Origin of the sequence: Roseiarcus fermentans, assembly GCF_003315135.1 — a bacterium.
In the GTDB taxonomy this organism is placed as follows: Bacteria; Pseudomonadota; Alphaproteobacteria; order Rhizobiales; family Beijerinckiaceae; genus Roseiarcus; species Roseiarcus fermentans.
Window position 1 is genome coordinate 114294 of record NZ_QNRK01000012.1, and the last position, 52713, is coordinate 167006.

Annotated in this window: 43 protein-coding genes, 4 pseudogenes and 7 riboswitches; of the genes and pseudogenes, 32 read left to right on the forward strand and 15 right to left on the reverse strand. The window is 67.6% G+C overall.

Annotated features, from left to right (window positions below):
• Positions 1-102: 102 nt before the first annotated feature.
• Positions 103-1275, reverse strand: a pseudogene (locus tag DFR50_RS12535) (DUF4158 domain-containing protein); the annotation flags it as partial.
• Positions 1276-1369: 94 nt separating this feature from the next.
• Here DFR50_RS12535 and DFR50_RS12540 point away from each other — a divergent pair.
• From DFR50_RS12540 to DFR50_RS12585, 10 genes are all read left to right on the forward strand, one after another.
• On the forward strand, positions 1370-1990 hold the full coding sequence (locus tag DFR50_RS12540; RefSeq protein ID WP_113889571.1) for a recombinase family protein: 621 nt from the start codon (positions 1370-1372) through the stop codon (positions 1988-1990).
• A gap of 71 nt (positions 1991-2061) precedes the next feature.
• Complete coding sequence (locus DFR50_RS12545; RefSeq protein WP_245427690.1) at positions 2062-2547, forward strand: hypothetical protein; 486 nt, start codon at positions 2062-2064, stop codon at positions 2545-2547.
• Between the two features lie 652 nt (positions 2548-3199).
• A riboswitch (cobalamin riboswitch) is annotated at positions 3200-3398 on the forward strand.
• Between the two features lie 117 nt (positions 3399-3515).
• Entirely contained in the window at positions 3516-4412 is an 897-nt protein-coding gene (locus DFR50_RS12550) for an ABC transporter substrate-binding protein (RefSeq protein WP_113889574.1), read from the forward strand.
• Positions 4413-4507: 95 nt separating this feature from the next.
• Positions 4508-5446, forward strand: a complete 939-nt coding sequence (locus DFR50_RS12555) for a FecCD family ABC transporter permease (RefSeq protein ID WP_113889659.1) — start codon at positions 4508-4510, stop codon at positions 5444-5446.
• Positions 5446-6249 carry an ABC transporter ATP-binding protein gene (locus DFR50_RS12560; RefSeq protein ID WP_113889575.1) on the forward strand — a complete coding sequence of 268 codons (804 nt, stop codon included), beginning with the start codon at positions 5446-5448 and terminating at the stop codon, positions 6247-6249. Before DFR50_RS12555 ends, DFR50_RS12560 begins: the two co-directional genes overlap by 1 nt.
• A complete protein-coding gene (locus DFR50_RS12565; protein ID WP_113889577.1) occupies positions 6246-7274 on the forward strand; it encodes a DUF6925 family protein in 1029 nt (342 codons plus the stop codon). The genes DFR50_RS12560 and DFR50_RS12565 overlap by 4 nt, the downstream gene beginning before the upstream one ends.
• Positions 7275-8678: 1404 nt before the next feature.
• Positions 8679-8954: a TonB family protein gene (locus DFR50_RS32080; protein ID WP_170153190.1), complete on the forward strand. Its 276-nt coding sequence runs from the start codon at positions 8679-8681 to the stop codon at positions 8952-8954.
• A 116-nt stretch (positions 8955-9070) separates the two neighbouring features.
• Positions 9071-9278, forward strand: a riboswitch (cobalamin riboswitch).
• 28 nt (positions 9279-9306) lie between these two features.
• Entirely contained in the window at positions 9307-11325 is a 2019-nt protein-coding gene (locus DFR50_RS12575; protein ID WP_113889579.1) for a TonB-dependent receptor plug domain-containing protein, read from the forward strand.
• 147 nt (positions 11326-11472) lie between these two features.
• Complete coding sequence (locus tag DFR50_RS12580) at positions 11473-12060, forward strand: cob(I)yrinic acid a,c-diamide adenosyltransferase (protein WP_113889581.1); 588 nt, start codon at positions 11473-11475, stop codon at positions 12058-12060.
• Positions 12061-12138: 78 nt separating this feature from the next.
• Positions 12139-12675: a hypothetical protein gene (locus DFR50_RS12585; protein WP_113889583.1), complete on the forward strand. Its 537-nt coding sequence runs from the start codon at positions 12139-12141 to the stop codon at positions 12673-12675.
• A 174-nt stretch (positions 12676-12849) separates the two neighbouring features.
• Here DFR50_RS12585 and DFR50_RS12590 read toward each other — a convergent pair whose 3' ends face one another.
• The 5 genes from DFR50_RS12590 to DFR50_RS12610 all read right to left on the reverse strand — a co-directional run bounded on the left by DFR50_RS12590 (position 12850) and on the right by DFR50_RS12610 (position 17769).
• Entirely contained in the window at positions 12850-13572 is a 723-nt protein-coding gene (locus DFR50_RS12590) for an adenosylcobinamide amidohydrolase (RefSeq protein WP_113889584.1), read from the reverse strand.
• Entirely contained in the window at positions 13565-14119 is a 555-nt protein-coding gene (locus DFR50_RS12595; protein WP_113889586.1) for a hypothetical protein, read from the reverse strand. The genes DFR50_RS12590 and DFR50_RS12595 overlap by 8 nt, the downstream gene beginning before the upstream one ends.
• Before the next feature lie 54 nt (positions 14120-14173).
• Entirely contained in the window at positions 14174-15781 is a 1608-nt protein-coding gene (gene aceB / locus DFR50_RS12600) for a malate synthase A (RefSeq protein ID WP_113889588.1), read from the reverse strand.
• Between the two features lie 91 nt (positions 15782-15872).
• Positions 15873-16124, reverse strand: a complete 252-nt coding sequence (locus DFR50_RS12605; protein WP_113889590.1) for a hypothetical protein — start codon at positions 16122-16124, stop codon at positions 15873-15875.
• A gap of 31 nt (positions 16125-16155) precedes the next feature.
• Entirely contained in the window at positions 16156-17769 is a 1614-nt protein-coding gene (locus tag DFR50_RS12610) for an isocitrate lyase (RefSeq protein WP_113889660.1), read from the reverse strand.
• A 292-nt stretch (positions 17770-18061) separates the two neighbouring features.
• Here DFR50_RS12610 and DFR50_RS12615 point away from each other — a divergent pair, with 292 nt between their 5' ends.
• Complete coding sequence (locus DFR50_RS12615) at positions 18062-19471, forward strand: short-chain fatty acyl-CoA regulator family protein (RefSeq protein WP_113889592.1); 1410 nt, start codon at positions 18062-18064, stop codon at positions 19469-19471.
• Positions 19472-19483: 12 nt separating this feature from the next.
• Here the strand turns inward: DFR50_RS12615 and DFR50_RS12620 are convergent, their stop codons facing one another.
• Complete coding sequence (locus DFR50_RS12620; protein WP_113889594.1) at positions 19484-20128, reverse strand: ankyrin repeat domain-containing protein; 645 nt, start codon at positions 20126-20128, stop codon at positions 19484-19486.
• Between the two features lie 72 nt (positions 20129-20200).
• Positions 20201-20398: riboswitch (cobalamin riboswitch) on the forward strand.
• A gap of 103 nt (positions 20399-20501) precedes the next feature.
• Between DFR50_RS12620 and metE the strand changes: the two genes are divergently transcribed.
• The 10 genes from metE to DFR50_RS12670 all read left to right on the forward strand — a co-directional run bounded on the left by metE (position 20502) and on the right by DFR50_RS12670 (position 34676).
• The gene (gene metE / locus DFR50_RS12625; RefSeq protein WP_425376074.1) at positions 20502-22832 is read left to right on the forward strand and encodes a 5-methyltetrahydropteroyltriglutamate--homocysteine S-methyltransferase; all 2331 of its coding nucleotides are present in this window, start codon (positions 20502-20504) and stop codon (positions 22830-22832) included.
• Between the two features lie 170 nt (positions 22833-23002).
• Positions 23003-23197, forward strand: a complete 195-nt coding sequence (locus DFR50_RS12630) for a hypothetical protein (RefSeq protein ID WP_147262750.1) — start codon at positions 23003-23005, stop codon at positions 23195-23197.
• A gap of 94 nt (positions 23198-23291) precedes the next feature.
• Positions 23292-24167 (forward strand): lysophospholipid acyltransferase family protein, encoded by an 876-nt coding sequence (locus tag DFR50_RS12635; protein ID WP_113889599.1) that lies wholly within the window; start codon positions 23292-23294, stop codon positions 24165-24167.
• An 88-nt stretch (positions 24168-24255) separates the two neighbouring features.
• Positions 24256-24479: riboswitch (cobalamin riboswitch) on the forward strand.
• Between the two features lie 112 nt (positions 24480-24591).
• On the forward strand, positions 24592-27441 hold the full coding sequence (locus DFR50_RS12640) for a ribonucleoside-diphosphate reductase subunit alpha (RefSeq protein WP_113889601.1): 2850 nt from the start codon (positions 24592-24594) through the stop codon (positions 27439-27441).
• Positions 27442-27458: 17 nt separating this feature from the next.
• The gene (locus DFR50_RS12645) at positions 27459-28577 is read left to right on the forward strand and encodes a ribonucleotide-diphosphate reductase subunit beta (RefSeq protein ID WP_113889603.1); all 1119 of its coding nucleotides are present in this window, start codon (positions 27459-27461) and stop codon (positions 28575-28577) included.
• 150 nt (positions 28578-28727) lie between these two features.
• Positions 28728-30740, forward strand: coding sequence for a ribonucleoside triphosphate reductase (locus DFR50_RS12650; RefSeq protein ID WP_113889605.1), 2013 nt, complete (start codon positions 28728-28730; stop codon positions 30738-30740).
• Between the two features lie 17 nt (positions 30741-30757).
• Positions 30758-30946, forward strand: a complete 189-nt coding sequence (gene nrdD, locus DFR50_RS33310; protein ID WP_113889607.1) for an anaerobic ribonucleoside-triphosphate reductase — start codon at positions 30758-30760, stop codon at positions 30944-30946.
• Positions 30939-31574, forward strand: coding sequence for an anaerobic ribonucleoside-triphosphate reductase activating protein (locus DFR50_RS12660; protein ID WP_113889609.1), 636 nt, complete (start codon positions 30939-30941; stop codon positions 31572-31574). The genes nrdD and DFR50_RS12660 overlap by 8 nt, the downstream gene beginning before the upstream one ends.
• Positions 31575-31841: 267 nt before the next feature.
• A riboswitch (cobalamin riboswitch) is annotated at positions 31842-32058 on the forward strand.
• A gap of 98 nt (positions 32059-32156) precedes the next feature.
• On the forward strand, positions 32157-33041 hold the full coding sequence (locus tag DFR50_RS31390; protein WP_147262751.1) for a hypothetical protein: 885 nt from the start codon (positions 32157-32159) through the stop codon (positions 33039-33041).
• Positions 33042-33124: 83 nt separating this feature from the next.
• Positions 33125-33337, forward strand: a riboswitch (cobalamin riboswitch).
• Positions 33338-33440: 103 nt separating this feature from the next.
• A complete protein-coding gene (locus DFR50_RS12670) occupies positions 33441-34676 on the forward strand; it encodes an aromatic ring-hydroxylating oxygenase subunit alpha (protein WP_113889661.1) in 1236 nt (411 codons plus the stop codon).
• A 704-nt stretch (positions 34677-35380) separates the two neighbouring features.
• On the opposite strand, the pseudogene DFR50_RS12680 reads toward DFR50_RS12670, so the two are convergent.
• Positions 35381-36226 (reverse strand): annotated as a pseudogene (locus DFR50_RS12680) (cobyric acid synthase); the annotation flags it as partial.
• Between the two features lie 25 nt (positions 36227-36251).
• On the opposite strand from DFR50_RS12680, the gene cbiE reads away from it, so the two are divergent.
• The 3 genes and pseudogenes from cbiE to cobM form a co-directional block, all read left to right on the forward strand.
• Positions 36252-37463 carry a precorrin-6y C5,15-methyltransferase (decarboxylating) subunit CbiE gene (cbiE, locus tag DFR50_RS12685; protein WP_113889662.1) on the forward strand — a complete coding sequence of 404 codons (1212 nt, stop codon included), beginning with the start codon at positions 36252-36254 and terminating at the stop codon, positions 37461-37463.
• A complete protein-coding gene (locus tag DFR50_RS12690; RefSeq protein ID WP_113889617.1) occupies positions 37460-37855 on the forward strand; it encodes a cobalamin biosynthesis protein in 396 nt (131 codons plus the stop codon). The genes cbiE and DFR50_RS12690 overlap by 4 nt, the downstream gene beginning before the upstream one ends.
• Positions 37852-38507 (forward strand): annotated as a pseudogene (cobM, locus tag DFR50_RS12695) (precorrin-4 C(11)-methyltransferase); the annotation flags it as partial. The gene DFR50_RS12690 and the pseudogene cobM, both read left to right, overlap by 4 nt.
• A 1-nt stretch (position 38508) precedes the next feature.
• Here cobM and DFR50_RS12700 read toward each other — a convergent pair.
• Positions 38509-38664: pseudogene (locus tag DFR50_RS12700) on the reverse strand (nucleotide-binding protein); the annotation flags it as partial.
• Between DFR50_RS12700 and DFR50_RS12705 the strand changes: the two are divergent.
• Positions 38633-39265: a hypothetical protein gene (locus tag DFR50_RS12705; protein WP_342634558.1), complete on the forward strand. Its 633-nt coding sequence runs from the start codon at positions 38633-38635 to the stop codon at positions 39263-39265. The pseudogene DFR50_RS12700 and the gene DFR50_RS12705 sit on opposite strands and share 32 nt — an antisense overlap.
• A 116-nt stretch (positions 39266-39381) precedes the next feature.
• Here DFR50_RS12705 and DFR50_RS12710 read toward each other — a convergent pair whose 3' ends face one another.
• The 6 genes from DFR50_RS12710 to DFR50_RS12735 are packed head-to-tail and all read right to left on the reverse strand — an operon-like array spanning position 39382 to position 44155.
• Positions 39382-40449 (reverse strand): DMT family transporter, encoded by a 1068-nt coding sequence (locus DFR50_RS12710; protein ID WP_113889621.1) that lies wholly within the window; start codon positions 40447-40449, stop codon positions 39382-39384.
• Between the two features lie 46 nt (positions 40450-40495).
• The gene (locus DFR50_RS12715) at positions 40496-41191 is read right to left on the reverse strand and encodes an energy-coupling factor ABC transporter ATP-binding protein (protein WP_113889622.1); all 696 of its coding nucleotides are present in this window, start codon (positions 41189-41191) and stop codon (positions 40496-40498) included.
• Complete coding sequence (gene cbiQ / locus DFR50_RS12720; RefSeq protein WP_113889624.1) at positions 41175-41966, reverse strand: cobalt ECF transporter T component CbiQ; 792 nt, start codon at positions 41964-41966, stop codon at positions 41175-41177. Before cbiQ ends, DFR50_RS12715 begins: the two co-directional genes overlap by 17 nt.
• Positions 41966-42664, reverse strand: coding sequence for a cobalt ABC transporter permease (locus tag DFR50_RS32085; RefSeq protein ID WP_170153191.1), 699 nt, complete (start codon positions 42662-42664; stop codon positions 41966-41968). Before DFR50_RS32085 ends, cbiQ begins: the two co-directional genes overlap by 1 nt.
• On the reverse strand, positions 42661-43335 hold the full coding sequence (cbiM, locus tag DFR50_RS12730; RefSeq protein WP_113889627.1) for a cobalt transporter CbiM: 675 nt from the start codon (positions 43333-43335) through the stop codon (positions 42661-42663). The genes DFR50_RS32085 and cbiM overlap by 4 nt, the downstream gene beginning before the upstream one ends.
• 22 nt (positions 43336-43357) lie before the next feature.
• Complete coding sequence (locus DFR50_RS12735) at positions 43358-44155, reverse strand: DUF4198 domain-containing protein (protein WP_113889629.1); 798 nt, start codon at positions 44153-44155, stop codon at positions 43358-43360.
• Positions 44156-44295: 140 nt separating this feature from the next.
• Positions 44296-44510: riboswitch (cobalamin riboswitch) on the reverse strand.
• Between the two features lie 919 nt (positions 44511-45429).
• Between DFR50_RS12735 and efeU the strand changes: the two genes are divergently transcribed.
• The 7 genes from efeU (at position 45430) to tnpC (ending at position 52601) form a co-directional block, all read left to right on the forward strand.
• Positions 45430-46281 carry an iron uptake transporter permease EfeU gene (gene efeU, locus DFR50_RS12740; protein ID WP_113889631.1) on the forward strand — a complete coding sequence of 284 codons (852 nt, stop codon included), beginning with the start codon at positions 45430-45432 and terminating at the stop codon, positions 46279-46281.
• A complete protein-coding gene (gene efeO / locus DFR50_RS12745; protein WP_113889633.1) occupies positions 46268-47458 on the forward strand; it encodes an iron uptake system protein EfeO in 1191 nt (396 codons plus the stop codon). Before efeU ends, efeO (DFR50_RS12745) begins: the two co-directional genes overlap by 14 nt.
• A 6-nt stretch (positions 47459-47464) precedes the next feature.
• Positions 47465-48772 (forward strand): iron uptake transporter deferrochelatase/peroxidase subunit, encoded by a 1308-nt coding sequence (efeB, locus tag DFR50_RS12750; protein ID WP_113889635.1) that lies wholly within the window; start codon positions 47465-47467, stop codon positions 48770-48772.
• 38 nt (positions 48773-48810) lie between these two features.
• Entirely contained in the window at positions 48811-49638 is an 828-nt protein-coding gene (gene efeO, locus DFR50_RS12755; RefSeq protein ID WP_113889637.1) for an iron uptake system protein EfeO, read from the forward strand.
• A 484-nt stretch (positions 49639-50122) separates the two neighbouring features.
• Positions 50123-50521, forward strand: coding sequence for an IS66-like element accessory protein TnpA (gene tnpA, locus DFR50_RS33585; RefSeq protein ID WP_113889639.1), 399 nt, complete (start codon positions 50123-50125; stop codon positions 50519-50521).
• The gene (gene tnpB / locus DFR50_RS12765) at positions 50518-50865 is read left to right on the forward strand and encodes an IS66 family insertion sequence element accessory protein TnpB (protein WP_113889641.1); all 348 of its coding nucleotides are present in this window, start codon (positions 50518-50520) and stop codon (positions 50863-50865) included. The genes tnpA and tnpB overlap by 4 nt, the downstream gene beginning before the upstream one ends.
• 83 nt (positions 50866-50948) lie before the next feature.
• Positions 50949-52601 (forward strand): IS66 family transposase, encoded by a 1653-nt coding sequence (gene tnpC, locus DFR50_RS12770; protein ID WP_113889642.1) that lies wholly within the window; start codon positions 50949-50951, stop codon positions 52599-52601.
• Positions 52602-52713: the final 112 nt, after the last annotated feature.

Genomic DNA, 52713 nt, shown 5'->3' on the forward strand with positions numbered 1-52713 from the left:
CACGTCCTCGTCTCCGCCGGAGAGGCCTTTCGGTCCCCGCGAACCGACTGTCGCTCCCCCACGAGGGGTCCGACGCTGGCGACGCCCTCGAAGCCGAAGCTCACGACGAAGAACCGCATGATTGGCGGCCGCCAGGGCGGCGTAGTCAGGCCCGTCGGTGCGTGACAATTTCTTGGCTTCCGCGACCGCGGCGGCGAAGCGGTCCCAGGGAAGAACGGTCTCGATGGCGGCGAAGGCGTCGCTACCAGTCCTGCGCGCCTCAATCAGCGCATCGCCCAATTTGACGAGGAGACGGACCTTGTCGTTGACGGCGCGGGCGTTGGCCTGGAGCGCTTCGGCGGCGCGGCGCTCCGCTCGACGGAAGAGTCCCCCGATCAGCCGGTCGAACATGCCGATGACCTCGTCGGTGAGCCGAGTAATCGATTCGAGCACGGTGACGGCGAGAATGGCACAGCGACGCAGCGGCGCCAGCATCTTCAGGTGTTGCGCCGATAGTCGCGTTCCCTCCCGCATCAGGATGCGCCGACGATCGGTATGTATTCTTTCGACGATCGACGGGTCGATCGCCAGAGACCGCAAGCGCACGAGTTGGTCGATCAGCCGAGCGAGTGCGCGATGCCCGGCCAATCCCCTCGTCTGACGTGTCCAAGCGAGGACGCTGAGAGCGGTATCGGCCTGGATCTCGAGCAGAGCTTCCAAGGCGTCGCGTTGCGCACCGGTAAGGCCGGCGTCAATCTGTCGGTCGATATGACGTTCCGCCTTCAGCAGGGCGGTCGCAACCAGGCGCTCGATGACACTGGGTCCGGGCGCCGCAATGGCGCGTCGTCGCAGTTCCTCCAGCAGCAGGCGGGCAAGCGTCGCGCCACTGGTGGTCGTAAGCGCCGCAGGAAGCATCCACTGGGCGAATTCGCGCTGGATGGGTCGGGTGAAGGTCTGCAAACCATAGACGGAATACAGAGCGTCAAGCTGATCATATCGGGTCTGCGGTCGGGCTGCGTAGTCCACCAGAACATCCGGGGGAAGATCGAGCTGATCGGCGACGAAGGCCAATACCTCCCGTGGCACGACCTCGCCCGGCTGCAGCAGGCGGCCGGGGAACCGCAGGGCACAGAGCTGGATGGCGAAGCCCAGGCGATTGTGCGGCCGACGGCGCCGCGCGATGACGGTGAGGTCGGCCGGGCTGAGTGTGTAGTGCCGGATCAGGTCGGGCTCGGCCGTCGGCAACGTGAGCAATGTTTCCAGTTGGGCGTCGGTGATGGCGCGACGGCGCGGCATGGCGGTTCTGTCCCAATTGGAGTAATGTCTGTTCAGTCTAGCGGAGAGGCCAGCCCAACGGCGGGTTCCAGGCCTTCGGGCCGGGATGGTTCAATTGGGACAGAAGGCTGCGATCTATTGCCGGGTATCCACGGCCGATCAATCCGGCGATCGCCAGGAGCGCGATCTGCGCGCCTTCGCCGACCGTGCGGGCTACGAGGCAGTGGGCGTGTTCAAGGAAACCGGATCGGGCGCGAAGTTCGATCGGGTCGAGCGGCGAAAGGTGATGGCGCTCGCCCAAGCCAGGCAAATCGATGCGGTGCTCGTAACCGAACTGTCTCGGTGGGGTCGCAGCACGCTCGACCTCCTGGAGACTCTGCGGGAACTGGAGGCGCGAAGGGTGTCGGTGGTGGCGCTGAGCGGCATGACCTTCGACTTGGCGAGCGCGACCGGGCGCATGATGGCCACGATGTTGGCCGGCATTGCCGAGTTCGAACGGGATCTCCTTCGGGAGCGGGTGCGATCGGGTCTCGCCGCGGCGAGGGCGAGAGGCAAGACGCTTGGACGGCAGCTTGGCCAGCGTCCAAAATCCGATCGGCTCGCCCCCAAGGTCCTCGCCCTCGTCGACGCCGGTCGCAGCTACCGGCTGATCGGCCGAGAGTTGGGCCTCAGCAAGAATACCGTCGCCGACATCGTGAAACGGCGCCGCGTGCTGGATGCGGGGAGCATCTCGTGAACCGGCGCCCGCGGACTCCTCCAGCGGATCCTCGTCGAAAAGCCAATTTCCGGGAAGAAGCCCGGAGCATCGTGGCGAAGGACCGCTACGATCGGAAGTACGGTCATGCCGTCGACACCGCCGGAGCCATCGCGCGGGCGCTCGAGCGCGCCTACAAGCAAGGCTACGCAGATGCTCGCGACGATCCGGTCAGACCGACGCCCGAAGTCTCCGAGGAGGGGCCGCTGGAGTGGCTGCTCATCCCGCCCCGTCCCCGAAATGCGTTTTGGTCCTGCTGTCTGTTCACGTTCGGGCGACGCGGCGATCAATATCGCAACGGATACCTGGAACCCGAAGTTACCGAACGAGGAACACTCGGCTGGCGTCTCGTCGTCGCCGGTATCAAACCGGACAAGGTCATCGGCGCGAGCTCGATCCAACCGCTGGTCAAGCTCGGCTTGCTTGAAGCCGATCCGGCAGAACCCCACCGTTTGACGGTCAGCGTCCGCGGCCGTTCGACATGGGAGCGCTTCCTCGACAGCGGCGGCAGGTATCCCGAGGACCTCACCGGTTTCTGATCAGCGCCCGCTTCGTTCTCATTCTGTCCGCTTAGCGTGGTTTTCTGCCCGTTCTATGTCGTCACCCCGAGATGCTGGGCGCCACCGGCTGATGGTGGTTGCCGCATTCATGAGGATCCCGGCGCAAGAATGAACCGGTCCGGCAGCCGGGAGCGGCAGGTTGGAGTTATTCGCCGGGCGCGACCTCGGAGCCAGTGCCGGCTGTTCGTGCCGGATCGCCGGATCCGAACTTGCCGGAAGCAGATTCGCTATGTCTTCGAAAGACCTCGCTGGCGGAGGCCGAGGTAGTCTACCGCGAAGCTCTCAAGTGGATTGCTCTTGCCCCGGCGTCTTCGTCGGGCAGTCGTGCCGCCGAGCGGTCGGCGCGTAGCAGGGCGCGCACAGCCGTCTCGCCGCAGGGCGGAATCCTCAATCGTTAACGCCGTATCCTTTGGTTTGGGACATCATCCTGAGGTGCACTTTGGGCGAGCAAAGGCCCTCGAAGGATGCTCCAGATGGCGCTCATGGCGACGCTGGCACCCTCCGGAACGTCCTTCGAGGCCCCTTCGGAGCACCTCAGGACGAGGTCGATGGCCATTGAGGCGGGCCGTTAACGATTGAGGATTTTGCCCTGCGTCTCGCCGTTAAGCTCCTTGCGCCTCCTCCGAGAAGCCGGTAACGAGCATTCGACGGTTCCCCTTGGGGATCAAAAGGGAACGCGACGAGGGCGAGCGATCGTCCCTGAGCGCGGCTGCCCCCGCAACTGTCGGCGGCGAGTTCTCGGGCCACGCGCCACTGGGAGACATCCCGGGAAGGCGGCTCAAGAGCAGCGACCCGCTAGCCAGGAGACCTGCCGTCGCCCGTGGTCACGCGCGATGACCCTGGACGGGGTGTTCCGGGGGTAGCAGAGCCTTCGCGCCGGATCCGCCGGCGCAAGAGGAACGCTGGCTTCGCAGTGACGGCCACCCGGTATCCGGTGGGATGGTCGTGTGAAGACTGTTTTCCAGAGCCTTGCCCGACGGGGTCGGCAGCCGGCTATTCTCGCCATTTCGTTTGCCACGGCGATCAGCGCGATCGCGGCGCCGGCTGGCGTCGGAGCGCCAACGCACCCCCAACGCATCGTCTCGATCAACATGTGCACCGACGAGCTTCTGCTGAGGCTCGTCGACCGTGACCGGATCGCCTCCGTCACCTGGCTGTCCCAGGATCCCGGCAACGCCAACATGGCCGAGGCGGCGGCAGGAATTCCCGCCAACCACGGCCTCGCCGAGGAGGTCGCGGCCTTCCACCCGGACCTCGTTCTCGCCGGGACCTTCACGTCGCGCACGACCAAGGAGCTCCTGAGGAAGCTGGGCTTCAGGGTGGTCGAGTTCGGCGTGCCGACGACGCTCGAGGGCGTCCGCCAGCAGATCCGCAACGTCGCGTCGGCGGTCGGCGAGCCGGCGAAGGGAGACGCGATCGTCGCCGACATGGACGCGCGCCTCGATCGTCTCGCGTCCGAAGCCCATCGACCGCCGCTGAACGCAATCGTGCTCCGGCCCAACGGCTACACCGTCGGCAAGGCATCCCTGGTCAACGAGCTCATGGAGCGCGCCGGCCTCCTCAATCTCGCAGAGAAGCTGGGCTTTGCGAGCTATCTGCAAATCCCGCTGGAGGCGGTCGCGCTGCAGAAGGCGGACGTGCTGATCCTCGACGCGGACGCGAGCGGCCCGCCGTCTCTTGCGACGGAGGCTTTGCGCCATCCCGTCGTGCGGGAGCTCGGCGAGCGGCTGAGGCTCGTGTCCGTCCCCTCGCGCCTCTGGACCTGCGCGGGCCCTTCGGTCGTCGACGCCGTCGAGCGCCTGATCGACGGGACGCGCGCGCCGGTCGCGGAGGCCTCGCCGTGACCGCTTCGGCACTCCCGGGGACCGACGCGCACGCGCGGAGAGAGCGTCTGGCGTACTGGAAACTGGCCGGCCTGCTGGCGCTCGCCGCCGTTGCGATGACGATCGCTTCGGCCTTCGTCGGCTACGCGCGGCTCGACGTCCTCCCCGCGCTCGCCGACGCGCTGCACGGGGAGCGAAGCCTTCCCGCGATGGTCCTGACGCAGCTCCGGCTTCCGCGCGCGATCCTCGGCGCGCTCGTCGGATTCAGCCTCGGGATCACCGGCGCCGCGATGCAGGGGCTCCTGCGCAATCCGCTGGCCGAGCCGGGCATCGTCGGCGTCTCCGGCGCCGCGGCCTTCGGCGCCGTCGTCTGCTTCTATTCCGGCCTCGCGGGCGCCTTCGCCCTGGCGCTGCCGCTCGGCGGCATCGCCGGCGCGTTCGTCGTCGCGCTGATCCTGTTCGCGCTCGTGGGACGCGGGGCGGGGACGATGACGCTGATTCTGGCGGGCGTCGCCATCAACAGTTTCGCGGGCGCTATGACGAGCATCGCGCTCAACCTCTCGCCCAATCCCTACGCCGCGCTCGAGATCGTGTTCTGGCTGATGGGGTCGCTGGTGGATCGCAGCCTGCCGCAGGTCTGGCTGGCGGCCCCCCTGATGGTCGCGGGCTGGGCGCTCCTCATCTCGGTGGGACCGGCGCTCGACGCCCTGACGCTCGGCGAGGACAGCGCCCGCAGCCTCGGCTTCGACCTCCCGCGTCTGCGCGTCAAGGTCGTCGCGGGATGCGCGCTCGCGGTCGGCGCCGCGGTCGCCGTCACCGGCGTCATCGGGTTCGTCGGTCTCGTCGTCCCGCACATCCTGAGGCCCTTTGTCGGCGCGAGGCCGGGGCGCCTCCTGCTGGTCAGCGGCTTCGGCGGCGCGATCCTGCTGCTCGGCGCCGACATCGCGGTGCGCCTCATGCCGATCCGTCCCGAGCTGCATCTCGGGGTCATGACCGCCGTCATCGGCGGGCCGTTCCTGTTCAGCCTCGTCTACCGCCTTCGTGAGGACGCGTGATGGAGATCCGGGCGGAAGGCCTCGAAGTTCGTTTCGGCGACGCCCGGATTCTCGGCGACGTCTGGCTCACGCTTCGTCCCGGCGAGCTTGTCGGCCTGATCGGCCCCAACGGCGCCGGCAAGACGACCCTCCTGCGTGCGCTGGCGGACCTCGTGCGCCCCACCCGCGGCGTCGTGCGCTACGACGGCAAGCCCCGCTCCGCGCTCGGCCGCGCCGTGCTCGCTCGCCGGCTCGCGTTTCTCGCTCAAGGGGACGAGGTGAACTGGGCGCTCAGGGTCGACCACGTCGTCGAACTGGGCCGGCTGCCCCATCGGCGCGCGTTCGCGGGACCGAGCCAGAAGGATCGGGACGCGGTCGAGCGCGCCCTGCAGGCTGCCGGGGTCGCGCATCTCCGTTTCCGCGCCTGCTCGACCCTGTCGGGAGGCGAGCGCAAGCGCGTGCTTCTCGCGCGGGCGCTGGCGGCGGAAGGGGAGGTATTGCTCGCCGACGAGCCGGTGGCGGCCCTCGACCCTCTGCATCAGCTCCGGATCATGCAGCTCCTGCGATCGACCGCCCGAGGCGGCGCGGGCGTCGTCGCGGTGCTGCACGACCTGATGCTCGCGACCCGGTTCTGCGACCGGATCGTTCTCCTGTGCGCCGGAAGCATTCTGCTCGACGGGGACCCGGCGGAGCTTTCCGACGCGCTGATCCGCAAGGCTTACGGCGTCACTGCGTTTCGCGGCGAGCAGGACGGCCAGCCCTTCGTCGCGCCGTGGGTTCCCTGCGACCGGTCCTCGGACGAAAGTTTCGGAGGTCTTCGATGAGCGCAATCGTGCTGTCCCCGGAGTGGATCCGGGAGGAACTGCTGAACGCGGGCACGAGCTGGAGCGTCGGTTCATTCGGAGCGATCGCGGAATTCTCCCGCGACCCCGGCGAGCCTCTGCTCGCGGGCGCCGATGGCTCGCGCCCGGAGGCCGTCACGGCCAAAGGCGGCATCCGGTTCGACGATCTCGCTGGGGTGCAGGCGATTGCCTACGAGACGACGGCCAAGGACGCGGATCTCTGGAGCCATGCCGTCGCGTTGTGCCTGCCGGCCCACGTCTGCGCGACGAGCGGCCGGAGCGTGCTGACCGAAATCGGTCCCGATCGCGACGCGCTGCGCGAAGCGGACCGTGACGCGACCCTGTTCGACGTCGGCGCCGGGACGTTGCAGGTCGACGTCTGCGTGCGAACGGCCGATCCGGATCTCGTCCGCCGCCTGCGCGCCTGCGAAAGCCAATCCGTGCTCGAGCCGGAAAGCCCCGCCCTGAAGGCAATCCTCGAGGCGAGCCCGCACCGCGTCTTCGTCGCGAGGATCGGGCGCGTGGAAGTCTATCAGCCGATCCCGAGCCCCGACCAGAAGAGCCCGGATGGGCCCCATACCCATTTTCTTCCCAAACTGCTCAGGGCCCGTCGAACCCATTCGGCCGCCAGTCCGATCCCGGAAGGCTGGGTTCCCTGCGCGCACATGTACCCCGCCAATCCCGCCAGGGACGAGATGGGGCGGCCGACGCCCTTCGACCTCGCGCTGCACGTGCGGTTCCAGGACATCCTCCGCGCGTTCGGCGATCCCGATCTGATCGCGCTCAAGGACGCCGTCGCCGAGGGCGTGCGCCAAGGCCTCGATCCGGCCGCGTTGCATGGACCGAAGGGGCGCTTCGCCACGGCGGCGCGCAGAGTCGCGCTGCGGCAGATTCAGGCGAAGGAGGGCGCATCGCCGGCCTTGAGGCTGTGGAGAGAGGTCTTCGACCGTGTCGCCGACGAGGCGAGCGAGGACGACGAGGGCAAGCCGCAGGCGGATCACGAATAGCGCGGAACCTGCAAGATGCGAGCCGGCGTGTCGCGGCAGGTCAGGATCGATCCCGGCGCCCTGGAGGCGCCGCCGGCGCAATCTTGCGTCGCGGCGCCGGACGTCGAACTCGCGTGGATCGCGCCCGACCCCCGGGGCTGCTCGGCGCCGGTCGAGGGCGGCGATGGCGCGCGGATCGTCTATCTCCCCCCCATCCTCGCGCCGCTCGACCGCGCGGACGGATCGTCGCCCCGGATCGATGTCGAACTCCGTCAGGCGGTCGGCGAGGGTCCTTTCCCGCTCGACGCCTCGCCGGGGTCCCCGACAAGCCGCGCCATGGCGAAGCCGTCGCGCCTGGCGCAGGCCGTGGAAGCGGTCTTCGTCCTCGTCGCCCACATGGCGGCGCTGGCCGCGCTCCTCAGCCTCGACCTCCCGACGCCGTCAGCGCCCGACGCCGCCATCGAGGTAACGGTGGCGGCCGGCGACGCCCCCTCTGAAACGGGTTCCGCGGCCGGATCGGACGGTCAGCCGGCGGCGTCCGTCGCGAGCGCGTCGCAGCATGTCGACTCGGCGCCGACGTCCGCCGCCGGATCGCCGGCCGCGCCGGCTGCCGATGACCACATGCCCGCGACCCCGCCCGAGCAGACGTCGCAATCGCCGCCGCCGCTCGCTCCGCCGGAGACGCCTCAACCCGAAGAGGCCTGGCCGCCCGCGGTCGCCGAGCCAGCGCCGGCGAGGTCTGAGCCGCCGCAGGTCCCGCCGACCCCGCCCGAGACGCCTCGGCCGGAGGAGGAGAAACCGCCCGCGGTCGCCGAGCCGTCGCCGCCGCCATCCGATCCGGCGGCGGCGCAAGTCCCGCCGTCGGTCGCGGAGGCCGCTAGCCCGCCGGCCCCGGCGACCGAGAGTCCGCCGACCCCGCCGGAAATCCCTCGACCGATGGAAGCGAAACCGCCCGCGGTCGCCGACCTGGCGGCGCCGCAGGCCCCGCCGTCCGTGGTCGAAGCCCTTCCGCCCCCTCCGGAGGCGCCTCGACCCGTGGAAACGAAACCGCCTGCGGCGCCGTCGACCCAGGTCGCCGTCCAGCAACCTCGGCCTGTACGGTCCGCATCTCCGTCCGACATACGGCCGCGGGCGCCGGCGCCTGTTCCCTCGAGGCCGACGCCGCAAAGGACGCGGCCCGGGACCCGGCCCGAACGGCCCGAGCGAAAGGCCGAGGCCGCGCCGCCTCCCCGCACGCAAGCTCCTCCGCGGCCGAAGCCCGAGGCTAGGCCCGCCTCCCCGGCGCAGGCTGACGGCGGAGCCGGGTCTTCCGGGCATGGGGCGCCCAGGGGCCGGCAACAGGGGAGCGAAACGGCCGGCGGCGGGCAAGGCGCGTCCGGAGCGCGCCGTTCGGGGGCACGGCAAGGCCAGGCCGGCGGCGGCGGCATGTCGCGGTCGAACTACGGTGCGCTGGTCATCGCCGAGATTCAGGCGCGAAAATACTTTCCGGAATCCGCCCGCGCCCGCGGGTCGACGGGGGCTGTCGGCGTCGCCTTCACGATCGGGCCGAGCGGCAGGGTCTCGTCGGTGTCGGTCGTCCGATCGTCGGGCGTGGCGGAACTCGACGCCGCCGCCCGCCGCATCGTCCAGTCGATCGCGCCGCCGCCGCCGCCGGGCGGTTCGTTCTCAGCCAGCGCGACAATCCGGTTCAACGTCGAATGACAAGCGCGCCTCGACCGGCCGCGCCGCTTCTTGCGCAGTTGCACGCAATCATCCACTGAAACTTGGTAGTTTCATTGCGGCAAAACGGGGGCTTGCACTGCGAAAAACCTCGGCCTAGCGTTGTGGCTGTCATCGGCGATCCGGCTCGCAAAGCCGGATCACGGGAATGCGGTGAGCGCCCCTCGGGCGCAATTCCGCGGCTGCCCCCGCAACTGTAAGCGGCGAGTCGTTTGCGCATTCAAGCCACTGGGGCCGAGCCCTGGGAAGGCGCGCAATCGGCGACAACCCGCGAGCCAGGAGACCGGCCTTTGACCACATAACCAACGCCGTCGGTGGGACGGCCGGAGGACATATGGTCAAGAACAGTCAGCTGTCCGGCTGCGCCGTCGCCGCTTTTGTCGTCGCCGCGCTCCAGCCCAATCTCGCTCACGCCCAGGCGACGTCGAACGCGCTAGGCGAGATCACCGTCACCGCCGAACGTACGCCAGTGCCGGTCAATTCCGTCGGCTCCGACGTGACCGTCATTCCCGGCTCCCGGGTCCAGCAATGGGGCGCCAACGGCATCACCGAGGTGCTGCGCGAGGCCGTGGCCGTGACGGTCACCCAGAACGGCGGACCGAGCACACAGACCAGCGTAACCTTGCGCGGAGGCGATTCCGGCCAGGTGCTCGTGTTGGTCGACGGCATCCCGATCGGCAACCCGGCGAGCACCAACGGCGCGCTCGACTTCGGCAACCTCAGCGCCCTCGACATCGACCGCATCGAGATCGTGCGCGGCCCGCAGTCCTCGCTCTACGGCTCCGACGCCATGTCGGGCGTCATCAACATCATCACGAAGAAGGCCAAGAAGGGCGAGCAGCGCAGGTCGGTCACGATCCAGGGCGGCAGCTACGGCACGATCCAGGGCACCGCCACCGTCTCGGGCTCGACCGGCGACTGGCTCTATTCGCTCGGCGTGACCGACATGTATTCGGCCGGATTCCCGAGCTACGGCTACCGGGTCAACCAGCCGCTGACCTACGGGTTCGGCATGGGGCCGCTGCCGCCGCTGCCGAACACGCAGCCGTCGAACAAGGGCGGAGCCAACGGAAACTTCACCTACACGATCAACGAGAACGCGAGCGTCGACTTCGGCTTCAACGTGTGGGGCAACACCCTGCAGACGTCGAATCCCGGCGCGACTGTCGCCTCCGACGTCTTCTCGCCCTACAACTCCTCGACCACCTGGATCGGCGACGGATTCGTCCGGGCGAACGCCACGACCGGCATCCTGACGAATCATCTGACCGTGTTCGGCAACACGACGGACATGCGGAACCGGATGACGGAGCAGTGCTACGACATCAACTTCAATGCCTTCAACTGCACGCTGGGCTACATCGGCGCCCGCTATGGCGCCGAATACCAGGGGCAACTCGCCTTCGGACCTTACGGCTCGCTGATCTTCGGCGCGCGGAACATGACCGAGTCGATGAGCACGTCGCAGCAACCCAATCCGTACGACGGTTCGTTCACGGCCGTCGACGCCCAGCAGACGACCAACTCGGCGTACGCCGAATATCGCCTGCCGCTCCTGTCGCGCCTCGACCTGACCTTCGGCGGGCGCGTCGATGCGATCCAGGAAGGACCGGCCTTCGCCACAGGGCGCGTGACCGCCGCCTACCGCATCGACGAGACGGGGACGAAGCTGCGCGCCGCCTTCGGCAACGGCGCCAAGGCGCCGACGCTGTTCCAGCGCTTCAGCCTATACGGAACGCCGGACCTCCAGCCCGAGCAGAACGTCGGCGGCGAAATCGGCATCGACCAGAAGCTGTTCCAGGACCGCCTGTTCCTGTCGGCGACGGCGTACAACACGTTCTACAAGAACGAGATCGGCTTCGGGCTTGTCGACTCCTGCACCGTGTCGGCGGCCGCGCAGGGCGGTTGCTACTACAACATCGGCACGGCCCAGACGAAGGGCGTCGAGATCACGGCGGACGCCACCGCCGTTCCGGACGTGCTGCACATCCGCGGCGGATACACCTACAACAACGCGGTCGACACCCAGACGCATACCCCCGTGCTCTACGTTCCGCTCAACTCGGGCTACGTCTCGGCGGTCTGGACGGCCATGCCGAACCTCTCGATCGAGCCGCGCCTCCTGCTCGTGGGTCCGCGTCCGGGGACGAATTTCTATGCCTCCTTCGGCGGCGACAGGAATGTGACGCTGGCCGGATACGCAAGGCTCGACTGCATCGTGAACTACAAGATCAACGACACGTTCGGCGTCTTCCTGCGCGGCGAGAACCTGACCGACGCGAAGTACCAGCTGACCTACGGCTACGGGACGCCGGGCGTCTCGGTCTTCGCGGGCTTGACCGCGAAGTTTTGAGCGAGGCGAAAGCCCTACGGCTTCCGCAGGCCTACTGAGAGGGCGAGACAGCCGCACGCTGTCTCGCCCGAGCGCGTCATTGAACGAAGCGGGGCTCCACATGTCATGGCGCCGCGCGCTCGGACCGGCGAGAAGGGAGCAGGGCGAATGACGACCAAGGATGCGAGTTCAGAGAAGCGGACCCGCGTGGTTACGCGATTGGGCGACGCTGGCGAGACGCAGGTCGGGAAGGGCCGCATGCTCAAGTGCGCGCCGAGGGTCGAGGCCTATGGCACGGTGGATGAGGCGAACTCGACTATCGGGGTTCTGCGCACCACAGTGCAAGTCGACGAACGGCTGAGCGGCTGGTTGCGTTCGATCCAGATCGACCTGTTCGACATCGGCGCGGATCTCAGCATGCCGGGGGACGTCGGCGCCAAGCTGCGGTTCAAGCCCGAGCCGGTCGCACGAATCGAAGCCCAACTCGAAGAGTTGAACGCGGCGCAGCCGCGCCTCGCCAATTTCGTCCTTCCGACCGGAGCGGACATGACTGGGGCCTTCGCCCATCTTGCCCGCACCATTGTTCGCCGCGCCGAGCGCAGAATTGTCGCGCTCGCGCAGATCAAAGGGGAGGAGGTCAATCCCGAGATCCAGCGCTACCTGAACCGGCTCGCCGATTTCATGTTCATCGTCGCCCGTCATCTCAACGGCGACGGCGCCAAGGACGACGTCTGGGCCCCGCGAGGTCAGCGCTGACGAAGCACGTCCACGGCCGATTCAGGGATCAAGTCGCTTGCGCGGCGAAGAGCACGCACATTCGCGACCTGACGGCTCATGAGGGACAAGATGCCGGCGGCATCTCGCATAACTTGGCAACGAGAAGAAGGCGGGTTTGTCCTCTCTGTCGAATTGGATTCGGTCCCCGACATCGATCGCGAGAGACGAGTCGCCGCCTCTCTGGAGGTGGCGACCAAACACCTCCAGAAATCGGGAGGCAACAGGATCCGTGCGGACGCGACGTCGGTATCCTTCGCTTTCGCCCTGTCCGCCGGACCCAGAATGCGCGGGATCGCGCAGCGTCTGAGGGAGAAAATCGACGCTGTGCTGACAGCGCCGCTCGCCCCGCGCGCAGTTGACAAGGCGCTCGGCATTAGTCAGCGCGAGCGTCTGCGCTGGTACAAGGATGGGCGTCTGCCGACGTGCGGACGGGCGAAGTTGGGTCACGGCACTCACACCGTCCACATCCCTCTTTTCCCGTTCAAGGCCATCGCCAAGCTTCAGGCTACGCCTGCCACAATCGAGGATTGGCGCCGGAAGGACGTTCATGGCGTCTCGGAAGATCTTGCTGCTCCCACGACCGTCCAGCAATGATTCGACTTTCGCACTTGCCCGAGCATCTGAGTATGACCTTTCGTGACGCGATGCGCCAGTCGACGCGGAGGGGGAGGCTGGGCGCTCCAGTCTGAGCGACGGCGGAAGCCCGACGGGGCCTCCTGCATCGCCCGGAGAGACAACCGATCGAACACTGCCTCGCTCGGATCTTCTTCAGACCGTCGAGAGCGTGGACGTTCCCTCGCGAGGACGGGCCGGCGCAAATTCCGCAAACCACTCCTCGGCGCCTTCGCGCGTGGCGCGGTAGACCACGGCGCCGATCGCTTCGCCGACGGCGGTGTGCAGGCCGGCCCATTGCGTCGCCGCGCCTTCGATGGGCGCGGCGACGACGATGCAGTCCGTTCCCGTGCCGGTGATCCTTTGCCCGCTGTGCGGAGGATGGGCGTCGAGGATCGCGGCGGTTCGCGACTGCGCGGCGATCGAGATCGCCTCGACGAACGCTCCGTCCGTCAGGGGCCGCGAGACGTGGACGAGGGTGTTGACGGTGCCGGGAACCGGACGAACGGGAAACCGGGATCCGACCCGCTCTCCATTCGACAGGCCGACGGTCGTGAGGCACGCGGCCTCGACGTCCTCGACGGTCGTCGCGTCGAGGCGCCATCGCCGTATGTCGCGCGAGGTCATGAGCGCGAGCGCGTCCGGCAGTCCGGCGTCGGCGAGTCTTTGGCGCAGGAAGGCGCTCGCGTCGACGTCCGGCCCCAGGTCGCGATTGCGCACCTCGACCCATACCACCTCGCGAACCGTCGCAAAGCCGGGATGCAGCAGCGACCAGCCCAAGGTTCGCCGGGAAGAGGGGAAGCGCACCGTCATGAACGGCGGCGCGCACTCGACCGCGAACTGCGGCGCCGGCGCGGCGCCGCGACCGGCGTCAAGCATGACGGAGGGCGCACGCTCTGCCCGACTGCGTGCCGAGGCCGGCGCGCGCCCCGAGGGCCCGAAGGGCGAGAAATCCGCCGAAGGTCGCGGCGTTGATCAGGAAGATCCGGGTCACGACCGCAAGCGTGAAGTGCGCCACGCCGTCGCCGGTGAGCAGGCAGCCGGCAGACACCGCACCCTGGCAGGTCACGAACGCCGCAACGAAGGCCGCGACGACGCCGACAGCGCCGCCCACTCTCGCCAGGACGAAGGCTGCGGCGCCGACCGCCAGGAGTAAGATGAGGGCCAGCCCGGCGCCCCAGGCGAACGTGCTGGCGTCGATCGGGTAGCCGAGGCACGCGAAGCCGACGATCTGGTTGGCGAGCCAGACCGAGAGAATGGAGCCGATCGCGGCCGCGGGGCCGAACAGCATCGCCGCCATCGTGGCGAAGGCGGCGAGCGGCAGGGCGCAGGAGAAGCCCAGCGTCAGCGCGACGCTGGCCGCGACCATGAGCGCGCTAAGCGCCGAGACGCGGCTCCGCGGAGCGAGATTGGCGATGGCGTTCATGGGTCGGCCTCCGGGGGGTTCCGTTTGTTTCACGATCCCTGTTCGAATGTCCAGCTACCGGATCAGCTCGTAAGCCGGGATCGTCAGGAACTCATCGAACTCGCCGGCGAGCGAAAGCCGCGAGAAGAGCGCGATCGCCTCGGAGAAGCGCCCCGAATGGAAAGCCTCGGCGCCGAGCGCGTCGCGCAACTTGGCCATCTCGTCGTCGAGGGTCGCCAGGACGAGCTCCCGCGTCACCGGGCGACCGTCGTCGAGCAAGGCGCCGTGATGCAGCCATTGCCAGACCTGAGCGCGAGAAATCTCGGCCGTCGCCGCGTCCTCCATGAGGTTGTAGAGCGGGACGGCGCCGCGGCCGCCGAGCCACGCCTCGATGTAGCGCACGCCGACCCGGATGTTCTCTCGCAACCCCGCCTCGGTGCGCTGCCCGTCATGGACAGCGAGCAGCATGTCTCGCGTGACGAGTTCGTCGCGCCGCTTCTCGAGCTGGTTCGCCGCCGGCATGTGCCTGTCGAACACCTCCATCGCGACCGGCACGAGATCGGGATGAGCGACCCACGTCCCGTCATGGCCATGCCGCGCCTCGCGTTCCTTGTCGGCGCGAACCTTCGCGAAGGCCACCTCGTTGGCGACGGGATCGTCCTTGACCGGAATTTGCGCCGCCATGCCGCCCATCGCGAAAGCGCCGCGGCGATGGCAGGTCTCGATCAGGAGAAGCGAATAGGCGTCGAGGAACGCCTTGCCCATCGTCATCGCTGAGCGGTCGGGCGTCAGGAAGCGCGGCTGCTTCCCGAGCCGCTTGATGAGCGAGAAGATGTAGTCCCAGCGTCCGCAGTTGAGGCCGACGATGTGGTCGCGCATCTCGTAGAGGATCTCGTCCATCTCGAACGCCGCGGGCAGCGTCTCTATGAGAACGGTGGCCCTGAGCGCGCCCGCGGGCAGCCCGAGCGTGTCCTCCGAGTGGCTGAAGACGTCGTTCCAGAGCCGCGCCTCGAGACGGCTTTCGAGCTTCGGCAGGTAGAACGCCGGCGTCGCTCCGGCCGCGAGGATGGCGCGGGCGTTGTGGAAGACGTAGAGACCGAAGTCGACGAGCGCGCCGGAAGCAGGCTCCCCGTCGACGAGCACGTGCGCCTCGGGCAGGCGCCAGCCGCGCGGTCGCACCATCAGGACGGCGGGTCTTGGGCCGAGCGCGTAGCGCTTGCCGGTCCTCCGGTCGGTGAAGTCGATCGCGCCCGCCCAGCGGTCCTTGAGGTTGAGCTGCCCCTCGATCACGTTGTCCCAGGTCGGCGAGGTCGCGTCCTCGAAGTCGGCCATGAAGACTCTTGCGGCCGAGTTCAGCGCGTTGACGATCATCTTGCGGTCGACGGGGCCGGTGATCTCGACCCGGCGGTCGAGCAGATCGGCGGGGATCGGCGCAACCCTCCATTCGCTCTCGCGAACCGATTTCGTTTCGGGGAGGAAGTCCGGCAGGTCGCCCGCATCGAAGGCATTCTGGCGCTCGATCCGGCGTTCCAGAAGCGCGCGCCGGCGCGCGTCGAAGCGGCGATGCAGGTCGGCGACGAATCCGAGCGCGGGGGCGGTGAGAATCTCGTCGAAGCGCGGTCCGATCGCGCCCGCGACGGCGACGCCGGGAACGGCGGAAAGGTTCGAGACGGGCGTGTTCATGGGGTCTCCAGACTGTCGACGGCGTTCGTTCCAGCTCCGTCGCGGCCTCGCGCCGCGACGGTCATCGTTGCCTTCGGGGGGGCGGCGGCGCCTACGCCGCGTCCGGCTCGGCGGCGTCCGGTTTCGCGGCCGGCGGCTCGCGCACCATCGGGATCATCTGATCGCCGTAGGCGCCGGCTCCGTCGTGATGGCGCGAGACGCGCACCAGCTCCACCGAAACGCCGGCGGTCACGGCCCGCTGGATGGCTTCGTTCGCCCGGTGGACGGCGTCTGCGACGCGGTTGATGGCGCGGTCGCGGTCGCTGAGATGGGACGGCGGGACGCGCTTGAGCTCTTCGGTCATGGCGATACTCCTTCAGAGGGAAGCGGCGCGGTCACTCCGCCGCGAACTGGTTCATGGTGTTGCCGTGGCCGCCGGCTTTCAGCGCCCGCTCGCCGGACACCATCTCCTTGAACGCGTCGCCGAGATCGGAGCCCACCTCGTGCTGGTGCCTGACCGCCGAGACGCCGCGGCGGATCTCCTCGCGCTGGACCGTGTTGACGTAAGCCTTCATCCGGTCCGGCCCGAAATAGCCGCGCGAGAGCTCGTCCATGCTCTTGGCGGTGAGGTGGAAGGTCGGCAGCGTGATCAGGTTGTGGAACACCCCGGCCTCGGCCGAGATGTCGGCCTGGAATCGCGCGAGCCGCGCGTCCGCCTCGAGGCCGAGCGGATCGTCGTCGAGGGACGCCGACATCAGCGCCGTCCCGTCCGGATAGGCGTCGGCCTTGATCCGCCCTTCCGCGATCCACTCCGCCCGCACCTGCTTGCGCAGGTTCAGCGTCCAGTTGAAGGACGGGGAGTTGTTGTAGGTGAGCTTGGCGTTGGGCACGACCTTGCGGATCGCCGCGACCATGGAGGCGATCTCCTTGACGTTCGGCGTGTCGGTCTCGATCCACAGGAGGTCGGCGCCGCCCTCGGTCAGGTTGGCGATGCAGTCCTCGATCACCCGGGCGCGGCCCGAGCCCTCCTTGAACGCGAAAAGGCCGTTCGCAAGGCGGACCGGACGGACGAGCTGGCCGCCGACCTTGATCGCGACCTCGCCGTCGAGAAGGGGATTGGCGGCGTCGACGGGCTCGGTCTTCAGCCACTTGATGTATTCGGAGGCGAGGTCGCCCGGCTGCTGGCTGACCGGGATCTTTTGCGTCAGGCCGGCGCCGAGGCTGTCGGTGCGCGCGACGATCACCCCGTCCGGCACGCCGAGCTCCTCGAAGGCGAGGCGGCAGGCGCGCAGCTTCTCGATGAAGTCCTCGCGCGGAACGGTCACCTTGCCGTCCTGGTGGCCGCACTGCTTGGCGTCGGACACCTGGTTCTCGATCTGCAGGCAGCAGGCGCCGGCCTGGATCATCGCCTTGGCGAGCAGGTAGGTCGCGTGCTCGTTGCCGAAGCCGGCGTCGATGTCGGCGATGATCGGAACGACGTGGGTCTCGAAGCCGTCGAGCGCCGCGATGGCTGCCTTCTCGGCGGCCGCGTCGCCCGTCTCGCGGGCGGCCTTCAGGTCCTTGAAGAGGTCGTTGACCGCGACCTCGTCGGCCTGGCGCAGCGAGACGTAGATCTCCTCGATCAGGTCCACGACGGCGGTCTTCTCGTGCATCGACTGGTCGGGCTGATGGCCGAAGCGGTTGCGGAGCCCCGCGACCATCCAGCCGGAGAGGTAGACGTAGGCGCCCTTCGTCGTCCCGCGCAGGCGCTTCACCGCCTTGATCATCTGCTGGGCGTGGAAGCCGGACCAGCAGCCGAGCGACTGGGTGAAGCGCGACGGGTCGGCGTCGTAGGCCGCCATGTCGGCGCGCATGACCTTCGCCATCGCACGGGCGATGTCGAGATGCGTGTCGAAGGTGTTCTGCAGGCGAAGCTGGACGATGTCGTCGACAGAAACGCCTCCCGGAGCATATCCGTCGGGGAAGCGGGCGTCCAATTCGGCGGCGAGATCTGAATAGCGCTGGGTCATGGTTCCTTTTCCTTCCTTTGATGGCTTGAGATCCGCGTCGCGGCCCCATTCCGGATCGCGGTAAAAGGGGTCGGCCGAGAGCGCGAACCACTCTCGCGGTTCCCAGCGGTCGCAGATCCGGACGACCAATGTCGTTCCCGTCCGAAATGCCGATGGCATGGCTCCGAACCCCTTGCGTTGAACACGGCTGTTGCAATATTCGCGGCGCAGATCGTCGGGAAGGACTGAAAATGCGTGGATTTGCGAGCCAAGACGGCCGATTTTGCGAACTTTGCGAAAGGCGCATCGGTCGATGAAGAAGAGCTTCGTCGGCGTCCGGCTGAGGCGCTTGCGTGAGGAGCGCGGGCTGACCCAGACCGCGCTCGCGCAGTCGCTCGGCCTGTCGCCGAGCTACTTGAACCAGCTCGAGAACAACCAGCGGCCGCTGACTGTCCCTGTGCTCCTGAAGATCAACGCGATCTTCGGCGTCGACGTGCAGCTGTTCTCGGAAGGCGACGAGGGCCGGCTCGTCGCCGATCTGCGCGAGGTCTTTTCAGACCCGCTCAACGGCGAGACGGTGAGCGTCGCGGAATTGCGCGAGGTCGCCGCATCCATGCCGGCGCTCGGGCGCGCGGTGACGGCGCTCCACCAGCGCTGGCGCCACGCCGTCGAGCGCGCCGACGCGATGGCGGGCGAGCTCGGGCTCGGGTCGGGCGGCGTGCCCACGTTCGCTGCGCCGATGCCCTACGAGCAGGTGCGCGACTTCTTCTACGCCCATCACAACCACTTTCCCGAGCTGGACGAAGCCGCCGAGCGCCTCGCCAGCGAGGCGGGCCTCGTCGCCGGCGACATGGCGCAGGGGCTCGCGCGGCATCTCGAAGGGCGCCACGGCGTCCGCATCGTGCGCACGGAGGACGAGGGCGCACAGCGTCGCTTCCTGCCCGCCGAACGGGTGCTTCGCCTGTCCCGGCGGCTCGACGCGGGCCAGCGGGCGTTCCAGATCGCGACCCAGCTCGCCTTCATCGAGCAGGGGCCGCTGATCGACCGGCTGGCGGCGGAGGCCGCGGGCGGCAGGGAAACCCGCGCCCTTGCGCGCATCGGTCTTGCCAACCATTTCGCCGGGGCCGTCGTGATGCCCTACGCCGCCTTCCTCGCCGCGGCGGAGCGCGAGCGCTACGACATCGAGCGGCTCGGCGCGCTGTTCGGCGTCGGCTACGAAGCCGTCTGTCATCGCCTGAGCTCGCTGCAGCGGCCGGGAGCGCTCGGCGTGCCGTTTTTCTTCATTCGCGTGGATCGGGCGGGAAACATCTCCAAGCGCCAGTCGGCGACCGACTTCCACTTCTCCCGCGTCGGCGGCTCCTGCCCGCTCTGGAACATCTACGAGGCCTTCGCGCAGCCGGGCCGCATCCTGACGCAAGTAGCGCAGATGCCGGACGGGCGGACATACCTCTGGATCGCCCGCACCGTGCATCATTCCGCTCGCGCCTACTGCGATCCCGGAAAGACGTTCGCCGTCGGCCTCGGCTGCGACATCCGCCACGCCGGCCGGCTAGTCTACTCCAAGGGTCTCGCGCTCGACGACCCTGCGGCCGCCACGCCCATCGGCGCCGGCTGCAAGGTGTGCGACCGGCCCGCGTGCCCGCAGCGCGCCTTCCCGCTCATCGGCCGTCCGATCGCGGTGGACGAGACCCGCGGCGGGTTTGCGCCGTATGCGGCCGGGTGACGTCCCGGTCCGTCACGCGCCTCGAAAGCGGCGCCTGGACTCCTCCAGGCGGTCGATAAGGTCTTTTGGCAAACGGCGAGCGCGCGCGATGTCGACGGCGTCCCGGCCTCGGCCGTCGGCGACCGTCGGATTGGCGCCCGCCTCGATCAGGAGCGCGAGCGTCTTCAGGCGCCTGAGGCGCGCGGCGTAGAAGATGGGCGTTTCGCCGTGCGCCCGGAGATCGAGCCTCGGTCCGCTCCGCAAGAGCTCGCGGCAGACGGCGTCGTCGTCCCGCCAGACCGCGGCCCAGAGGCAATAGCTGGCGTCCGCCCCGCGTCGCAGCAGAAACTGCGCCAGCGGGAGATTCTCTCCCCGCGCGACGGCGAACCAGAGCGCGGTTGCGCGAAAATCGCCTTCCTCCTCGTTCATGGGGGCCTCGGCCTCCAGAATCGCGCCGGCATCGAGGAGCGCGCCCGCGGTCCTCAACCCGTTGGGCTCGCCGGCCTCGGCGCCGCCCGGCCTGACGGAGCAGGCGATGTGCAGCGCGTTGCGACCCCTGGAATCGGTCGCGTGCGCAAGCTCCGGCGACGCGCTCAGCAGCCGCTCGACCGCCTCCGCGCGCCATGCCTTGGCGACCTTGAACAGGGCGGTCTTCGAAGGCGATCTCACGCGGGCCACTGCCGATCTCTGTCCGTCATGTCCATATGTAGATGTCTTTATGTCCCGCTTGACAACGCGTACGGCCCGCTCCTAGTCTGATCGCGTCGTGGTTCTCTGGGCCGTTCCGGCGCCAGAGCTAAGAGGGAAGCCGGTGTGATGCCGGAGCTGCCCCCGCAACTGTAAGCGGCGAGCCGAAGTCCAATCGTGTCACTGGGACCTTGTCCCGGGAAGGCGGACTTCAGGCGACGACCCGCGAGCCAGGAGACCTGCCACGTCGAGATGAACGTCCTCGGGCGGGGTGTCCCGGTGGAGCGGTTGCGACCGGCAGCCTCGCCTGCCGGTCATGACGCTTTGCCGCCACGGCTCCGCCCAAACGAGAAGGGTCGAAGCCGTGACAAGTCCCTCCATTCCCGTCGCCACCCTCGGGGCCCCGCGCATCGGGCCGCGCCGAGAGCTCAAGACGGCGCTCGAAAGCTTCTGGGCCGGCAAGATAACCGAGGCCGAACTCCTGGAGCGGGCCGCAGCGCTTCGCGTCGCGACCTGGGCGCGTCAGAAGGCGCACGGCGCCACCGTCCTCCCCTCGAACGACTTCTCGCTCTACGACCACGTCCTCGACACCAGTGTCATGGTCGGCGCGATTCCCGAAATCTACGGCTGGGGCGGCGGCGTCGCGCCGCTGTCCGTCGCCTTCGCGATGGCGCGGGGCGCCGAGGGCGAAACCGAGGCGGCTTGCGGTCACGCGCATGGGGCTGGCGCGCCGGCGCAGGAAATGACCAAGTGGTTCGACACGAACTACCACTACATGGTCCCCGAGTTCCGGCCCGGCCAGCGCTTCCAGGTCGCCTCGCACAAGCCGATCGAACAGTATCTCGAAGCCAAGGCGCTCGGCTACGAAACCCGTCCCGTGCTGCTCGGCCCGGTGACCTTTCTGAAGCTCGGCAAGACGAAGGAGCCGGGCTTCGACCCGCTCGACCTTCTGCCCAGTCTTCTGCCGACCTACATGCACATTCTGCGACGGCTCAACGCGAGCGGCGCGGAGTGGGTGCAGATCGACGAGCCCTGTCTCGTTCTCGACCTCGACGACAGGACGCGCGACGCGCTGCGGCAAGCCTATGGAACGTTCGCCCAGACGCTGCCGAACCTCAAGGTCATGCTGACGACCTATTTCGGGGCGCTCGGCGACAATCTCGATCTCGCCCTTTCGCTGCCGGTTGCAGGCCTGCACGTCGACCTTGTTCGCGCCCCCGAGCAACTCGAGGCGGTCGCAGCGAAGGCGCCGCGCGGCCTCGTCCTCTCGCTCGGCGTCATCGACGGGAGGAACGTCTGGCGCGCCGATCTGCCGAAGCTCGCCGATCGGCTCAGGGCGGTTGTCGCCAAACGCGGCGCGGACCACGTGCAGATCGCTCCGTCGTGCTCGCTCCTGCATGTGCCGGTCGACCTCGAGCAGGAGACGGCCCTCGACCCGGACGTGAAGAGCTGGCTCGCCTTCTTCGTCCAGAAGGTCGAGGAGCTCGCGGCCCTGGCGACGTTCCTGTCCGGCGACAAGACGGCCGCGGCGCCGGCTTTCGAGGCCTCGGCGCGAGCCGCCGCCGCACGAAAGGCTTCGCCAAAGGTCCACAACGCCGCCGTCGCCGCGCGACTGGCGTCGGTCACCGAATCGATGGCGCGTCGCAAGAGCGCGTTCGCCGCGCGGGCCGAGACGCAGCGGCGGCGATTCGATCTGCCGCGCTTCCCGACGACCACGATCGGATCGTTTCCGCAGACGGGAGACGTCCGCAAGGCGCGCTCCGCGCACGCGCGCGGCGCACTGGACGACGCGGCCTACGAAACCTTCCTGCGCGCGGAGACGGAGCGCGCGGTGCGCTGGCAGGAGGAAATCGGCCTCGACGTGCTCGTCCACGGCGAGTTCGAGCGCAACGACATGGTGCAGTACTTCGGCGAGCAGCTGTCCGGCTTCGCGTTCACCGAGCACGCCTGGGTGCAGAGCTACGGGTCGCGCTGCGTGCGTCCGCCGATCCTGTTCGGCGACGTATCGCGCGAAAAGCCGATGACGGTGGGGTGGTGGCGCTACGCCCAGTCGCTGACGAAGAAGCCGATGAAGGCCATGCTCACCGGGCCGGTGACCATCTTGAACTGGTCCTTCGTCCGCGACGACGTTCCGCGCAGCGACGCGTGCCGGCAGATCGCGCTCGCGATCCGCGACGAGGTTCTCGACCTCGAGAAGGCCGGGGCCGCAATGATCCAGATCGACGAGGCGGCGCTGCGCGAGGGCCTGCCGCTGCGCCGCGGTGAATGGGACCGCTATCTCGGATGGGCGGTCGAGTGCTTCCGCATCTGCGCGTCGGCGGTGGCGGACGCCACCCAGATCCACACGCACATGTGCTATTCCGAGTTCAACGACATCATCGCCGCGATCGCTTTGATGGACGCGGACGTGATCTCGATCGAGACTTCGCGCTCGAAAATGGAGCTTCTCGAGGCCTTCCGCAGCTACAGATATCCAAATCAGATCGGGCCCGGCGTCTACGACATCCACTCGCCGCGGGTGCCGACTCCCGAAGAGATGCGCGATCTGATCGCGCTCGCGCGTCAGCGCCTCGACGACGCGCAGATCTGGATCAACCCCGATTGCGGCCTCAAGACCCGCGGGTGGGCCGAGGTGAAGCCTGCGCTGGCGAACATGGTCGCGGCCGCGCGACAGGTTCGGGCGAGCGCCGCGTAGACCGACGACGGAGGGCCTCAGGCGAGGCTTTCGCGCGCTCCTGCGAAGGAGCGTGTCCCGGCGCGCTGCCGGGAACCGTGCGTCGAAAGGACAAGGCGGCGACCGCGGATGGGTCGCCGCGCAACTCGGCGGTGTTTGCTTTGCGAGGATTGAAGACAATGGGGACGTGGGTGGCGGACTACCTCGACGATCGACTGATCTCGACGGTCGAGCTCGGCGATTTCTCCAAGGTGTTTGAAGCCGTTCTCGAGACCGCGGACAACGGTCATCTTATGCGGCTTCGGCCGCCTGACGACGCAACGCCGGAGCAGTTGCGGCGCCTGATGCAAGCCGGCTCCTTGATCCTCACGAAGGGAAGGTGGTGAGCGGCGACTGCTTCGCTGCTCGCTGACCCACGCTTCGCTTCAACAGGCGCTCTCGCCGGGACCCGGATTCCAGTCACACAAGGTTTCGACTGTCATGCCGTTCATTCGACGACTCCGCCTGCGATTCGAGTACGCCTGCTTCCTGCTCGCCGTAATCATCGCCCGCGCCATGCCGCTCGATGCGGCCTCCTGGCTCTCCGGAAAACTCTGGCGCCTCATCGCGCCGCGGCTGAGCCGTCAGAAGCGCGCGCTTGCGAATCTCGCTCTTGCGTTTCCGGAAAAGTCGCTCGAGGAACGCACGGCGATTGCGTCCGCCATGTGGGAGAACCTCGGCCGAACTTTCGCCGAGAGCTTCCGGATCGACACACTGACAGCGGGGAAGCGGGAGCGCATCGTCTTCGAGCCCGCAGCCGATTTCGACCGGGCGGCGAACGGCGCGAAGCCCTTCATCGTGTGCGGGCTGCATCTCGGCAATTGGGAGATTCTCGCGCACGGCGGACAGCGTCTCGGGGTGTCGCTTGTCGGGGTCTACCAGCGCGTGTCGAATCCTCACGTCGAGGCGCTGATCCGCAGTTTGCGCGAACCGCTCTATCCGAGCGGCCTCCTGCCGAAAACGCCGGTCACCGCGCGCGCTCTCCTTCGCGCCATAGAGACCGGCGCCTCGCCATGCTTTCTCGCAGATCTTCGCGACGATCGCGGACCGCGCGTGCCCTTCTTCGGGCGACCTGCGAAGTCGAGCGCGTTTCCTGCCCAGCTTGCCCGCGCGTGCAACCTCTCGCTGTTCGCCGGCGCCGCCTTTCGCGTGAAGGGCGCTCGGTTCAGCATCCGCATCGCTCCGATTTCCATCCCGAGAACCGGCGACCGCGAGGCGGACGCGCGCGTTGCGACAGAAGCCCTGCAGCGCCAGTACGAGGCCTTCATTCGGGAAGCGCCGGAGCAGTGGATGTGGGCGCACCGCAAGTGGGATTGAGCCCGCGAAACCCCGATCGCCGGGGACAAGCCAGCACGCCCGGAATCTGAAACGGCTCCTACATCTTGACTTACTGACCCATATTGGCCCTATATATAGGCGTTACGGTCTCTCGATTCGCAAGGTCGAGGGCTAAGAGGGAAGCCGGTGCGGCGGCCGATTGGATCGGTCGCCAATGCCGGCGCTGCCCCCGCAACTGTAAGCGGCGAGCCGCTGTCGAAAAGTGTCACTGGCGCTCGAAGGAGAGCCGGGAAGGCCAGACAGCGGCGACGACCCGTGAGCCAGGAGACCTGCCGTAGCGCATGAAACGTCCTCGGGCGGGGTGTCCCGGTGGATCGCATTGTCGGCGCCGGCGTCCTGCCCGGCGCGCGCTCGTGCGACCGCTCGGCCTCATGCCCACGAAGCAGGTGGGGGTTCGAGCGGAATGTCTCTCCAGGTCCAGAACGATGGTCCGGCGCCATCGGCGCCTTTTTCCGCCGCTGCGGCCGGCGTCCGCGCTGGCGAACCGGCCTTTCAGGTGATCCGCCGCAACGGCGCCGTCACGCCGTTCGACGCCTCCAAGATCGCGGTGGCCCTGACCAAGGCCTTCCTCGCCGTCGAAGGCGGCAGCGCGGCCGTCTCGCGCCGCGTGCACGAGATCGTGGCCGAGCTCACCGGGCAGGTGGTGGCGAACCTGACGCGTCGCGCCGACGCGGGGCGGACCTTCCACATCGAGGACATTCAGGACCAGGCGGAGCTCGCGCTGATGCGCGGCGAGCACCACAAGGTCGCGCGCGCTTATGTGCTCTATCGCGCGCAACGCGCCAAGGAGCGCGCGGCAAGGCTGGTCAGCGAGCCCGCGCCCGTCGTCTTGCATGTGAGAACGGCGGACGGCGCGCTCGCGCCGCTCGACGTCGCCCGTCTGACCGACCTGGCGCGCGAAGCCTGCGCCGGCCTCGACGGCGTCTCAGCCGAGCCGATCCTGGCGGAGACGCGGCGCAACCTCTACGACGGAATCTCTGAGCAGGAGCTCGCGCTGGCGCCGATCCTCGCGGCGCGGACGCTGATCGAGACCGAGCCGAACTACGCGAAGGCCTCCGCCCGCCTGCTCAACGACATGCTGCGTCGAGAAGCGCTGAGCTTCGTCTTCGGGCGGCCAGATCAGGCGACCCAGGCCGAGATGGCGGAACGCTACGCCGAGTTCTTTCCGGCCTGCGTGAAGATCGGCGTCGACGCCGAGATCCTCGACCCCGAACTCGGGCGTTTCGATCTCGCGCGCCTCGCAGCCGCGCTGAAGCCGGAGCGCGACCTGCAGTTCGACTATCTCGGCCTGCAGACGCTCTACGACCGCTACTTCCTGCACGTGTCAGGCAGGCGCTTCGAGCTGCCGCAGACCTTCTTCATGCGCGTCGCGATGGGCCTCGCGCTGCGCGAGATCGACCGCGAGGCGCGGGCGATCGAATTCTACGATCTCCTCTCCTCCTTCGATTTCATGGCCTCGACGCCGACGCTGTTCAATTCCGGCACGCTGCGGCCCCAGCTTTCCTCTTGCTTCCTGACCACGGTGTCGGACGATCTCGACGGCATCTTCAAGGCGATTCGCGACAATGCGCTGCTCGCCAAATATTCCGGCGGGCTCGGCAACGACTGGACCCGGGTGCGTGGCCTCGGCGCGCACATCAAGGGCACCAACGGCGAGAGCCAGGGCGTCGTGCCGTTCCTCAAGGTGGCGAACGACACGGCCATCGCCGTCAATCAGGGCGGCAAGCGCAAGGGCGCCGTCTGCGCCTATCTCGAGACCTGGCACGTCGACATCGAGGAGTTCCTCGACCTGCGCAAGAACACCGGCGACGACCGTCGCCGCACGCACGACATGAACACCGCGAACTGGATACCCGACCTGTTCATGGAGCGGGTCGAGGCGGGCGCGGACTGGACCCTGTTCTCCCCCGACGAGACCCCAGACCTGCACGATCTCGTCGGCAAGCCGTTCAAGGCCGCCTACGAGGCCCACGAAGCCCGGGCCGAGCGGGGCGAGATCAGGATCTTCCGGAAGGTGAAGGCGCTCGATCTCTGGCGGCGCATGCTGACCATGCTGTTCGAGACCGGCCATCCGTGGATCACGTTCAAGGATCCGTGCAACCTGCGCTCCCCGCAGAGCCACGTCGGCGTCGTCCACTCCTCGAACCTGTGCACGGAGATCACGCTCAACACCGGCGCGGACGAGGTCGCGGTCTGCAACCTCGGCTCGGTCAACCTCGCGGCGCACGTGTCGGCGGACGGCCTCGACCGCGCGCGCATCGAGCGAACCGTCAGGACCGCCATGCGCATGCTCGACAACGTGGTCGACATCAACTTCTACACGATCCCGGAGGCGCGGCGCTCGAACCTCCGACATCGCCCGGTCGGCCTTGGGCTGATGGGCTTCCAGGACGCGCTCGAGACCCTGCGCCTTCCGGTCGCCTCGGAGAAGGCCGTGGCGTTCGCCGACGCCTCGATGGAGGCGATCAGCTATTTCGCCATCTCGGCGTCGGTCGACCTCGCCGCCGAGCGCGGTCGCTACGCCTCGTTCGAGGGCTCGCTCTGGTCGAAGGGCGTGCTGCCGATCGACAGCCTCGACCTGCTCGAGGCCGCGCGCGACGGCAATGTGGAGATCGACCGCTCGTCCACCCTCGACTGGGCGGCGCTGCGTGCGCGCGTGACGACGACGGGGATGCGCAATTCCAACGTCATGGCGATCGCGCCGACCGCCACCATCTCCAACATCATCGGCGTGTCGCAGTCGATCGAGCCCGCCTACAGCCAGCTCTACGTCAAGGCCAACATGTCGGGCGACTTCACGGTGGTCAACGCCAACCTCGTACACGACCTCAAGGCGCGCGGGCTGTGGGACGAGGTGATGATCTCCGACCTCAAATACTACGACGGCATGGCGAGCGCGATCGATCGCGTGCCCGACGATCTCAAGGCCCTCTACGCCACCGCCTTCGAGATCGCGCCGGAATGGCTGCTGCGGGCCGCCGCGCGCCGACAGAAGTGGATCGACCAGGCGCAGTCGCTCAATCTCTATATTGCCGAGCCTTCGGGACGGAAGCTGGATGCAGCCTACCGGCTCGCCTGGCGGCTCGGCCTCAAGACCACCTATTACCTGCGCGCCCGTTCCGCGACCCAGGTCGAGAAATCGACGCTGAAGGGCGTGGACGGCAAGCTCAACGCCGTCTCCGCGGAGCCTGTCCCGACCGCGAGCCCGGGCGGCTGCTCCCTCGACGATCCCACATGCGAAGCCTGCCAGTGAGCAAGGGAGGACACACCATGCTCGACTGGTCCGACATCAAGAGCGACGCCGGCCCCGTCGCCCGCCACGACGCCCCAGCGTCCGACGCCACCGGCCTCGGCGCGATCGAACGCGGCGCCGCCCGCGTCACCGTGGACGAGAAACGCCTTCTGAACGCTCGCGCCGACGTGAACCAGATCCTGCCCATGAAATACAAATGGGCGTGGGAGAAGTACCTCGCCGCCTGCAACAATCACTGGATGCCGACCGAAGTGTCGATGCAGGCGGACATCGCGCTGTGGAAGTCGCGCGACGGCCTGACCGAGGACGAGCGCCGAATGGTCAAGCGCAACCTCGGCTTCTTCGCCGCGTCCGAGAGCCTCGTCGCCAACAACATCGTGCTGGCGATCTACCGCCGGCTCACCAATCCCGAGTGCCGGCAATATCTGCTGCTGCAGGCGTTCGAGGAGGCGGTGCACACCCACACGTTCCAGTACATCGTGGACAGCCTCGGCCTCGACGAGGGCGAGCTCTTCAACATGTACCGGGAGATCCCCTCGATCACCGACAAGGCGGCCTGGGCGCTCGAGCATACCCGCCATCTCGACGACCCTGCCTTCGAAACCGGCAACGCCGAGGCCGACCAAGCCTTCCTGCGCGACCTCGTCGCCTTCTACGTCGTCTTCGAGGGCATGTGGTTCTACACCGGCTTCGCCCAGATCCTGTCGCTTGGCCGCCGCAACAAGATGGTCGGGATCGCCGAGCAGTATCAATACATTCTGCGCGACGAGAGCATCCACCTCAACTTCGGCATCGACGTCATCAACCAGCTCAAGATCGAGAACCCGCATCTCTGGACGAGGGCGTTCCAGGAGGAGGTGCGCGCCATGCTGAAGGAGGCGGCGGAACTCGAGGCGGCCTACGGGCGCGACACCATGCCGCGCGGCCTGCTGGGCCTGAATGCCGCGCTCTGCGACGAGTACATGCGCTTCATCGCCAACCGCCGCTGCGCCCAGCTCGGCCTCGCGCCCGTGTTCAGGGAGGCCGACAACCCGTTCCCCTGGATGAGCGAGGCGATGGACCTGAAGAAGGAGAAGAACTTCTTCGAGACCCGAGTCATCGAGTACCAGAACGGCGGCGCGCTCGCCTGGGATTGAGGGCCGAACCGTAGCGCGGGCATTCGAGCGCCGCGAGCCGAAGTCCAACGCTCTGAGAAGATGGACGGAGACCGCGTGTGTCGGCCGCGTTTCCGCCATGGCCCGCCCCCCGCGGCCAGCCTGCCGATTGAAGCTCTTGTCGAGGTACACATGGCCGTCGCCGCGCCCGTTACACCCACCAGCGTCGTGAAGCGCTCCGGAGAGGTCGTCTCGTTCGACGGCGAGAAGATCCGGCTCGCGATCGAGCGCGCCGGCAAGGCGACCGGCGAGTTCGACCGTCCGGAGAGCGCGCGCTTCGCCTCGCAAGCCGTCAAGGTCCTCGCCCATCGCTATCGTGGTCAGGCGCCGCACATCGAGCAGATCCAGGATGTCGTCGAGCAGGTGCTGATCTCGGCCGACCACTTCGCCACCGCGCGCGCCTTCATCGTCTACCGCGAGCAGCGGGTGCGGCTTCGCCGCGACCAGCGCACCGCCGTCGATGTCGGTTCCTCGATCAACGAATACCTCGACCGCGCCGACTGGCGGGTCAGCGCCAACGCCAACCAGGGCTATTCCCTGGGCGGTCTGATCCTCAACGTCTCCGGCAAGGTGGTCGCCAATTATTGGCTTTCGCACGTCTATCCGCCCGAGGTCGGTCGCGCTCACCGCGAAGGCGATCTCCACATCCACGATCTCGACATGCTGTCGGGCTATTGCGCGGGCTGGTCGCTGCGCACGCTCCTGACGGAAGGGCTCAACGGCGTGCCCGGCAAGGTCGAGGCCGCGCCGCCGAGGCACCTGTCGAGCGCGGTCGGCCAGATCGTGAACTTCCTCGGCACGCTGCAGAATGAATGGGCCGGCGCCCAGGCGTTCTCGTCCTTCGACACCTATCTCGCCCCGTTCGTGCGCAAGGATCGCCTCGAGTACGAAGAGGTGCGCCAGTGCATCCAGGAGCTGGTCCACAATCTCAACGTGCCCTCGCGTTGGGGCACCCAGACGCCGTTCACCAATCTGTCGTTCGACTGGACCTGTCCCGAGGACCTGCGCGGCCAGACGCCCGTCATCGCAGGCGAAGAGATGCCGTTCACCTACGGCGACCTTCGGGCGGAGATGGACGTCATCAACAGGGCCTACATCGAGGTGATGACGCAAGGCGACGCGAAGGGCCGCGTTTTCACATTCCCGATTCCCACCTACAACATCACGCCCGATTTTCCGTGGGAAAGCGAGAACGCCGACCTCCTCTTCGACATGACCGCGAAATACGGGCTGCCGTACTTCCAGAATTTCGTCAATTCCGAGCTGCAGCCGCACATGGTTCGCTCGATGTGCTGCCGCCTGCAACTCGATCTGCGCGAGTTGCTGAAGCGCGGCAACGGCCTGTTCGGTTCGGCCGAGCAGACCGGATCGATCGGCGTCGTGACTCTGAACTGCGCCAGGCTCGGTCATCTGCATCGTGGCGACGAGACGGCGTTGTTCCATCGCCTCGATGACCTTGCCGAGATCGCCCGCACCAGCCTCGAGATCAAGCGAAAGGTCATCCAGCGCCACATCGACGCCGGCCTCTTTCCCTTTACGAAGCGCTATCTCGGCACGTTGCGCAACCATTTCGCCACCATCGGGGTCAACGGCGTCAACGAGATGATCCGAAACTTCACCGCGGACAGCGAGGATATCACGACCCCGGCCGGCCATTCGCTGGCGGTGCGCGTGCTCGACCATGTGCGCGATCGCATTGTCGCCTTCCAGGAAGAGACCGGCCACCTCTACAATCTCGAAGCGACGCCCGCCGAAGGCACGACCTATCGCTTCGCGCGCGAGGACAGGAAGCGCTTTCCTGGCATCCTGCAAGCGGGGCCGCCAGACCAGCCCTACTACACCAACTCGACCCAGCTGCCTGTCGGCTTCACCGACGATCCGTTCGAGGCGCTGGAGCGGCAGGACGAACTCCAGCGGAAGTACACCGGCGGCACCGTTCTGCACCTCTACATGGGCGAACGCATCTCCTCGGCCGCCGCATGCAAGGCTCTGGTGCGGCGGGCGCTGGAGAATTTCAGACTGCCGTATCTGACCGTCACGCCGACCTTCTCGATCTGCCCCAAGCACGGATACATCGCCGGCGAGCACGCCTTCTGCCCCAAGTGCGACGCCGATCTCATCGCGCGCAAGCGCGCAGCCCTCTGACTCTCATGGAGCCCCTCATGACCCACACTCCGTCTTCCGCCGAGATCCGGCCCGTCGTCAAACTCGACGACGCGGAGCGCCAGCCCTGCGAAATCTGGACACGCGTGATGGGGTATCATCGCCCGGTCGCGTCGTTCAACCGCGGCAAGCAGGGCGAGTTCGCAGAACGGCGTTGCTTCAGCGAGAGGCGGGCGAAGCTTGGCTGACCTGCGCGTCGGCGGCCTTGCGCGGTTTTCGAGCTGCGACTGGCCGGGGCGGCTCGTTGCGACCGTGTTCCTCCAGGGCTGCTCCTGGCGCTGCCGCTACTGTCACAATCCCCACCTGTTGCCGACGCAGAGCGGAAACGAGATGTCGTGGCGGGACGTGCTGGCGTTCCTCGATACGCGTCGCCGCCTGCTCGACGGTGTCGTCTTCTCGGGCGGCGAGCCCACGGTGCAGGCGGCGCTCCTCGAAGCCGTGCGCGCTGTGCGCGAGCTCGGCTTCGAAGTCGGTCTCCATACCTCGGGCGCGGCCCCGCACCGACTCGCGTCGCTGCTGCCGCTCCTCGACTGGGTCGGTTTCGACGTCAAGGCGCCGTTCGGCGAGTACGAACGCATCACGGGCGTCGCCGGAAGTGGCGAGGCCGCCGCCGCCAGCCTGAGCCTTCTCATAGGCAGCGGCGTCGCCTGCGATCTGCGCACGACCCGGCACCCAGCGCTGCTCGATGAAGGCGCGCTCGCGCGGTTGAGCGCAGACCTCGCCGAACTCGGCGTCACCGCTCGCCAACAGCCGTTTCGCGCCGAAGGCTGCGCCGACGCCGAATTGATTGAGTTGACGGTGTCGGCGATCGGTTAGGTCCGTGCCGGTCTCTTCTCCATGCCCGCCTTGTTCTGACTTACGGTGCTCCAGAAGGCCTTGAGCAACTTCTTGGGAGTTCAGCCGCGACCAGGGCGGGTGGTTGATATCGGAAGCCTTCGCAGGGGGCGCGCTGACCTGTCCGCATCGCGGACGGCGCCAGACAAGGGGCCGGGCGAGGGCGGGAGCGTCCAAATGTCGCGCCTCTCAAAGCGGTTGTGAGGCGCGCTTTACGACAAGCATCCTTGACGAATGACAGCGCAGCGTTGAAAATTTCGATGCTACGGTTCTTCGACCCACCTCAGGTCGAGGCTAAGAGGGAAGTCGGTAACGGCGCTCTGCAAGGTGCGTCAGAAGCCGAAGCTGCCCCCGCAACTGTGAGCGGCGAGCCATCGTCCACCACGTCACTGGGTCATCGGATCTGGGAAGACGGACGAGGCGCGGACCCGCGAGCCAGGAGACCTGCCGCAGCAAGAAGAGATTGCCGGCCGGGGTGCGCCGCGCGAGTCCGAGGGATTCCCCGAAAGGGGAGTGCATTCGTGCGCGCCCGCATTTCCTTCCCGGTTCTCGGAGGGCATGCGCATGGACACCCAGATCGTTACTGAACTTGCGGCCCGGGCGGCTGTTCCACGGCCGAAGTCCCTCCCGGAACATCCCCCTGCATCGATTCCAATCAGGGGCGTCGTCTGGCCGCGTCCATCTATCCCCGGTATCGTCGACTCCGATACCCTACGATGGGCCATCAAACGGCGCCTCGCCGAAGACTCTCTCGGGCGCGACGGCGATGTCCGCGATCCGACCGATGCGTTGACGCTGCAGCTGACGCGGGCCGCTATGTCTGGCGACCTGCGAGGAACCGCCGACCTCCTGCTGAGGGCGATCGAAGCGCAACCCCGTCGAGCGATGGCGGCTGCTCCGCTGTTGGAACGCGCCGCCGATCGCCTCCGCGAGGAATGGCTCGCCGATCGCGTGTCCGAGTTCGATGTTTCGATCGCGCTTTGCATGCTTCAGACCGCCTTGCGAAGCGTTTGCGCGGGGTGTTGGTCGGGTGACGAGCGCGGTTCCGTGCTCGTCGCGACGCTACCGGGCGAAAAGGACACCCTTGGCGCTGCCCTGCAGCAGGAGGTGCTCACGGAACTCGGGTTCGAAGTCCTCTATCGACCGCTAAGAACCGCCGACGACCTCTTCGTGATGCTCGAATCAACGCCGATCGACGCCGTCACCTTCCATTCGAGCCCTGTATTCCGCCGGCGCGAACGGTTGGCGGAGTTTGCTTCCCTGGCGGACCGCGCCCGCGCGGCCTCCAGGAGTCGCGGACTCGTGATGGCGGCGCAAGGGGCATGCTTCCGTCAATCGAACACGGATCTGCACACAACGCCGATCGGCGTCGACCGCTGCTTCGATTCGACGGTCTCGGTTGCTGCATGGCTCTGGCATCGCCTGTCCCTTGGCGACGCGGCCGCCTGACCCGTCCAGTGAGATCGCCAAGTGCGGATCGGCCTCCTCCAGAATCGTGAGGGCTCGGCCATTGTTGCCGGAACGTCGTCGGGTGTAGGTTCATGATGCGAGGTGCCGCCGCGACCTTTGGTCGTGTCGGAGAATTGGGAAGCCGGTCGAGAAAACCGGCGCTGCCCCCGCAACGGTAGGAGAGTGTCGACGAGACATGTCGCCACTGGGCTCGAAAGGCCTGGGAAGGCGTCTCGTCGGATCCCGTCACTGGATCGCTCTCGAGCCCGGAAACCAGCCTCGCGGGAAAAGCCTGGGCGTCGCGGAGGGCGGCGAGAGGGCGAGCGCGCGACGGCCCTGGCGCCCTCGCGCGGTTTCGTCTTCGAGCGCGTTCGTGGGGCCCCTATCGAGGGAATGTCCATGCGCGCCGAACAGAAGTTGCTCACCGCCCTGAAGGGCCATCGCGAGGGGTACACCCTCCCGAGAGAGCTCTACGTCGATCCGGACATCTATCGGCTCGACCTCGAGACGATCTACTACGCCGACTGGCTGTTCGTCGGGCACGACTGCGAGATCAAGGGGATCGGCGACTATTTCACGGTGCAGGTGGGCGACTACCCGATCGTCGTGGTGCGCGGCGAGGACGGCGCGATCCGCGCCTTCCACAATTCCTGCCGTCACCGTGGCTCACGCATCTGCTCGTCTGAGCGCGGTTCGGCGGTGCGCCTCGTGTGCCCCTATCACAAGTGGAGCTACGACCTCGAAGGCCGCCTGCGCTTCGCCCGCGACATGGGCAAGCCCTTCGATGCCGGAAAGCTCGGCTTGAAGCCCGTGGCCTGCGAAAGCGTCGCCGGCTACGTCTGGGTCTGCCTCGCCGACGAACCGCCGGACTTCGCGGCCTTCCGCGCGCGCATGGCGCCCTATTTCCATCCCCACGGCATCGAGAACGCAAGACTCGCGTTCGAAAGCACGATTGTCGAGAACGGCAACTGGAAGCTCGTCTGGGAAAACAACCGCGAATGCTACCATTGCGCGCCGAACCATCCCGAGCTTTGCCTGACGTTCCCTGAGACGCCCGCCGTCTCCGGGGTCGAGGGCGGAGCCGACAGGGCCGAGATTGCCGGGCACTGGGAACGCATGGAAGAGGCGGGCCTACCAAGCCGCCTCCATCTCTCCTCCGACGGGAAATATCGTCTCACGCGCATGCCGCTTCTGGGCGACAGCTACACCATGTCCGGCGCCGCCGCTGTCCGCCGCCCGCTCAGCGCGAGCGTCGTCGAGCACGGCATCGGCACGCTCCTCCTGTTCAACTACCCGACCCTCTGGAACCACGTGCTCGGCGACCACGCCGTGACGTTCCGGGTGCTGCCGATCGGGCCGACGCAGACGGCGGTGACGACCAAGTGGCTCGTCAACGCGGACGCCGTCGAGGGGGTGGACTACTCGCTGAAGGAGTTGACCGAGGTGTGGCTCGCGACCAACGACCAGGATCGCCGCATCGTCGAGGAGAACCAGATCGGCGTCCTGTCTCCGGCTTACGAGCCCGGCTCCTACAGCCCCATCCACGAGGGAGGCGTCGTCCAGTTCGTCGAATGGTACGTCGCGACGGTTCTGCGCGCGCTCGGCGAAGCCCATGGACGACCCCATGTCGCGTGACGCTCCACTCGCGGAAGATCTGTTCCTCGCCTGGCTGCTCGCCCTTCCGGACCAGTGCGACCCGGCCAGCGCGGCCGCCCGCCGTCTGGCGGAATTGCACGCGGATCGCCATCCGACCGCGCTTCAGAGCCGGCTTTGCGATCTGCTTCGCCAGGTGACGCCTTTCGGGTCCGTTCCCGTCCGGCGAGGGGGACACCGGGCGCGACGCGCCGACCAAGCGCTACGGGTAGACTGATCGGCGTCGGCCATGGACCCGCGCCACTGACGTCGGCTACCAGATTCACGGGGCCCCAGGAGCCTGTCGTACTTTGCGTTTCCGTCTGTCGCATTTTCGAACGCGCCATGGTCAGACATTGCATTCGAACTCACAGGTTTGGTGACGGCCGGCGAGGCCGCGGATTGTTGGACTTTACGGCTGTCTCGGACTCGGGCGCCGAATATCGGCGCCTCCTCGGTTCGTGCTCCGAAGCGTCTGCAGATGCGCAACCAAGAGTTCGCTCGCCTGGCGCAATCTTGCAGAGGCTAGGTCGAGCGCGCCTACGAAAGAGTTTGTCATCTCTGCGTATACGGTGCGCGCCAAGCCCTCCTCAAAGCTCGCTCGAACACGCTGTACGAACGGGAGTGAACCGCGTCGCTCAAATCGAAACGAGCCATGTCAAACCCCGCCCAAGTCAGGGAGATTGATTGAATCACATTTCGCGCACGGCGGCGATCCAGTCGAGCCAAACCCGCCGTTGCCGGTCGTCGTTGAAGAGGCCGTGGACGTAGCAGCCGCGGACCCGCCCGCCTCGGCCGACGGCGCCGTCCGGACGGCCGTCGTCGAAGCGCAACAGCGGGCGCTCGGCATCCGGCCCGAACGTCTGTCCGACGTGGATCTCGTAGCCGGCGAACGGGGCTTCCTCGGGAACGCAAACGCCGGCGCAGCGCCGCAGCGTCTTGTCGCCGGCGAGCACCGTCTCCACCTCGAGAAGGCCCAGCCCGGGAGCGACGCAGGTCGGTCCTTCGATCCCGTCCGGATCGCGAACCGTTCGCCCGAGCATCTGGTAGCCGCCGCAAATCCCGAGAACCTTGCCGCCCTGTCGGACGTGCGCGAGGATGTCGATATCCCAGCCTTCCTCGCGCAGGGCGGCAAGATCCGCGATGGTGGCTTTCGAGCCTGGCAGCGCGATCAGGTCGGCCTCGGCGGGCAGGGGCGCGCCGCGCCCGGCGAAGACGACTCGCACGCCCGGCTCCTGCCGCAGGGGGTCGAAGTCGTCGAAGTTCGAGATGTGCGGCAGCCGCGGCACGACGACCAGGCGCTCTCCGCCCGACTTCGTCTGCGGCCGGTCCAGCACGACCGCGTCCTCGGCCGGCAGCCGGGACGCGCCGGGAAAATGCGGAACGAGCCCGAACGACGGCCAGCCGCTGCGGTCGACGATCGCCTGCATGCCGGCGTCGAACAGCGTCGGGTCGCCGCGGAACCGGTTGACGATGAAGCCTTCGATCATGGCGGCGTCGCCGGGATCGAGCACCGCGCGGGTTCCGACGATCTGGGCGATGACCCCGCCGCGGCGACCGCTTTCCTGGGTTTCTCCGATGAGCGCGTCCGCCTGGCTCACGATCATCGGGATCGCCGAGGACGGGCTCGACGGCCTGTCCTTTGACGCAAGGGAGCGGCTCTCGCAAGCCGCTCTCGTCGTCGGCGGCGCCCGGCATCTCGGCCTGATCGGCGACACCCCGGCCGAGCGCATGACCTGGCCCTCGCCGCTGCAGGACGCCTTCCCGGCCATCCACGCCCGGCGCGGCGAACCGGTCTGCGTGCTGGCCTCGGGCGATCCGTTCTTCTTCGGCGTCGGCTCGCTGATCGCTGAGATCGTGCCTCCGGGAGAGATCGTGTGCCTGCCGCAGCCCTCGGCGTTCAGCCTCGCGGCGAGCCGGCTCGGCTGGGCGCTGCAGGACTGCGCGCTCATCTCGCTGCATGGCCGGGCGCTGGAGCGGGTCGTGCCGCATCTGCATCCCGGCGCCCGGGCGCTCGCGCTCAGCTGGGACGGCGACACGCCGCGGAACCTCGCGGCGCTGCTCTGGGAACGGGGACTCGGGCGATCCCGGCTGACGGTGTGCGAGGCGATGGGCGGCCGGCGGGAGCGGCTGCGCGCCGCCTTCGCCGAGGGGTTCGACCTGATCGGCGTCGATCCGCTCAACACCGTCGCCATCGAGGTCGCGGCCGGCCCCGGCCTGCGCATCCCGTCGCGCGCGGCGGGGCTGCCGGACGACTGGTTCGAGCACGACGGCCAGATCACCAAGCGCGAGATGCGCGCCGTCACGCTCGCCCAGCTCGCGCCGCGGCCGCGGCAGCGTCTCTGGGACATCGGCGCCGGCTCGGGTTCGATCTCGATCGAATGGCTGCTCGCCGATCCGGCGATGCGCGCCGTCGCCGTCGAGCGCGATCCCGCGCGTTGCGGCCGGATTCGCCGAAACGCGGCCGCGCTCGGTGTTCCGCATCTCGACGTCGTCCAAGGCGCGGCGCCGGAGGCGCTCGCCGGGCTCGAGCCGCCGGACGCGATCTTCATCGGCGGCGGCGTGAGTGAGCCTGGTCTCATCGATCTCTGCTGGACGGCGTTGCCGCCGCGGGGGCGGCTGGTCGTCAACGCGGTGACGCTCGAAGCCCAGGCCGAGATCGCCGCCGCGCAGCGACGGCTCGGGGGCGACCTCCTCATGACCCAGTTCGCGCACGGCGAGACGCTCGGCCGCTTTCGCGGCTTCCGGCCGTCGATGCCGAGCGTCCAGTGGAGCGCGATCAAGCCATGAATCCGCGCGTCGCGATTGGTGTCGGCTGCAGGTCGAACGCGGGAGCGGAGACCCTCGTAGCGGTCATCCGCGACGCGACTGCGCGCTCGCCCGCGGGCTCCACCGTGGTCAGCCTCCATAGCAGCGCGCGCAAGGCCGGCGACGCCGACCTGCTCGAGGCGGCGGGGAGACGGGGGCTCGACTTGATCCTCCACGACGAGGCGGCGCTCAGGGCGCGCGACGCCGAGATCCCGTCGCGCTCCGCGCGCGTCATCGGGATCGCCGGCGTCGGCAGCCTCGCGGAGGCCGCCGCGCTCGTCGGCGCGGGCGAGGGGTCCCGCTTCGTGGTTCGAAAATTCAGCGCGAGCGGCGTCTCCTGCGCGGTCGCCGTCGCCGCGGAGTCGAAGTCATGACCATCCACTTCATCGGCGCGGGGCCCGGCGCGCCGGACCTGATCACCGTGCGCGGCCGGTACCTGATCGCCCGCTCGCTCGTCTGCCTCTACGCCGGTTCGCTCGTCCCGCGCGAACTCCTGCAATGGTGTCCGCCGGGCGCCCGCATTGTCGACACCGCACCGAAGAGCCTCAACGACATCGTCGCGGAATTCCGGCGGGCGCACGACGCCGGCGAGGACGTCGCCCGGCTCCACTCCGGGGATCTCTCGATCTGGAGCGCGCTCGCCGAGCAGACGCGGCGGCTCGACCAACTGGGCATTCCCTATGACGTCACCCCTGGCGTGCCCTCGTTCGCGGCGAGCGCGGCCGCGCTGCGGCGAGAGCTCACCCTGCCCGAGGTCGCCCAGTCGGTGGTGCTGACGCGCACCAGCGGCCGCGCCTCGGCGATGCCGGAGAGCGAGAGCCTCGCCGCGTTCGCGCGGACCGGCGCGACGCTCGCGATCCACCTGTCCATCCACGCCATCGACCGCATCGTCGCCGAGTTGCAGCCGATCCTCGGGCCGGATTGCCCGTTCGCGGTCGTGTTCCGCGCCACCTGGCCCGAGGAGCGGATTCTCACAGGGGAACGCTGGCGACGATCGCGGCGAGCCTCAGCGCCGAGCCGATCGAGGGACGAGGCCGAGATGGCGTTCCGGCAGGGTGACGCCGGGGTCGCGGGGCAGCGCGCCGAGCACCGGCAGGCCGAGCGTCTCGACCGCCGTCGCCGTCAGCCGTCGGTGCCGCTCGCTGCCGACCTTGTTCAGGATAACGCCCGCGAGCCGGTCTCTCGGCCTTCGTGTCGAGGAACGCCGACGTCGAGGCGATCCGCGGGGTCGCCCGGCCCATGCGCGCGGGAGGGACGCGCGGCCCGGCGCTGCCGCCGCCGGGCCAGACGATCGCCGTCGCCCGGGACGAGGCGTTCACCTTCATCTATCCGCATCTCCTCTCGGGCTGGCGGGCGGCGGGCGCCGCGATCGCCTCTTCTCGCCGCTGCGCGACGAGCCTCCGCCCGCCGACGCGGACGTCTGCTGGCTGCCGGGCGGCTACCCGGAGCTGCACGCGGGCAGGCTCGCGGGCGCCGCGCGCTTCCTCGACGGCCTCAGGCGCTTCGCGCGGGAGAAGCCGGTCCACGGCGAATGCGGCGGCTACATGATGCTCGGCGCGTCGCTGACCGACGCGACCGGCGTCACCCACGCCATGGCGGGCCTTCTGTCGGTCGCGACCAGCTTCCACAAACGAAAGATGACGCTCGGCTACCGGCGCGCGGCGCTCACGGAGACCTGCGGGCTCGGGCGGCGTGGCGACGTTCTGCTCGGCCACGAATTCCACTACGCCACCATCGCATCCCCGGGCGATGACGCGCCTTTCGCGACCACGAGCGACGCGTAGCCGAGCCGGCGGGCTCGCGCAGGGGGCTCGTCACGGGCTCATTCTTTCACGTGATCGCCGAGGACTGATTCGACGGCGTGAAACATCCGCCTCCAACCAGTCCTGCTCCCGGCGGATCACCCCGACTCCTGGTGCCGATGCCGATGATGCAGATCAGGATAATGGACGTGAGCATGCGAGACTCGCGCATGGCGATGCACATGTGAATGCGGTTCCTCGACAGGCCCACCGTGACCATGTTGGTGATGCACGTCATGGGTGTGAACGTGATTGTGCTCCATCGCCTCATGCACGTGCTCGTGCTCATGCCGTTCGATCAGATGCAGCCATAATCCGATGCCCATCAACACGCCCGCAACGAGGAGTTGAGCCGTGAGCGGTTCGCCGAGAGCCACGATCGACAGCGCGGCGCCCACGAACGGTGCGAGGGAGTAATAGGCGCCGGTTCTGGCCGCGCCGAGTTGACGGAGCGCCAGGATGAACAGGACGAGGCTGACGCCAACGCAGAAGAAGCCAACCAGCGCCGCCTCAATCGCTTTTGAGGCCGGCGGAAGCGACGACCCTGCTGCGAGAGCAATGCCAACGTTCACGGACCCCGCTGCGCAGCCCTTCCAGATGGCGATCGTCGCCGGATCGGCCGCGGATATCTTGCGAGTCAAATTGTTGTCGATCCCCCAGGCAAGGCTCGCGCCCGCGACGAGGAGCGCGCCAAGATCGAGCGCGGCGCCGTCACCGCCCCACGCGAGCAGAGCCGCACCGCAAAGAATGGCGAAGGCCCCAATCAGAACGCGGAGGTCGACGTTCTCCTTGAAGACGACCCATGCGAGCCCCACCGTCGCGAGGCCTTCGAGGTTGAGCAGCAGCGCGCCGTTCGAGGCTGACGTGCGAGCGAGTCCCGCCATAAGCAGGACGGGTCCCGCGACGCCCCCGGCCGCTATCGCCGCGGCGAGCCATGGCCAGTCGCGCCGTTGCAGTTCGGCCTCCCGAGCTCTTGGGAAAGGCAGAAGGCGCAAGCCCAGAAGCCCGAGTCCCGCGCCCAAATAAAGTAGGCCTGCGAGCATGAATGGATCGAGTGCGCCCGAGAGCGATTTCGAAAAAGGCGCCGCAGCGCCGAACAGCACCGCGGACCCGAGAGCGAGCGGGACGCCTGGCCAAAGCGGGCTGTGGGGATGCGTGTCCGTCATGACGGGTATCGGGATTCCTGCCGCGGCTCGACAATTGCGTGCACTGTCACGACCGGGTTTCAACTCTGGCGTCGGCGCGTGAACTCTCATCGAGTTCGGCGAGCCTTCCGTTATTCAGCGCCAGGCTTCGAGTGCCGATGGCCCTGCGAAAATGCGGGTCGTGCGACACGACGATCATCGCCTGGGGCAGGTCCAGAAGCATTCGGACGAGCCGCGCATAGGTGCGCTCGTCGAGCGCGTTGGTCGGCTCGTCGAGCAGCAGGACGTCCGGCTCCATGGCGAGGACCGCGGCGAGCGTGACGAGGCGCTTCTCGCCGCCGGAGAGCTTGTGGGTGACGCGGTCGCGCAGGTGCGTGAGCTTGAGACGATCGAGCGTCTCGTCGACGATCGTCGCGGCTTCGCGACGGCTCTTGCCGAGATTGAGCAACCCGAAGGCGACGTCCTCGGCGACCGTCGGGCAGAATAGCTGATCGTCGGGGTCCTGGAACACGAAGCCGGCGCGTCGCCGCACTTCGAAGAAATCAGGCTCCTTGCGCCGCTCCTGACCGAAAGCGACGACCGTTCCGGCCTGAGGGGTCAGGAGTCCGACGAGGATTTGCAGGAGCGTGCTCTTGCCCGCGCCGTTGGGGCCCACGACGCACAGGCGCTCGCCCGGGTGGAGCGCGAACTCGGCCTGTTCAAGAACCGTGTTCTGCCCGGGATACCCGAATACGAGGCCCCGGACGTCAAAGAGCGGCGACACTCAGGATCTCCCACAGGGTCAGAGCGCCGACGAATGCGGCGAAGGCCGCGGCGAACACCAGGTCCAGGCGCTGGATCCGTTCTTCGCCGTCCAGGTAGAGCCGGCCTGTGAAGCCACGGCATTTCATCGCCTGTAGGATCCGCTCCGATCGCTCGAGCGCGCGGATCAGCATCATGCCGATCAGATAGCCCATGCTCACGCACGCGTGCCACGAGGCGTTCGCCCTGAAGGCGCGCGCCCGCATAGCCGTGCGCAACCGGTGCAACTCCCGGTACAAGAGGTCGATATAGCGGATATTGAACAGCACGAGATGCACGAGGCGCTCGGGAACGCCGAGCCTGCCCATCGCGCGCGCCAGTTCGACCGGCTCGAACGACGACAGGAGCGCCATCGCCATGAGCACGATGGCGTTCGCCTTCAATCCGATGAGAGCGGCCTCGACGAGGCCCTGGCGGCTGGCGGGAAACCCGAAGACGAAAAACAGCGGCTCGCCCAGCGTCGTGAACGGCAGCATCAGGATCATGAACGCGATGAACATATCCATCGCGATGATCCGGCGCAGCGTTTTCAGTATGGGGAGCTCCACGAGCCGCGCGACCAGCATCGCGCCTCCGAGCGCAATGAGGAGCGGCCCGAAATGCGAGAACGACACGGTCGCCAAGGCGAAGGCCGCGGTCGCCAGGATGCGCACGCGGCCGTCGAGCGCCTTGAGCGAGCCTCCGGAAGAGTTGGCCCCGACGAGAGGCGCGCCTGCCGCAGGGGCCGCCCCACCCATCAGGCGGTCTTGGGCGTGCGCTGCGCCGACACCGAGGGTTGGGCCATCGTCGCGGTTTGCTTCGACTGCGAGCGTCGCGCCGACACGTAGAACCAGAGCCCGAACAGGCCGGCGATGTAGCCGATCCCGCCCAGAATCGACTGCAAGTCGTCCTTCTCCTTGAGCGCAATGATCTCCTTTCTGAGCGGCTTGATCTCGTTGCTGACCGCCTGGAGGAGCAGGGTCTTCTGCGCGTCGCTCAGCGCGACTGCAGTGGCGGCCGAGGCCGCAGCGGTCGTGGCGTCCGCCGCCGCGGCCGGAGCCGCGCCGCCGCCGACCGCCGCGCCGCCACCCGCCGCACCCGCCGCCGCAAGGTCGACCGGCAGGTCGGCCACCTCGATGCGGATGTTTGCAATGTGGCCGCCGCCCATGTCGGCGTGGAAGATGTGTACGATCGGTTTGGTCGGCTTGAACGTGAACGTGCCGTCCTCGCCGGTTTTCGTCTCGCCGATCTTGCTGCCGTCTTCGGCCAGCACGTCGACCGGCTGATTCTTCGCTACCGAGCCATCCGAGAAGCCGATCTCGCCTTCGATGTGGTCGCCGCTGGCATAGGCGCCGGCGACGACCTTGTGCGCGAGCGCCTGCGTCGAGGCGCCGAACGAGATCGCGAGAGCGACGAGCGTGGCCGCGACTGTTCTGGTCATGACTGTCGTGTTCATGATTGGGTGCTCCTCAGGCTCGCCTCCGGAGCCGCCGCCAGCACAGGCTGCAAGTCGGGCGAAGCGGCCGAAAACGCGTCCAGCAATTCGGGCTTCACGCGGCGGATCAGATAGACGGCGGCGGCGGTCAGCACCGCTTCGATCGCCATGACCGGAATGTGGGCGAAGAACACCAGCTTCGCCGCCGGGATGAACTCGTCTCCCGAGAACGAGAGCGCGAGCGCCACGCAACCGGTGGTGAGCGCGATGGCGAGCGCGCCCCCGACGGCGCCCCAGATCGCCGCGACCTGAGGCGACGAACGGACGACGCCGCGGCGGCACAGGTAGTAGACGATCACCGCCGGCACGGCGATGTTGGCCGTATTGACGCCGATGACCGTCAACCCGCCGAAGCCGAAGAAGATGGCTTGCAGGAGCAGGGCGACGAACAGCGCCGGAAACGCCGCCCAGCCGAGCACGATGCCGCAGAGCCCGTTGACGATCAGATGGACGCTCGAAGGTCCGATCGACATGTGCACCAGCGAGGCGCAGAAAAATGTCGCGCTGAGCACGCCTGCGGCGGGGATCTTTTCTGGCGGCATCTGGCGCAAGCCGAGCCCGATGCCTGCGACCGTGATCGCGGAGCCGACCGCGATGACCGGCAACGTAAGGGCGCCGTCGACGATATGCATGACCTGCCTCCTCGGCTGCGCCTCACTTGAGATCGTTGGCGTGGATCCAGATGACGGCGTCTTCTTCCTGGTCCTTGTCCTTGAACTTCTTGTTCGGCCCCGCATCGACCGCCGAGAAGCCCCAGTAGCCCGCCTTCGGGATGCCGAAGGTGAAGACGCCGTTGGAATCGGTGTGGACGACCAGCGTGCCGCCTGGCGGCGGGGAGACGGTGGGCTTCTTCGGCGTCAGCGTCGCCAGATCCGGCTCCGCGGCGAGGTACTCGACCTCGATCTCCGTGTCGGCTGCCGGCTTGCCGTCCGTCAGCACGCGGCCGGAGAATGTCGATCCCGCGACGATCGCCGTCGGCTTGTTCAGCGGTACGATTTCGGTCGGCAGGCCGACGGGTTGATCCCAATTGGTCGGCGCCTCGCCGAGATTGACATAGGCTTTCGTGATTTGATGGATGAAGTGGTTCTCGGTTGGCTCCCAATAGGGCGCGGGGTCAAGAACGAAAATGTAGTCTCCAAGCGCACGCACGGGGAATTTGGTCTGCCACGCCGCTGCGGAATTCTCTTTGCCCTTGAAGGTCACCGGCGTCAGCTTGTCGATGAGGTCGGTCCTCTTGTTGTCTTTGGTGACGACGAAGAACTGGTTTGGCTTCGCCATGTCCATGGCGTGGCCGTTCTCGAACGGATGCCAGAACAGAAGCAGGATCGGGATCTCGCCCGGCTTCTCGAGATTGGCGTTGGGCGTGTAGATCAGCTGGAAGTGCGCCTCGGCCGGCAGCGCCGCCGCGCCCGCGATCGCGGCGGCGGCCAACATGGTTTTCAGATGCTTCAAGGTCGTGTCTCCCTCGAACGCCGCTCGAGGCGGCTTCGAATCCGCACAAGGAGACGACAGAGAGATGCGGCTCACACGGGTTCATGAGCGCCCGTGATGTTGCACGACGCTCACCCCGGCGCCCAACGACAAACCGTCCGCAGATGCGAACGGGCGTGGCAGGTCTCCTGGCTTGCGGGTCGTCAGATCGCCGATCCTTCCCAGTCCAGTCTGGACCAGTGGCTCAATTCGGCGATCTTCACCGCTCACAGTTGCGGGGGCAGCCGCGGTATAGTTGCTCAAGCGCAACGCACCGCGTTCCCTTTTAATCCCGTTCCGGGAGCCCGGAACGAGAACCACGTCACTTGAATACGGGCCAAGTCCTGCAGTGTAAAGGGGGCGCGGCGACTCGCCGCACTCAATCGAGCAGTTGTGGACTTTCTGCAGATCGGTCGGTGATCTTTGCGGCAAGATCGCAGGTAGCGAAATCGGCGACTCTGGGGGGCAAAATGCCGAACCGCAGCAGCCGCGTAGCCATCCTGCGGAATGAAAGCGGGTGTGTCCTTTCGGTCCAACTGACGTCGTTGCCCGACATCGATCGCGAGAGAAGGACCGCAACCACACTGGAGGTCGCGAAGAGCTACCTCCAGAGGTCGGGGGGCGTCGAGGTTCGCGCAGAAGCGACGTCTGCGTCGTGCGCCTTTGCGTTTCCCGGCCAGGCTCGGATGCACGGAATCGCGCAACGTCTGAATCAGAAAATCAACGTGGTCCTTACGGCGCCCCTCGCTCCTCGTGCCGTTGATAAGGCGCTCAGCATCAGTTCGGGAGAGCGTCTGCGCTGGTCCAACGACGGGCGTCTGTTGACTAGAATGCAGCGCGCGACGCAATCTAGCCGACGTTGGAAGTCGCTGTCCGATGTCGCCGCAAGGGCGATAGTCCCACAGCAGAGAGATCGATATCCGTAGTCATCGAGATCGGCAACACTACGGAATGGTTTCTCCCCAGATCGTAACGTTTCTAAATCGCTGTGATTCCGATGCGTAAAATTGAACGCGTATGCCGCCATTTCATATGGATCAAAGAGAGATGAGCTTCGGCGTGGATTGAGAGCTCGCCTCGGAATGGTTGATTTAGAAACGTTCTAATTCCAATCTGCGATCCAGCGACAGACTTTTGTTGACCGTCCCTGGATTTTGAGTGACGCAGAGTCTGCGGGTTGCTCCAGGCCCGTAAGGTCATCGTCTTCGTCCGGAAGCCCCCGCCGACGAACGATCATGCAAGGTGGTGCGGGTTCGATGTTGGCGCCCTTCTTGATCATGTTGCGCGAGGGAGTCGAGGCGGCCCTCATCGTCGGCATCGTCGCGAGCTACCTCTATCGCACCGGTCGGGCGCGATGGATGCCGTATGTCTGGCTCGGCGTGCTGCTGGCGGTCGCCCTGGCGCTGTTCGCCGGCGCGGCGATCCAGATCGCGAGCGCCGAGTTTCCGCAGAAGGCGCAGGAGGCGTTCGAGGCGGTCATCGGCTTGGTCGCCGTTGGCGTGCTCGTCTCGATGGTGTTCTGGATGCGCCGCGCGGCGCGTTCGATCCGGGGCGAACTCGAAGGCTCGATCGAGGCCGCCCTCGCCACGTCCGGGGGCGGCTGGGCGCTGATCGGCATGGTGTTCTTCGCTGTCGCTCGCGAAGGCCTCGAATCCGTGTTCTTTCTGCTCGCGATCTTCCAGCAGAGCGAGGGGGCGGCGGCGCCGCTCGGCGCGCTGCTCGGCCTCGTCGTCGCTGTCGGCGTCGGCTATGCGATCTTCGTCGGCGGCGTGCGGATCAACCTGCGCCATTTCTTCCGCTGGACGGGGGTTTTCATCCTGGTCGTCGCGGCCGGCCTGCTCGCCGCTTCGGCGCGCAGTCTGCATGAGGCAGGCCTGTGGAACGGCCTGCAGCAGAGACCGGTCGATCTCAGCGGAATCCTGCCGGATTCGAGCGTCGTGGGAACGATGCTGGCCGGCGTCTTCAACTATCAGGCGGCGCCGGCTTTGGGCGAAATCCTCGTCTACGTCGGCTTCCTCGCCGTCACCCTGTGGCTCTTCCTGCGGCCGATGGAAGAGCCGGTCAGCGCGACGGCGCGCGGCGGAGCGCACGGCGATGTCCGCGTCTGATCCGAAGGCCGCGCCCGCCGGACCGCCGCGCTTCATCGGTCTGGCGGTCGCGGGCGCGGCCGTCCTCGTCCTGATCGGCGGCGCGGCCTTCTATCTCGCCGCGCAGCGGGCGCGGCCCGCCGCAGCCGACGCCTTCCGGGTGACGATCACGGCCCGCGCCTGCGCGCCGAATGCGCTCACCGTTCCGGCCGGACGGCGAAAGTTCGAAGTCGTCAACGCGTCGGACCGCCCGGTCGAGTGGGAGATCCTCGACGGCGTCATGGTCGTGGCCGAGCAGGAGAACATCGTCCCCGGCCTCAAGGCGACGCTGACGGTCGATCTTCAGCCCGGCGCGCTGGCGATGACCTGCGGCCTGCTGTCGAACCCGCGCGGGACGCTGACGGTGACGCCGTCCCGGGAATCCGCCGTCGCCGCCGCCTCGGCTCCGACCATGCGGGCCTTCCTTGGCCCGCTCGCCGAATATCGGTTCTATCTCGGCATGGCCGCCAGCGCGCTCGACGACGGCGCGCGACGCCTTGCCGACGCGATCCGGGCCGGCGATGTCGCGGCCGCCCGCACGGCCTACGAGGCGGCGCGCGCGCCCTACAAGCAGCTGGAGACGGTCGTCTATCGCTTTTCCGACCTCGTCGACCGGATCAACCCGTCGCCCGACTACCTCGCCGGGCGCGAGGCAGACCCAGCCTTCACGGGCTTCCACCGCATCGCCTACGATCTCTATGGCCAGAACGGCGTCGGCGGGCTTCAGCCCTTCGCCGACCAGCTCGCGGCGGACGCCGCGGACCTCAAGGCGCGCCTGCGCAGCGCCAAGCTCGCGCCGGCCGATCTCGTCGGCGGCGCTGCGCGGCTCGCGCGCCAACTGGCTTCCGGCCGGATCGCATCCGGCGAGGATTCCTCTTCGAGGACCGACCTCGACGACCTCGACGCCAATCTCGCGAGCATTGGGAAGATCGTCGAACTCTTCGCGCCCGTCGTCCGCAAGTCCGCGGCCGATGCGGCGGACGGCGCCGAGAGGGCGGTCGCCGGGGCGCAGAGCGTCCTCGCCGGTCTCCGCGACGGCGACCGGTTCAAGTCATTCGACGCGGTCGACGCCTCGACGCGCGCCGCGCTCGCGGAGACCTTCGGGACGCTCGCGGACGCGCTCGACAGGCTCGGCGCCGCGGTTGAAGTCCGGAGCTAGAGGACCATGACGACGACAAAGACGCCATCCTGCCCGTTCGCCGCGAGCCGCCGCGGCTTTCTCCTCGGCGCCGGCGCGATCGCCGCGGCGGGCGGCGGCGCCGGCGCGGCCATCGCGGCGGAAAGCGAGGCCGCGCGCCCGCAGGTCGCCGACGCGCCGATTGCGCATTCGGACGCGAGGCGGCGCACGCCGTTCTACGGCGTTCATCAGGCGGGCGTCGTCACACCGCGCCCGGCCTGCGGCATCGTCGCCGCCTTCGACCTCGTGGCGGCCAACCCCGAGGAATTGCAGACGCTCTTCCGCAAGCTGACCGAGCGGATCGCCTTCCTGACGCAGGGCGGCCGCGCGCCCGACCGCGATCCGAAACTGCCGCCAGCGGATTCTGGCATTCTGGGTCCGGTCATCGAGCCCGACGAACTCACTGTCACGGTCTCGGTCGGCGATTCGCTCTTTGAGGACAGAGCGTGGCTGAAGCCGCTCAAGCCGAAGACGCTCATGCGGATGGCCGGGTTTCCGAACGACGCCCTCGTCGCGCGGAGCTGCCACGGCGACGTCTTGCTGCAATTCTGCGCCAACAGCCAGCCGACCAACATTCACGCTCTCCGCGACATCATCAAGAACACGTCCGATTCGATGGTGCTGCGCTGGCGCCAGGAAGGCAGCGTCCCGGTCGTCCCGCCGCAGCCGGACGGCAAGTCGGAGAGCGCGCGCAACTTCCTCGGCTTCCGCGACGGATCGGCCAATCCCGACTCCAACGACGACGCGCTCATGGAGAAGATCGTCTGGGTCGGCGCCGGCGATCCTGACGAGCCGAAATGGGCGCATGGCGGCAGCTATCAGGTCGTGCGCCTGATCCGGATGCTGGTCGAGGACTGGGACCGCACCCCGCTCGGCGAGCAGGAGCGCATCTTCGGGCGCGAGAAATGGAGCGGCGCGCCGCTCGGCGTTCTGGGCGGATCGGAGCACGACATCCCCGACTACGCCGCCGATCCGAAAGGCGACCTGACGCCGCTGACCGCGCATATGCGGCTCGCCAATCCGAGGCGGCCCGAGACCGAGGCGAACCTGATCGTACGCCGGGGCTTCAACTTCTCGAATGGCGTGACGAAATCGGGCCACCTCGAAGACGGGCTGCTGTTCCTCTCCTACCAGGCCGATCTGGCGCAGGGTTTTCTCGCCGTTCAGAGCCGGCTCAACGGCGAGCCGCTCGAAGAATACATCAAGCCGTTCGGCGGCGGCTATTTCTTCGTCCTGCCGGGCGTTCGCGACGAGAGCGACTATCTCGGCCGCAGCCTGATCGAGGCGATCGCCTGAACGCGCGCAGAAATTTCCAACCGGAAGGACAAGCAAGCATGACACTCGCAAACCGGCTGAAGATGGGCGCGCTCGCCGCCGCGCTCTGCGCCCCCGGCCTCGCCTGGGCAACTCAGGAAGCGCCGCTCGACCTCGTGCAGCCGATCGCCGACTACAAGCTCTATGTCGCTGTGCACACGGAGAAGCTCATCGCCGACGCGACGAAATTCGTCGCTGCGATCAAGGCGGGCGACACCAAGACGGCGAAGGCCCTCTACGCCCCGACGCGCATGAACTACGAGGCGGTCGAGCCGGTCGCTGAACTGTTCAGCGACCTCGACAGCGCGCTGGATTCGCGCGCCGACGATCACGAGAAGAAGGAAGAAGATCCTGGCTTCACCGGCTTCCACAGGCTCGAATACGGTCTGTGGGAGAAGAACTCGACGCAGGGCCTGTCCGAGACGGCCGACAAGCTCCTCGCCGACGCGAAGGAGCTCCACGCGCGCATCGTCAAGCTGACCTTCCCGCCCGAGAAGGTGGTCGGCGGCGCGGCGGCGCTCATGGAGGAGGTGGCGAAGACCAAGATCTCCGGCGAGGAGGATCGCTACAGCCACACCGACCTTTGGGACTTCAAGGCGAATTTCGACGGCTCACAGAAGATCTTCGTCCTGCTCGAACCGGTGCTCGCGAAAAAGGACCCGGACTTCGTCAAGAAGGTCGCCGAAAATTTCACCGTCGTGGACGCGACACTCGCCAAGTACAGGACCGCGGAAGGCTACGAGCCATATGACAAGCTGTCCGAGCCCGACCGCACCGTGCTCTCGGCCAAGGTCAACGCGCTCGCCGAGGACCTGTCGACGCTGCGCGGCAAGCTCGGGCTGAACTGACGCCGCTTCACCGAAACCGGGCGGGACCGATCGCCTCGTCCCGTTCGCCGCGCCGCCGTCTCGATGGATCGCGAAGACGGCGGCGCCTTTCACGTAGGCTTGGCGTCCAATGAATGCCACGCTGCAAGAGGAGGCGCCCAGTTTCTGTTGGCAGCGACGGGGTCATCGCAGAGGATGTTCCAAGTCGTACGCTAAGGATGGAGCGGCCAAAAAACCCCGGCGAATCGAGACTTCGCGTGCATTGATTTTGCAAGTTTTTTTCCGAGCCGCTGCCGTGTGGCCGGAGACTTTAGTTTTCGGTCGGCAATTTTCGACCTGTCCGCGGCTATCTGAGAAATCAGCGTTTTCGGCTTAGCGTACGATTTGGCACAGATTCTCCGATGACCCCTGTATGTCCGTAACCCTTCGGCGGCGGCCGCCTTGCTTGCGGGCTGGAGGGTCGCGAAGGGTGTGACCTTAAGGCTGGCGTTAAGGTCATACAGAGATGGATGGGAAGGTTCTCGGGGTCGAGCGCCGACGGCGGTGGAGCAGGGACGAGAAGGCGCGGATCGTCGAGGAGACGCTGGCGCCGGGCGCCGTTGTGAGCGACGTCGCGCGGCGGCACGGCGTGTCGCAGAGTCTGCTCTTCACATGGCGAAGGCTGGCGCGCACGGCTGACCCCGCCGGGAGCGTCGGCTCGATCCTGCTTCCGGTCGAGATCGACGCGATGGCGCCGGCTCCTCTTTCGGAGGCGGCGAGGCCGGCGCGCCAGCCGGCGAATGGACGACGGCCGAAGCCCGGCGTGATCGAGATCCAGTTCGGGTCCGGGAACCGCGTGCGTGTCGACAGCAACGTCGACGCCGATGCGCTTCGTCGGGTCCTGGGGGTTCTGGGCGAGCGATGATTCCGATCCCGAGCGGGGTGCGGGTGTGGATCGCGACGGGCCACACCGACATGCGCCGTGGCATGCAGGGTCTGGCGCTTCAGGTTCAGGAGCAGTTGAACCGCGACCCGCACTGCGGCGATCTTTACATTTTCAGGGGTCGCCGGGGCGATCTGGCGAAAATCCTTTGGCACGACGGCCTCGGGCTGTCGCTGTATGCGAAGCGGCTGGACCGCGGGAAGTTCATCTGGCCCACGGCAAAGGAGGGCGTCGTGTCGATTTCGGCCGGGCAGATGGCCTACATGCTCGAAGGGATCGACTGGCGGAATCCGCAGCTGACGTGGCGGCCGAAGAGCGCGGGCTGAGGACGCGGCAAGCGAAGAAAGACATGGGGTCAGACTCATTTTAGGGCGCCTCGAATCGCTCGATTTGTGATTCCGTGCGTCGCATGGATCCCGCTCCCGAGGCCTTTCCTGACGACGTCGCCGCCCTCAAGGCGGCGCTTGTCGCCGAGCGCGCGCGGGGCCTGGAAGTCGCGGCGGAACTGGCGGTCGCGCAGGCGAAGGCGTCGGAAGACATGGCGCTGATCGCCGCGCAGAAGCTCCGGATCGCCAAGCTCGAGCGCCAGATCTACGGGCAGAGGTCGGAGCGGTCGACGCGGCTGATCGAGCAGCTGGCGCTCGAGTTCGAGGAGCTGGCGGCAAGCGCCACCGAGGACGAGCTGGCGGCGGAACAGGCGGCCGCGAAGACGACCACGGTGCGCCCCTTCACCCGCCGGCGCGCCGAGCGCGACACGTTCCCCGACCATCTGCCGCGCGAGCGGGTTGTGATCGATCCGCCGACGACCTGCGCGTGCTGCGGCGGCGCCCGCCTGCGCAAGCTCGGCGAGGACGTGACGCGGACGCTGGAGACGACGCCGCGGCGGTGGAAGGTGATCGAGACGGTTCGGGAGAAGTTCTCCTGCCGGGACTGCGAGACAATCAGCCAGCCGCCGGCGCCGTTCCACGCGATCCCGCGGGCCTGGGCGGGCCCGAGCCTGCTCGCGATGATCGTGTTCGAGAAGTTCGGCCAGCACCAGCCGCTGAACCGGCAGGCCGACCGCTACGCGCTCGAGGGCGCCCCGATCGCGCTCTCCACATTGGCCGACGCGGTCGGCGCGGTCGCGACGGCGCTTGATCCGCTTCGGCGCCTCGTCGAGACGCATGTCATGGCGGCCGAGCGCCTGCACGGCGACGACACCACCGTGCCGGTGCTGACCAAGGGCAAGACCGTCACCGGCCGGCTCTGGGTCTATGTCCGCGATGACGAGCCGTTCGGCGGCGCCGGGCCGCCGGCCGCGATCTTCTACTACTCGCGCGACCGGAGGGGCGAGCATCCGCAGGCGCATCTGGCGGGCTACGCAGGCATTCTCCAGGCCGACGCCTACGACGGCTACAACAGGCTCTATCTCGCGGACCGCAAACCCGGCCCGATCCGGGAGGCGGCGTGCTGGGCGCATGCGCGGCGCAAGTTCTTCGTCTTCGCCGACGTCGAGGAGAACGCACGCCGCAAGGCCGCCGGAAAGACCGAGATCCCGCTCTCGCCGATCGCGATTGAGGTCGTGCGCCGCATCGACGCGCTGTTCATGATCGAGCGGTCGATCAACGGCCGGAGCCCCGAGGAGCGTCTGGCCGTCCGCCGCGCGGAGAGCCGGCCCGTGGTCGATGACCTGATGGTCTATATGCGCGAGCAGGCGACGAGGCTGTCGCGCGGGCACGACCTCGCAAAGGCGATCCAGTACATCCTCACGCGCCGGCCGGCCTTCACTCTGTTCCTCGACGACGGCCGCGTCTGCATGTCGAACAACGCCGCCGAGCGGGGCTTGCGCGGCGTGGCTCTCGGACGGAAATCATGGTTATTCTGCGGGTCTGATCGCGGAGGACGTCGCGCCGCAGCCATGTACAGCCTCATCGTCACCGCGAAGATGAACCGCGTCGATCCGCAGGCGTGGCTCGCCGACGTCCTCGCGCGCATCGCCGGCCATCCCGCACATCGGCTCGATGAACTGCTGCCGTGGAACTGGCGGCCGCAGCCTCTGGCTATCGCCGCACTCGCGGCCTGAGCCATGCACACCAACAAGGCCCGAACTAACGAAAGGGCCTCCGGATACGCATAAGGAGACAAAGCAGGAACGTCAGGCGGCTCTGAGCAATGCCTCGGATAAGGTGCGCAGC

What these genes read in the sequence shown, in the direction of transcription:
- DFR50_RS12565 (WP_113889577.1), top strand. Translation starts at nt 6,246, where the DNA reads ATGAGCGCAATCGTGCTGTCCCCGGAGTGGATCCGGGAGGAACTGCTG.
- cbiM (WP_113889627.1), bottom strand. Translation starts at nt 43,335, where the DNA reads ATGCATATCGTCGACGGCGCCCTTACGTTGCCGGTCATCGCGGTCGGC.
- cbiE (WP_113889662.1), top strand. Translation starts at nt 36,252, where the DNA reads ATGAGCGCGTCCGCCTGGCTCACGATCATCGGGATCGCCGAGGACGGG.
- efeB (WP_113889635.1), top strand. Translation starts at nt 47,465, where the DNA reads ATGACGACGACAAAGACGCCATCCTGCCCGTTCGCCGCGAGCCGCCGC.
- efeU (WP_113889631.1), top strand. Translation starts at nt 45,430, where the DNA reads ATGTTGGCGCCCTTCTTGATCATGTTGCGCGAGGGAGTCGAGGCGGCC.
- DFR50_RS12590 (WP_113889584.1), bottom strand. Translation starts at nt 13,572, where the DNA reads ATGCTTGACGCCGGTCGCGGCGCCGCGCCGGCGCCGCAGTTCGCGGTC.
- efeO (WP_113889633.1), top strand. Translation starts at nt 46,268, where the DNA reads ATGTCCGCGTCTGATCCGAAGGCCGCGCCCGCCGGACCGCCGCGCTTC.
- DFR50_RS12650 (WP_113889605.1), top strand. Translation starts at nt 28,728, where the DNA reads ATGGCCGTCGCCGCGCCCGTTACACCCACCAGCGTCGTGAAGCGCTCC.
- DFR50_RS12560 (WP_113889575.1), top strand. Translation starts at nt 5,446, where the DNA reads ATGGAGATCCGGGCGGAAGGCCTCGAAGTTCGTTTCGGCGACGCCCGG.
- DFR50_RS12645 (WP_113889603.1), top strand. Translation starts at nt 27,459, where the DNA reads ATGCTCGACTGGTCCGACATCAAGAGCGACGCCGGCCCCGTCGCCCGC.
- DFR50_RS12710 (WP_113889621.1), bottom strand. Translation starts at nt 40,449, where the DNA reads ATGACGGACACGCATCCCCACAGCCCGCTTTGGCCAGGCGTCCCGCTC.
- DFR50_RS12585 (WP_113889583.1), top strand. Translation starts at nt 12,139, where the DNA reads ATGAGGGACAAGATGCCGGCGGCATCTCGCATAACTTGGCAACGAGAA.
- tnpA (WP_113889639.1), top strand. Translation starts at nt 50,123, where the DNA reads ATGGATGGGAAGGTTCTCGGGGTCGAGCGCCGACGGCGGTGGAGCAGG.
- DFR50_RS12635 (WP_113889599.1), top strand. Translation starts at nt 23,292, where the DNA reads ATGCCGTTCATTCGACGACTCCGCCTGCGATTCGAGTACGCCTGCTTC.
- DFR50_RS12580 (WP_113889581.1), top strand. Translation starts at nt 11,473, where the DNA reads ATGACGACCAAGGATGCGAGTTCAGAGAAGCGGACCCGCGTGGTTACG.
- DFR50_RS12575 (WP_113889579.1), top strand. Translation starts at nt 9,307, where the DNA reads ATGGTCAAGAACAGTCAGCTGTCCGGCTGCGCCGTCGCCGCTTTTGTC.
- efeO (WP_113889637.1), top strand. Translation starts at nt 48,811, where the DNA reads ATGACACTCGCAAACCGGCTGAAGATGGGCGCGCTCGCCGCCGCGCTC.
- DFR50_RS12640 (WP_113889601.1), top strand. Translation starts at nt 24,592, where the DNA reads ATGTCTCTCCAGGTCCAGAACGATGGTCCGGCGCCATCGGCGCCTTTT.
- DFR50_RS12690 (WP_113889617.1), top strand. Translation starts at nt 37,460, where the DNA reads ATGAATCCGCGCGTCGCGATTGGTGTCGGCTGCAGGTCGAACGCGGGA.
- DFR50_RS12610 (WP_113889660.1), bottom strand. Translation starts at nt 17,769, where the DNA reads ATGACCCAGCGCTATTCAGATCTCGCCGCCGAATTGGACGCCCGCTTC.
- DFR50_RS12615 (WP_113889592.1), top strand. Translation starts at nt 18,062, where the DNA reads ATGAAGAAGAGCTTCGTCGGCGTCCGGCTGAGGCGCTTGCGTGAGGAG.
- nrdD (WP_113889607.1), top strand. Translation starts at nt 30,758, where the DNA reads ATGACCCACACTCCGTCTTCCGCCGAGATCCGGCCCGTCGTCAAACTC.
- tnpC (WP_113889642.1), top strand. Translation starts at nt 50,949, where the DNA reads ATGGATCCCGCTCCCGAGGCCTTTCCTGACGACGTCGCCGCCCTCAAG.
- cbiQ (WP_113889624.1), bottom strand. Translation starts at nt 41,966, where the DNA reads ATGGGTGGGGCGGCCCCTGCGGCAGGCGCGCCTCTCGTCGGGGCCAAC.
- DFR50_RS12555 (WP_113889659.1), top strand. Translation starts at nt 4,508, where the DNA reads ATGACGATCGCTTCGGCCTTCGTCGGCTACGCGCGGCTCGACGTCCTC.
- DFR50_RS32080 (WP_170153190.1), top strand. Translation starts at nt 8,679, where the DNA reads ATGTCGCGGTCGAACTACGGTGCGCTGGTCATCGCCGAGATTCAGGCG.
- DFR50_RS12595 (WP_113889586.1), bottom strand. Translation starts at nt 14,119, where the DNA reads ATGAACGCCATCGCCAATCTCGCTCCGCGGAGCCGCGTCTCGGCGCTT.
- tnpB (WP_113889641.1), top strand. Translation starts at nt 50,518, where the DNA reads ATGATTCCGATCCCGAGCGGGGTGCGGGTGTGGATCGCGACGGGCCAC.
- DFR50_RS12605 (WP_113889590.1), bottom strand. Translation starts at nt 16,124, where the DNA reads ATGACCGAAGAGCTCAAGCGCGTCCCGCCGTCCCATCTCAGCGACCGC.
- aceB (WP_113889588.1), bottom strand. Translation starts at nt 15,781, where the DNA reads ATGAACACGCCCGTCTCGAACCTTTCCGCCGTTCCCGGCGTCGCCGTC.
- DFR50_RS31390 (WP_147262751.1), top strand. Translation starts at nt 32,157, where the DNA reads ATGGACACCCAGATCGTTACTGAACTTGCGGCCCGGGCGGCTGTTCCA.
- DFR50_RS32085 (WP_170153191.1), bottom strand. Translation starts at nt 42,664, where the DNA reads ATGAACACGACAGTCATGACCAGAACAGTCGCGGCCACGCTCGTCGCT.
- DFR50_RS12670 (WP_113889661.1), top strand. Translation starts at nt 33,441, where the DNA reads ATGCGCGCCGAACAGAAGTTGCTCACCGCCCTGAAGGGCCATCGCGAG.